At 71.0% G+C, this 57,671-nt stretch carries 49 protein-coding genes, 1 tRNA gene and 1 pseudogene (1 of these 51 only partly in view); 23 read left to right on the top strand and 28 right to left on the bottom strand.

Annotated elements, in window-relative coordinates:
- Positions 1-1,335: the 3' portion of a glycoside hydrolase family 15 protein gene (locus IH80_RS0105575; protein WP_030958168.1), read on the top strand. Its footprint begins 513 nt before the window's first position; the window shows 1,335 of its 1,848 coding nt (coding positions 514-1,848); its start codon lies beyond the left edge, outside the window; the stop codon is at positions 1,333-1,335.
- Here IH80_RS0105575 and IH80_RS0105570 read toward each other — a convergent pair.
- From IH80_RS0105570 to IH80_RS0105520, 11 genes are all read right to left on the bottom strand, one after another.
- Positions 1,307-3,094 (bottom strand): cation:proton antiporter, encoded by a 1,788-nt coding sequence (locus tag IH80_RS0105570; RefSeq protein WP_030958167.1) that lies wholly within the window; start codon positions 3,092-3,094, stop codon positions 1,307-1,309. The genes IH80_RS0105575 and IH80_RS0105570 overlap by 29 nt on opposite strands.
- A gap of 60 nt (positions 3,095-3,154) precedes the next feature.
- A complete protein-coding gene (locus IH80_RS0105565) occupies positions 3,155-4,210 on the bottom strand; it encodes a cytochrome d ubiquinol oxidase subunit II (protein WP_030958166.1) in 1,056 nt (351 codons plus the stop codon).
- Positions 4,207-5,703: a cytochrome ubiquinol oxidase subunit I gene (locus IH80_RS0105560; protein ID WP_030958164.1), complete on the bottom strand. Its 1,497-nt coding sequence runs from the start codon at positions 5,701-5,703 to the stop codon at positions 4,207-4,209. The genes IH80_RS0105565 and IH80_RS0105560 overlap by 4 nt, the downstream gene beginning before the upstream one ends.
- Before the next feature lie 30 nt (positions 5,704-5,733).
- Complete coding sequence (locus IH80_RS0105555) at positions 5,734-6,573, bottom strand: SDR family oxidoreductase (RefSeq protein ID WP_037878933.1); 840 nt, start codon at positions 6,571-6,573, stop codon at positions 5,734-5,736.
- Between the two features lie 164 nt (positions 6,574-6,737).
- Entirely contained in the window at positions 6,738-8,318 is a 1,581-nt protein-coding gene (locus IH80_RS0105550; protein WP_030958160.1) for a GMC oxidoreductase, read from the bottom strand.
- Between the two features lie 149 nt (positions 8,319-8,467).
- A complete protein-coding gene (locus tag IH80_RS0105545; protein WP_030958159.1) occupies positions 8,468-9,385 on the bottom strand; it encodes a cyclase family protein in 918 nt (305 codons plus the stop codon).
- Between the two features lie 32 nt (positions 9,386-9,417).
- Entirely contained in the window at positions 9,418-10,932 is a 1,515-nt protein-coding gene (locus tag IH80_RS41850) for a gluconokinase, GntK/IdnK-type (protein ID WP_078906342.1), read from the bottom strand.
- A 6-nt stretch (positions 10,933-10,938) separates the two neighbouring features.
- Positions 10,939-11,379: a DUF7144 family membrane protein gene (locus IH80_RS0105535; RefSeq protein ID WP_030958156.1), complete on the bottom strand. Its 441-nt coding sequence runs from the start codon at positions 11,377-11,379 to the stop codon at positions 10,939-10,941.
- A 14-nt stretch (positions 11,380-11,393) separates the two neighbouring features.
- Positions 11,394-12,761 carry a chloride channel protein gene (locus IH80_RS0105530; protein WP_030958154.1) on the bottom strand — a complete coding sequence of 456 codons (1,368 nt, stop codon included), beginning with the start codon at positions 12,759-12,761 and terminating at the stop codon, positions 11,394-11,396.
- 38 nt (positions 12,762-12,799) lie between these two features.
- Positions 12,800-13,105, bottom strand: a complete 306-nt coding sequence (locus IH80_RS0105525) for an SHOCT domain-containing protein (RefSeq protein ID WP_030958152.1) — start codon at positions 13,103-13,105, stop codon at positions 12,800-12,802.
- Between the two features lie 125 nt (positions 13,106-13,230).
- On the bottom strand, positions 13,231-13,677 hold the full coding sequence (locus IH80_RS0105520; RefSeq protein WP_030958150.1) for a DUF6325 family protein: 447 nt from the start codon (positions 13,675-13,677) through the stop codon (positions 13,231-13,233).
- A 239-nt stretch (positions 13,678-13,916) separates the two neighbouring features.
- Between IH80_RS0105520 and IH80_RS0105515 the strand changes: the two genes are divergently transcribed.
- Positions 13,917-13,988, top strand: a tRNA-Cys gene (locus IH80_RS0105515).
- Here the strand turns inward: IH80_RS0105515 and IH80_RS0105510 are convergent.
- Genes IH80_RS0105510 through IH80_RS0105485 form a run of 6 tightly spaced genes read right to left on the bottom strand, consistent with a single transcriptional unit; the run spans position 13,989 to position 19,882 of the window.
- Positions 13,989-14,987, bottom strand: a complete 999-nt coding sequence (locus IH80_RS0105510) for a pyridoxal-phosphate dependent enzyme (protein WP_030958149.1) — start codon at positions 14,985-14,987, stop codon at positions 13,989-13,991.
- Complete coding sequence (locus tag IH80_RS0105505) at positions 14,908-15,945, bottom strand: GHMP kinase (RefSeq protein ID WP_078906341.1); 1,038 nt, start codon at positions 15,943-15,945, stop codon at positions 14,908-14,910. Before IH80_RS0105505 ends, IH80_RS0105510 begins: the two co-directional genes overlap by 80 nt.
- Entirely contained in the window at positions 15,942-16,784 is an 843-nt protein-coding gene (locus IH80_RS0105500) for a Rossmann-like domain-containing protein (protein ID WP_051808827.1), read from the bottom strand. The genes IH80_RS0105505 and IH80_RS0105500 overlap by 4 nt, the downstream gene beginning before the upstream one ends.
- Positions 16,785-16,819: 35 nt before the next feature.
- The gene (locus IH80_RS0105495; protein WP_030958145.1) at positions 16,820-17,635 is read right to left on the bottom strand and encodes an ABC transporter ATP-binding protein; all 816 of its coding nucleotides are present in this window, start codon (positions 17,633-17,635) and stop codon (positions 16,820-16,822) included.
- Positions 17,632-18,855: a FecCD family ABC transporter permease gene (locus IH80_RS0105490; RefSeq protein WP_078906340.1), complete on the bottom strand. Its 1,224-nt coding sequence runs from the start codon at positions 18,853-18,855 to the stop codon at positions 17,632-17,634. The genes IH80_RS0105495 and IH80_RS0105490 overlap by 4 nt, the downstream gene beginning before the upstream one ends.
- On the bottom strand, positions 18,845-19,882 hold the full coding sequence (locus tag IH80_RS0105485; RefSeq protein WP_030958141.1) for an ABC transporter substrate-binding protein: 1,038 nt from the start codon (positions 19,880-19,882) through the stop codon (positions 18,845-18,847). Before IH80_RS0105485 ends, IH80_RS0105490 begins: the two co-directional genes overlap by 11 nt.
- A gap of 129 nt (positions 19,883-20,011) precedes the next feature.
- On the opposite strand from IH80_RS0105485, the gene IH80_RS0105480 reads away from it, so the two are divergent.
- Entirely contained in the window at positions 20,012-21,280 is a 1,269-nt protein-coding gene (locus IH80_RS0105480; RefSeq protein ID WP_030958139.1) for an MFS transporter, read from the top strand.
- Here the strand turns inward: IH80_RS0105480 and IH80_RS0105475 are convergent.
- Entirely contained in the window at positions 21,277-22,059 is a 783-nt protein-coding gene (locus IH80_RS0105475; RefSeq protein WP_030958138.1) for a VOC family protein, read from the bottom strand. The genes IH80_RS0105480 and IH80_RS0105475 overlap by 4 nt on opposite strands.
- 175 nt (positions 22,060-22,234) lie before the next feature.
- On the opposite strand from IH80_RS0105475, the gene IH80_RS0105470 reads away from it, so the two are divergent.
- Complete coding sequence (locus IH80_RS0105470) at positions 22,235-23,080, top strand: sulfurtransferase (RefSeq protein WP_030958137.1); 846 nt, start codon at positions 22,235-22,237, stop codon at positions 23,078-23,080.
- A 32-nt stretch (positions 23,081-23,112) separates the two neighbouring features.
- Here IH80_RS0105470 and sepH read toward each other — a convergent pair whose 3' ends face one another.
- Positions 23,113-24,171 carry a septation protein SepH gene (gene sepH, locus IH80_RS0105465; RefSeq protein ID WP_030958135.1) on the bottom strand — a complete coding sequence of 353 codons (1,059 nt, stop codon included), beginning with the start codon at positions 24,169-24,171 and terminating at the stop codon, positions 23,113-23,115.
- A 493-nt stretch (positions 24,172-24,664) separates the two neighbouring features.
- Here sepH and IH80_RS0105460 point away from each other — a divergent pair, with 493 nt between their 5' ends.
- A complete protein-coding gene (locus tag IH80_RS0105460) occupies positions 24,665-25,447 on the top strand; it encodes a hypothetical protein (RefSeq protein WP_030958133.1) in 783 nt (260 codons plus the stop codon).
- Between the two features lie 2 nt (positions 25,448-25,449).
- Here IH80_RS0105460 and IH80_RS0105455 read toward each other — a convergent pair whose 3' ends face one another.
- Together IH80_RS0105455 and IH80_RS0105450 are read right to left on the bottom strand one after the other, a co-directional pair.
- Positions 25,450-26,778, bottom strand: coding sequence for a D-arabinono-1,4-lactone oxidase (locus tag IH80_RS0105455; RefSeq protein ID WP_030958131.1), 1,329 nt, complete (start codon positions 26,776-26,778; stop codon positions 25,450-25,452).
- Positions 26,729-27,985: an MFS transporter gene (locus IH80_RS0105450; protein ID WP_030958128.1), complete on the bottom strand. Its 1,257-nt coding sequence runs from the start codon at positions 27,983-27,985 to the stop codon at positions 26,729-26,731. The genes IH80_RS0105455 and IH80_RS0105450 overlap by 50 nt, the downstream gene beginning before the upstream one ends.
- A gap of 171 nt (positions 27,986-28,156) precedes the next feature.
- Between IH80_RS0105450 and IH80_RS0105445 the strand changes: the two genes are divergently transcribed.
- Positions 28,157-29,332, top strand: coding sequence for a ferrochelatase (locus tag IH80_RS0105445; protein WP_030958127.1), 1,176 nt, complete (start codon positions 28,157-28,159; stop codon positions 29,330-29,332).
- Positions 29,333-29,370: 38 nt separating this feature from the next.
- The gene (locus tag IH80_RS0105440; RefSeq protein ID WP_420708759.1) at positions 29,371-30,132 is read left to right on the top strand and encodes an inositol monophosphatase family protein; all 762 of its coding nucleotides are present in this window, start codon (positions 29,371-29,373) and stop codon (positions 30,130-30,132) included.
- Positions 30,133-30,229: 97 nt separating this feature from the next.
- Here the strand turns inward: IH80_RS0105440 and IH80_RS0105435 are convergent, their stop codons facing one another.
- Entirely contained in the window at positions 30,230-30,409 is a 180-nt protein-coding gene (locus IH80_RS0105435) for a hypothetical protein (protein WP_030958125.1), read from the bottom strand.
- A 246-nt stretch (positions 30,410-30,655) separates the two neighbouring features.
- On the opposite strand from IH80_RS0105435, the gene IH80_RS0105430 reads away from it, so the two are divergent.
- The 4 genes from IH80_RS0105430 to IH80_RS0105415 all read left to right on the top strand — a co-directional run bounded on the left by IH80_RS0105430 (position 30,656) and on the right by IH80_RS0105415 (position 34,180).
- Entirely contained in the window at positions 30,656-31,309 is a 654-nt protein-coding gene (locus IH80_RS0105430; protein WP_030036265.1) for a response regulator transcription factor, read from the top strand.
- A 4-nt stretch (positions 31,310-31,313) separates the two neighbouring features.
- Complete coding sequence (locus IH80_RS0105425) at positions 31,314-32,558, top strand: sensor histidine kinase (protein ID WP_030958117.1); 1,245 nt, start codon at positions 31,314-31,316, stop codon at positions 32,556-32,558.
- 383 nt (positions 32,559-32,941) lie between these two features.
- Complete coding sequence (locus IH80_RS0105420) at positions 32,942-33,238, top strand: DUF4193 domain-containing protein (protein ID WP_030036261.1); 297 nt, start codon at positions 32,942-32,944, stop codon at positions 33,236-33,238.
- A 12-nt stretch (positions 33,239-33,250) separates the two neighbouring features.
- Entirely contained in the window at positions 33,251-34,180 is a 930-nt protein-coding gene (locus tag IH80_RS0105415; protein ID WP_030958115.1) for a hypothetical protein, read from the top strand.
- Between the two features lie 66 nt (positions 34,181-34,246).
- Here the strand turns inward: IH80_RS0105415 and IH80_RS0105410 are convergent, their stop codons facing one another.
- Positions 34,247-34,705: a DUF3093 domain-containing protein gene (locus tag IH80_RS0105410; protein WP_030958114.1), complete on the bottom strand. Its 459-nt coding sequence runs from the start codon at positions 34,703-34,705 to the stop codon at positions 34,247-34,249.
- A 58-nt stretch (positions 34,706-34,763) separates the two neighbouring features.
- On the opposite strand from IH80_RS0105410, the gene IH80_RS0105405 reads away from it, so the two are divergent.
- The 7 genes from IH80_RS0105405 (at position 34,764) to IH80_RS0105375 (ending at position 41,399) form a co-directional block, all read left to right on the top strand.
- Positions 34,764-35,348 carry a PaaI family thioesterase gene (locus IH80_RS0105405; protein ID WP_030958113.1) on the top strand — a complete coding sequence of 195 codons (585 nt, stop codon included), beginning with the start codon at positions 34,764-34,766 and terminating at the stop codon, positions 35,346-35,348.
- Positions 35,348-35,893: a dUTP diphosphatase gene (dut, locus tag IH80_RS0105400; protein WP_030958111.1), complete on the top strand. Its 546-nt coding sequence runs from the start codon at positions 35,348-35,350 to the stop codon at positions 35,891-35,893. The genes IH80_RS0105405 and dut overlap by 1 nt, the downstream gene beginning before the upstream one ends.
- 1 nt (position 35,894) lies before the next feature.
- Positions 35,895-36,680 (top strand): DUF3710 domain-containing protein, encoded by a 786-nt coding sequence (locus IH80_RS0105395; RefSeq protein WP_030958109.1) that lies wholly within the window; start codon positions 35,895-35,897, stop codon positions 36,678-36,680.
- A 213-nt stretch (positions 36,681-36,893) separates the two neighbouring features.
- Positions 36,894-39,533 carry a sensor histidine kinase gene (locus IH80_RS0105390; protein WP_078906339.1) on the top strand — a complete coding sequence of 880 codons (2,640 nt, stop codon included), beginning with the start codon at positions 36,894-36,896 and terminating at the stop codon, positions 39,531-39,533.
- On the top strand, positions 39,530-40,216 hold the full coding sequence (locus IH80_RS0105385; RefSeq protein WP_030958106.1) for a response regulator: 687 nt from the start codon (positions 39,530-39,532) through the stop codon (positions 40,214-40,216). The genes IH80_RS0105390 and IH80_RS0105385 overlap by 4 nt, the downstream gene beginning before the upstream one ends.
- Before the next feature lie 25 nt (positions 40,217-40,241).
- Positions 40,242-40,661 carry an OB-fold nucleic acid binding domain-containing protein gene (locus IH80_RS0105380; RefSeq protein WP_078906338.1) on the top strand — a complete coding sequence of 140 codons (420 nt, stop codon included), beginning with the start codon at positions 40,242-40,244 and terminating at the stop codon, positions 40,659-40,661.
- Positions 40,662-40,667: 6 nt separating this feature from the next.
- Positions 40,668-41,399 carry a DUF3159 domain-containing protein gene (locus tag IH80_RS0105375; RefSeq protein ID WP_030958104.1) on the top strand — a complete coding sequence of 244 codons (732 nt, stop codon included), beginning with the start codon at positions 40,668-40,670 and terminating at the stop codon, positions 41,397-41,399.
- Positions 41,400-41,648: 249 nt separating this feature from the next.
- On the opposite strand, the gene IH80_RS0105370 is transcribed toward IH80_RS0105375, so the two are convergent.
- Together IH80_RS0105370 and IH80_RS0105365 are read right to left on the bottom strand one after the other, a co-directional pair.
- Complete coding sequence (locus IH80_RS0105370) at positions 41,649-42,311, bottom strand: potassium channel family protein (RefSeq protein WP_030958102.1); 663 nt, start codon at positions 42,309-42,311, stop codon at positions 41,649-41,651.
- Entirely contained in the window at positions 42,308-42,976 is a 669-nt protein-coding gene (locus tag IH80_RS0105365) for a potassium channel family protein (protein WP_030838372.1), read from the bottom strand. Before IH80_RS0105365 ends, IH80_RS0105370 begins: the two co-directional genes overlap by 4 nt.
- A gap of 305 nt (positions 42,977-43,281) precedes the next feature.
- Here IH80_RS0105365 and IH80_RS0105360 point away from each other — a divergent pair, with 305 nt between their 5' ends.
- The 5 genes from IH80_RS0105360 to IH80_RS0105340 all read left to right on the top strand — a co-directional run bounded on the left by IH80_RS0105360 (position 43,282) and on the right by IH80_RS0105340 (position 53,357).
- Entirely contained in the window at positions 43,282-45,336 is a 2,055-nt protein-coding gene (locus IH80_RS0105360) for an APC family permease (RefSeq protein ID WP_030958100.1), read from the top strand.
- A 109-nt stretch (positions 45,337-45,445) separates the two neighbouring features.
- Positions 45,446-46,777, top strand: coding sequence for a class I SAM-dependent RNA methyltransferase (locus IH80_RS0105355; protein ID WP_030958098.1), 1,332 nt, complete (start codon positions 45,446-45,448; stop codon positions 46,775-46,777).
- A gap of 468 nt (positions 46,778-47,245) precedes the next feature.
- Positions 47,246-48,991 (top strand): HsdM family class I SAM-dependent methyltransferase, encoded by a 1,746-nt coding sequence (locus IH80_RS0105350; RefSeq protein WP_030958096.1) that lies wholly within the window; start codon positions 47,246-47,248, stop codon positions 48,989-48,991.
- Complete coding sequence (locus IH80_RS40615; protein ID WP_158943290.1) at positions 48,988-50,214, top strand: restriction endonuclease subunit S; 1,227 nt, start codon at positions 48,988-48,990, stop codon at positions 50,212-50,214. Before IH80_RS0105350 ends, IH80_RS40615 begins: the two co-directional genes overlap by 4 nt.
- Positions 50,214-53,357 carry a type I restriction endonuclease subunit R gene (locus tag IH80_RS0105340; RefSeq protein WP_030958094.1) on the top strand — a complete coding sequence of 1,048 codons (3,144 nt, stop codon included), beginning with the start codon at positions 50,214-50,216 and terminating at the stop codon, positions 53,355-53,357. Before IH80_RS40615 ends, IH80_RS0105340 begins: the two co-directional genes overlap by 1 nt.
- 108 nt (positions 53,358-53,465) lie before the next feature.
- Here IH80_RS0105340 and IH80_RS38915 read toward each other — a convergent pair.
- From IH80_RS38915 to IH80_RS0105325, 3 genes and pseudogenes are all read right to left on the bottom strand, one after another.
- A pseudogene (locus IH80_RS38915) lies at positions 53,466-53,680 on the bottom strand (DUF6243 family protein).
- A gap of 133 nt (positions 53,681-53,813) precedes the next feature.
- A complete protein-coding gene (locus IH80_RS0105330; protein ID WP_051808821.1) occupies positions 53,814-55,595 on the bottom strand; it encodes a UvrD-helicase domain-containing protein in 1,782 nt (593 codons plus the stop codon).
- Positions 55,592-57,214: an ATP-dependent nuclease gene (locus IH80_RS0105325; RefSeq protein WP_030958091.1), complete on the bottom strand. Its 1,623-nt coding sequence runs from the start codon at positions 57,212-57,214 to the stop codon at positions 55,592-55,594. The genes IH80_RS0105330 and IH80_RS0105325 overlap by 4 nt, the downstream gene beginning before the upstream one ends.
- Positions 57,215-57,671 lie beyond the last annotated feature (457 nt).

Raw genomic sequence — 57,671 nt, 5'->3', positions numbered from 1 at the left:
GACCACGACCTGCACTTCTCGCTGACCCTGCAGGCCGGCCGGCAAAGGGGGCTGGTGCTGGAGTCGTCGGCCGGCGGGCCGCCGCGCGAGATCCTGCCCGCCGACTTCGACGCGATGTTCGCCGAAGCGGTCCGGTACTGGCGGTCGTGGCTGCGCCAGTCGACGTACTCCGGCCGGTGGCGGGAGGCCGTCGAGCGCTCGGCGGTGACGCTGAAGCTGATGACCTACGCGCCGAGCGGCGCCCTGGTGGCCGCTCCCACGGCGGGACTGCCCGAGCAGCTGGGCGGCGAGCGCAACTGGGACTACCGGTTCACCTGGATCCGCGACGCGTCGTTCTCCGTGTACGCCCTGCTGGGGCTGGGCTTCACGGAGGAGGCGACGGCGTTCATCGGCTGGCTGCGCGACCGGGTGAAGGAGAAGGCCGGCAGCGACGGGGACACCGGCCCGCTGAACATCATGTACCGGGTCGACGGCTCCTCCGACCTCGTCGAGGAGACCCTGGAGCACTGGGAGGGGTACCAGGGCTCCCGGCCCGTACGCATCGGCAACGGCGCGGCCACCCAGCTGCAACTGGACATCTACGGCGAGGCGCTCGACAGCATCTACTTCGCCCATCAGCACGGCATCCAGCTGGACAACCCGGGCTGGGCCTCCCTGCACACCATCCTCGACTGGCTGACCGACCACTGGGACCTGCCCGGTGAAGGCCTGTGGGAGACCCGGGGCGGCCGCCAGGACTTCACCTACGGCCGGGTGATGTCCTGGGTGGCCTTCGACCGTGCCCTGCGGCTGGCGGCCGCGAGTGGCCGGCCCGCGGCCACCAGCCGCTGGAGCCAGGCCCGCGACGCGATCTACGGGCAGGTCCTGCAGCGGGGCTGGGACCCGCAGCGCGTGGCGTTCGTGCAGCACTACGGCAGCGACGTCCTCGACTCCGCCCTGCTGCGGATGCCGACGGTCGGCTTCATCACTCCCGACGACCCGATGTGGAAGTCGACCCTGGACGCGATGGACCGGGAGCTGGTCACCGACAGCCTGGTCTACCGGTACAACCCCGAGGCGTCGCCGGACGGCCTGAGCGGCTCCGAAGGCACGTTCTCGCTGTGCACGTTCATGTACGTCGACGCGCTCGCCCGGGCCGGACGCACCGATCAGGCGCGGCTGGTGCTGGAGAAGATGCTCTCCTACGCCAACCACCTCGGCCTCTACTCCGAGGAGATCGACCTGACCGGCCGCCAGCTGGGCAACTTCCCGCAGGCGTTCACCCATCTGGCGCTCATCGACGCGGCCATCACCCTGGACGCGACCCTCAACCGGGCTCGGGCCCGCGCTGCGTGAGCGGTACGGGACCGAGCAGGACGAGGACGTCCTCCTCCGCCGGGGCGGCGGCCTCGGTCTCCGTGACGGGGTCGAGCCTGCCGTCGGCGCGCACCACGAACAGCGTCTCGAAGTCCGCCGGGGCCGGCTCGGAGGCCGGCTGCACCAGGTAACGGGCACCCTCCCGGTAGCGCTCTGCCAGCACGTGCCGGACCAGCCGGGTGCCGAAGAGGATGTCGCCGCCCGTGTAGGGGGCGACGACGCCGTGGCTGGTGTGCGGGGGTCCGACCCGGTAGACGGGGCCCTCGACGTTGCCCTCCACCATGACCGAGGCCAGCGCGTTGAAGTCGTCGTCGTCCGTGAGGAGGAAGACGGCGGTGACGCCCTCCAGCCGTGCGCGCGGGTTGGTGGCGGTGGCCAGCAGTTCCCCCTGAGCCAGTTCGATTCCGGCGTCCTTGATCCGCTCCCGTTCCTCCTCGTCCCCTGCCCACATGAGGACGTCGAGTCCGGCCGAGCGCAGCGCCTTCCCCATGTCGATGACCCAGCGGTCACCGCCCACCAGCAGGGGGCGCGTGCGGGAGGGGCGGACGACCCCCAGCCTGCGGGCCATGGGGGCGGCGGTCAGCGCGTAGAGCAGGACCGTTCCCACGATCACCAGGAAGGTCACCGGGAGGATCTTCGAGGCCCCCTTCAGCCCCTTGTCGGTCAAGGTGGCGGCGAACGCGGATGCCGTGGAGGCCGCGACGATGCCGCGCGGCGCCATCCAGGCGAGGAAGCCCCGTTCCCCGCGCGTGAGCCCGGACTTCCGGGTGGACATGAAGGCGATCAGCGGCCGCAGGACCAGGACGAGGAACGCGATGAGGACGAGGGAGGGGAGGAGCACGGGCGTCAGGGACGCCGGGGTGACGGTCGACGAGATGGAGATGAACAGCAGCCCGATGATCAGCTGGACCAGGGTCTCGAAGAAGGGGCGGCGGGCGGGCATGTCGAAGCCGGGGATGTTGGTGACCGCCAGCCCCGTGACGATCGCGGCGATCAGCCCGGTGTCGTCGCGGACGATGTCGCAGCCCGCCGACACCGTGATCACGACGGCCAGCTGGGCGAGCGTGCCGAGCGTCTCGCCGAGCCGCAGGACCCGCAGCGTCAGCCACAGCAGGGCGACGCCGACGGCTCCGCCGATCAGGCCGACACCCATGCTGATCATGAACTGGCCGAGCTGGTAGCCCCGGCCGATGTCGATCCGGTGCGAGGAGGAGACGGCGTGGAAGACGAGCGCGCCGAGGATGCCGCCGATCGGGTCGATCAGCGTCCCCTCCCAGATCAGGATGCGACGTACCTTGTCGGTGGGCCGCACGTATTCGAGCAGCGGTCCCACCACCGTCGGTCCCGAGACCACGAGGATCGTGCCCAGCATCGCACCGGTGGCGAGCGACATGCCGAACAGCGCGGGGGAGACGAAGCCGACCGCGAGGAAGGTGGCGAGCACACCCACCGTCAGCAGTCTGCCCACCATGCCCCGGGTGCGGCCGGTGAGCTGGCGCAGGTTGAGTCCGAGACCGGCGTCGTAGAGGATCACCGCCACCGACAGGGAGACCAGCGCGTCGAACGGCGGCCCGATCAGCTTGTCCGGGTGGATGACGTCGGTCAGCGCCCCCGCGACGAAACCGGCGGGCAGCAGCAGGATCAGCGCGGGCACGCGCAGCCTGCTGGCGAGGATCTGCGAGAAGGCGGCCAGCGCCACCGTCAGGGCGAGGCCGAGGAGGATCTGGTCCTCGCTCACAGTGGCATTCCCCCTCGGACGCTTGCGGTGCGACGGGGCCGGACGCGGCTCGCTCGCCCCTCAGCTCCCATCGGCGCTCTCGCCCCGTTCTGTGCCGCCGCGCCGCAGGTCGGCGTCGGTGAGCGACTCCAGTTCGCCGTGCGTGTCCAGCCAGTACAGGAGGGCGACGGCCGGGGCGACGATCACCAGGGCGACCAGCGTGACGAACGCCAGCCACGTCAGCGTGGAGGGGGCGCCCGCGGCCTCGGCGACGGTCAGCGAGGTGGGGATGAGGTAGGGCCGCTGGGCCATGCCCCAGGCCAGGACGGCCGCCGCGACGACCCCCACCGCCGTGACGCGTACCCAGGTTCCCGGCGGCCGCAGCAGGAGCCATGCCGTGGCGAACGTGGCCGCCGCGGCCAGGAGGACGAAGACCAGCCCCATGCCGTGGGTGAGGCCGTGCCACACGTGGGGGGCGTCCGTGCGCGTGACGAACAGCGCGACCACGGCCAGTACGGCGACCACGGCGAGCGCGCCCAGCGCCCGCCCCCGGAAGTGGTCGACGAGATCGGGCGCGCCGAAGCGGCGGGCGTCACCGAAGAGGAACACGGCGCCGAGGAAGGCAGTGGTCGCGATGGCCAGCAGCCCGAAGACCAGGGAGGTGGGGTTGGACCAGGCCCTGGCCGAGGCCTCCGTGCCGAGCGCGACCCGGCCGGAGGCGATCCCGCCGGCGGCCGCGCCGAGGAAGAAGGGCGTCACCAGCGAGGACACGGCGAACAGGGTCCCGAACAGGCGCTGCCCGGCGATCCGCCGGGAGGCCTTGCGGAAGGCGAAGCCCGCGCCGCGCAGGACCATGCCGACGGCGGCCAGGGCGAGCGGCACCCACATCGCGGAGAACACCGTCTGGAAGAAGACCGGGAACCCCGTCCACATGATGACGAAGATGAAGATCAGCCAGACGTTGTTGACCTCCCACACCGGGGCCATGGCGTGGTCGATGAGCCACCGGGGGCGCTTGCCCCGCTCCGCCCCGCCCGAGGTGAGGTCCCAGAAACCGGCCCCGTAGTCGGTGCCGCCGGCGCAGGTGTACGCGGTCACGGCGAGCAGCAGCACGAAGGCGATGAGGTCGGCGGTCACGGGCGGCCGTCCCCGGACGAGGGCCCGGACGAGGGCGTGGACGACGAGGCCGAGGAGGACGAGGAGGACGGGACGGACGAGCGCGGTCCGTACGGCGTGTCCGCCTCCGGGGCCTCGACCGGACTCCCCGCCTCCGGCTGGGCGTCGGCGAGCCGCCATCTGGTGCGCATCTTGAGGAGGACGGCGAGGAACGCGCCGAAGACGAACACGTACACCACGATCACCAGCCCGAACATGATCCACAAGGTCGTCGAGCGCGTCGAGGTGACCGCCTCGGCGACCCGCATGTTCTGGTAGACGATCCACGGCTGGCGCCCCACCTCGGTGGTGACCCAGCCGCATTCCACGGCCACGACGGACGCGACGCCCGCGCAGGCCGCACTGCGCCAGAACCACTTGGACGCCGGCAGCCTGCGGTGCCGCAGCCAGACCACGGCGTACCAGAGGGCGAGCAGCACCAGCACGGACCCGATCACGACCATGAGGTCGAAGGCCCAGTGGGCGATGGTCGCCTGGGTGGCGTTCGGCCGGTCGCTCTCCGGGACGGCGGTCAGCCCCATCACCTTGGTGTCCGGACTGAAGCCGGCCAGGATGGAGTCGAGCTGGGGGATCTTGATGCCGCCCGAGATCGTCCCGTCCGGATGCAGACGGCCGAACAGGTACTCGGGCATGTGGGTGTCGGTCTCCCAGACGATCTCCATCGCGGCGAACTTCACCGGCTGCTTCTGGAACACCTGCCGGGCGATGGAGTCGCCCAGGAAGAACTGGATCGGGGTGGCGATGGCCGCGACGGTGAAGGGCACGGTGAAGCCGAGCCGGTGGTAGTGGTCGCGGCGGCCGCGCAGCCAGCCCACGGCGTAGACCCCGGCCACCACGTACCCGGCGGTGAGCAGCATCGCCACGACGAAGTGCCAGTACTGCGGCCCGAACATCGGGGTGAAGATGGCCTTCCAGATGTTCACGTCGACCGGGTTGCCGGCGGAGTCGAGGGTGAAGCCGCGCGGGGTGTTCATCCACGAGTTGGCGGCCAGGATGCCGAACGCCCCCATCAGCGCGGCGGCCGGCAGCGGAAGCCCGAGCAGGAAGTGCGTACGGGGCTTCAGCCGGCGCCAGCCGTACAGGTAGACGGCGATGAGCACCGCTTCGAGGAAGAACGCCCACGCCTCGACACCGAAGCCGATGCCGAACACGTCGCCCCACTTGCCCATGAGCCCCGGCCAGAGCAGGCCGAACTCGAAGGACAGGACGGTGCCGGTGACGACTCCGACGGCGAACTGCACCGCCATCACGGCCGACCAGCGCCGCGCCAGCAGCAGGGCGGTGGGGTCGTTGCGGCGGATCCCCCGGTAGTGCATCAGCAGGGTGATGAACGGCAGGGCCACCCCCATCGGCACCAGGATGATGTGCGAGGCCAGGGTGAAGGCCATGAGCTGTCGGGCCGGGAGCAGCTGGGCCGGGGCATCCGCCGCCAGCAGGAGAACCGTGGTGTGCATGCGTGCCTTCGCTGCTAGGCGGGGGAGGGATCAGCCGCCGGTGGCGAAGCCGGGGAAGAGGGTCATCCCGCCGTCGACGTAGAGGGTGGTCCCCACCACGTAGTCCATGAGGTCGGAGGCGAGCACGACGACCGCGTGGGCGATGTCCTCCGGATCCCCGATCCGGTCGTACGGGATCAGCTTCAGCAGGTCCTCGCGGGCCTGCTCGGTCTCCCACGCACCGCGGTTGATCGGCGTCTTGATGGCCCCGGGGGCGACCGCGTTCACCCGGATCTTCTGCGGCGCGAGCTCTTGGGCCAGGGTCTCCATCATCATCTGCACGCCGCCCTTGGAGGAGGCGTAGTTGACGTGGCCCGCCCACGGGATGAGCTGGTGCACCGAGCTCATGCAGATGATCTTCCCGGCCGCGCGGGACACCTCGGGCACGACGCCGCGCCGCACGAACTCCTTCGTCGCCTCCCGGGCGCACAGGAACTGCCCCGTCAGGTTGACGTCCAGGACCTTCTGCCACTGGGCGAGGGTCATCTCGGTGAACGGGGCGTCCCGTTGCAGGCCGGCGTTGGCGACCATGATGTCGATGGTCCCGAACTCCCGGACCATCCGGTCCACCATGGCGACGACCTGGTCCTCCTGGGACACGTCCGCCTCGTACGCCGCCGCGCGCACCCCGAAGGAGGTGATCTCCCGGACGACGGCCTCGGCAGACTCCTGGTCCGCCACGTAGTTGACGACGACGTCGGCGCCGGCCCTGCCGAGCCCGATGGCGGTCGCCTTCCCGATGCCGGAGTTGGCGCCGGTGACCAGCGCCTTCTGACCCTTGAGCAGGTGAGCCGGAATCACACCCTGCGGTGCGCCCACGGTGGACTCCACGTTTGTGCTGCCTCCTCGATGAGCGGGCCGCCACGTCCCGGCCGCAGCCGGACGGACCGACCGCCCACGTAATCACCGGCCGCAGCGGGGAGCCTGCCGGGCGGGTCCCGGTTGGGCCGTTCGGCCGAGGATCTTCCTCCGGTCGGCGCAGACGCGGGGGAGGGTCAGTTCAGCCGCGCCAGGAGGCGGTCGCCGACCCGCAGGGCGTTGGCGATGGCCGTGAGGGACGGGTTGACCGCGCCGATGCTCGGGAAGAAGCTCGTGTCGACCACGTACAGGTTGTCGAGGTCGTGCGCCTTGCAGTTGACGTCCAGGGCGGAGGAGGCCGGGTCCGTGCCGAAGCGGACGGTGCCCGCCTGGTGCGCGGTCGCCCCGATCGGCATGCCCTTGTGCAGGTAGATGCTGTGCGACAGCAGGTGGTGCTCGTGCATGCCCAGGTGCCCGAGCATGCTCTGGAGCTTGTGCCGCAGCCGTTTCAGGCCCTCGATGTTGTTCTTCTCGTCGAGCGCGAGGTGGATGGCGCCGTCAGCGTCCAGGGTGACCCGGTTGTCGGGCTGCGGAAGGTCCTCCCCGCACAGCCAGAAGTCGACCGCGTGGTGCGCCAGCACCTCGAAGGGCATGTCCGGGGTGACGGCTCCGGCCCAGCGCGGGGCCTCGCCGTGGATCTGCTCGGCGTCCGACTTGCCCAGCATCTGGATGCCGCCCAGCGGGAAGTCCCAGTCGTCCGCGCCCAGGTACCAGTCGTGCAGCGCGAGGGTCTTCTGGAACTGCGTGGGGTTGGGCTCCTTCGACACCGCCATCAGGGCCAGGTTGTTGTGCCGCATGTAGTGCCGGCCGACCACGCCGGAGCTGTTGGCCAGCCCGCGGGGGTGACGCTCGTTGGCCGAGGCCAGCAGCAGCGCGGCGGAGTTGACCGCCCCGCAGGAGACGACCACGACGTCCGCGGAGAACCGGGTCTCGCAGCCGTCGGGCAGCCTGACGACGACGGCGGTGACGCTGCGCCCGGCCGCGTCGGTCTCCAGCCGGACCACGCGGGCGTCCGTGACCAGCTCCACGCCGGGGTGTTCGAGGGCGGGCTCCACGCAGATCACCTGGGCGTCGGACTTGCCGCGCACCAGGCAGGGGAAGCCGTCCACCCGGTCGCAGCGGATGCACACGCTGGACGGGACGGCCCGCCCGCCGGCGTCCTGGACGAGGTCGACCCCGATGGGCAGGTGGAAGGGGTGCAGCCCCTTCTTCTCGAGGTCGTCGCTCAACTGCTGGATGCGCGGCTCGTGTTCGACCGGCGGGTGGGCGTACTGCGCGCTCGCCGGGCCCTCGCCCGGGTCCTCACCGTGGCGCCCGTGCACGCGGTAGAGGTGTTCGGCCTGCGTGTAGTACGGCTCCAGGTCCTCGTACCGCAGCGGCCAGGCGGGGGAGATGCCGCCGTGGTGCCGGATCTCGCCGAAGTCCTCGGGCCGCAGCCGGAAGAGGGCGGCTCCGTAGAACTTGGTGTTGCCGCCGACGTAGTAGTTGACCTCGGGCGGGAACTCGTTGCCGTGCCGGTCGAACCAGAACTCCGGGGCCCGGTACTTGCCCCGGACGAACACGGCCGTGGACTCCCAGTTGTCCCGTTCCCGCGGCAGCCAGCCGCCGCGTTCGAGGAGGAGCACGCGCTTGCCGGAGGGCGCCAGCCGGTGGGCGAGGGTGCCGCCTCCGGCGCCGGTGCCGATGATGATGACGTCGTAGTGGGGAGAGTCGCCCACGTCGACCACCGTCCTTGGGCTCGTGGCCCCCGTCGGGCCGGGGACCTGCCACTCCGCGGCGCGGAGGCCTGGCATTCCCACCCATTCGAAACTAGCCGCCCTTCCACCGGACGGCGACCCGGTCGGACGGGCCCGGGCGCGGAGCGCCGTCACAGCACGGCGATCGGGTTCACCGGAGAGCCGGTGGCGCCCGGCAGGCGCAGCGGGGCGACCACGCACAGGAAGCTCCAGCGGCCGGCCCGCGCGCAGGCCCCCGCCAGTTCCTCGAACTGCAGGTAGTCCATGAGGTGTACACCCATCGCGTGCACCGCCAGGACGTGCACGGGGAACGCGACGTCCGCCACCGCGCTGGGGGCGGTGTCGTTGTTGCCGTCGCCGCCCAGGACGGAGACCTCCCGATCGGCCAGGAACGCCAGGGCCCGCGGGTGCAGGCCCGCCCTGGCCCGGGCCGCCTCCCAGGCCCCCAGCTCCCCGCGGCGGCGCCGGTGCCCCACCCGGACCAGCAGCAGGTCCCCGGGGCCGACGCGGACCCCCTCGGCGGCCTCGGCGGCCGTCAGGTCCTCCACCGTCACGTGGTCCCCCGGCTCCAGCCAGGGCACGCCGCGCAGCCGCGGTACGTCCAGCAGCACACCCCGTCCGACGATGCCCTCCCGGACCAGGTCCACGGAGAGCGAACGGACCTCCGGGGCCGTCGCGTCGCCGGCCGGGACCCCGTCGTAGAGTTCGCCGTCGTACAGCACGTGGTTCAGCCCGTCGAGGTGGCTGTCGGCGTCGCCGTGGACGTTCATGGCGAACCGGTCGAGGGCGAAGTGCAGCCCGTCGGCCCCGGCCTCCCCGGGGGCGGGACCGGTCATCCGGTGTTTCGCCGGCTCGGGGTTGTCCGGGCCCGGCCGGGTCTCTATCGGCGCGGCTAGGGACACCGTGCGCCCGACCCTGACCTCGGCCGCGGCCGCCGCGACGCGTGCCGGCGTCAGATGGCGCAGCGCCCCGCGCCGGCCGCGGTCCGTGCCGGACCGCGCTGCCCGGCGCAGCCGCTCGTACAGGACCCGGAAGTCCTCCGTGCTCATGGATCGCGGGGCGGGAGGTCCGGGAGGCCGCGTCATCGGGTCCCGCCCGGGTCCGCGCTCCCCCAGGGGCGCAGTCCCCAGCGCAGCACGTGACCGGCCCCCGGCTCCAGGACGATGAGGCCGCTGCCGGAGCGGAAGGCGTCCGCCGGACAGGACATGGGCTCCACGGCGACACCGCGCCGGCGCCGCCCTCGCTCTCCCAGGGTGTCGCCCGTGTAGATCTGCACGTACCGGGTGCCCTCGCCGAGCCACAGGTCGGTCCCGCGCCGCCCCGACGGGTGCGCCAGCCGCACCACGGCCCGTCCGGCCGCGTCGCGTTCGAGTCCGGTGAAGGCGGTGTCCAACGCCTGCGCGCCGATGGGCCGGGCGGAGCGGAAGTCGTACGCCGTGCCCTCGACGGGTTCCTCGCCCGTCGGCAGGCCCTCCTCGTCGGTGGTCAGCCGGTGGCGGGCGGGCACGGTGAGGCGCGCCGTGTCGACGAGACCGGTGCCGACCGTCAGGTACGGGTGCTGCCCCACCCCGTACGGGGCTTTCGTGGGGCCCGCGTTGACGGCGCGGACCAGGACCGCCAGGCCGTCGTCGTCGAGCCGGTACTCGGCGAAGACGTCCAGCAGGAAGGGGTATCCGGGCTGTGGGTGGAGGGTGGTGCCCACCCGGACCGCGTCGCCGGAGTGGGCGAGCAACCGCCACGGCGTCCAGCGCAGCAGTCCGTGGATCGCGTTGTGCCGTTCCGGCTCGCTCAGCGGGAGTTGCAGGTCCGCACCGTCGAAGCGGTAGCGGCCGCCGCCCACCCGGTTGGGCCAGGGCACGAGCAGCTGGCCGCGCCCCGAGGTGACCGGCTCGTCGGCGGCGAACCCGTCCAGCAGGGGCAGGCCGGCGGCCTCGTAGTGGCGCAGGGCGCCCCCGAGTTCGACGACGACGGCGCGCTGCCCGCCGTGGCGCAACTCCCACTGCTCGCCCGTGGGGCCCGCGGACCGGGGCGTCTGCTCGGACATGGGGGCCTCCTCGGGCGACGGGGAAGGATCGGCGAGATCCAGCAAGGAGAGCGCGGCCGCCGCCACGGCCTCCGGCGGCTGGTCGACCCCGACGACCACGGGGTGCTCGTCGGGCCCCGGTTCCTGCAGGTCGGCGAACTGGCTGTCCAGCAGGGCCGGCGGGAAGAAGTGGCCGTGCCGGGCCCCCAGGCGGGCCCGGACGAGGTCCGGCGTGCCGTGCAGGTACAGCAGGCGCGCCCCGGGCCTGCCCCGCAGCAGCCGGTCCCGGTAGGAGCGCTTGAGCGCCGAGCAGCTGACCACCGCCGGACGGTGCGCCGCGGCCTCCTCGTCCATCCAGGCACCGATGGCGGCGAGCCAGGGGGCCCGGTCGGCGTCGTCGAGGGGGTGGCCGGCGGCCATCTTGGCCCGGTTGGCCGGGGAGTGGAACTCGTCGGCGTCCCGGTGGGGCCAGCCGAGCCGTTCCGCGAGCAGCCGGGCCACCGTGGTCTTGCCCGAGCCGGACACCCCGATGACGAGCACCAGCGGAGTCGGCGCCGCGGCTTCCACCGGCATCCGGGATCAGTCCTCCAGGAGACCGGGTGCCGTGCAGAGGGCCCAGACGATCAGACCGTCGACCGCCAGGAGCACCAGCGCCCAGAACGGCGTGTACGGGAGCCACATGAAGCTCGCGACCATGCTGAGGCCCGCCAGCGCCAGGCCGACGACGCGGGCCCACAGGGCGCCCTTGATCACGGCGAATCCGGCGAAGAAGATCACGACGCCCAGGACGAGGTGGATCCAGCCCCAGCCCGTGAGGTCCAACTCGTAGGCGTAGTGGGGCGTGGGGATGAAGACGTCGTCCCTGGCGAGCGCGGAGATGCCCGAGAACACCATCATCAGTCCGCCGAAGATCATCAGGAACCCGGCGAAGAGCAGCCAGCCGTTGCGGGCGCTGAAGCCGCCCTTGCGCGCGGTCGACGCCGCGCCGTTCGGGCGTGCTCCGCCCGCATGACTCGTCATGACGTGCTCCTTCCTCACTTCGCCCCGGCCGCGGGGACTGCGGCCGCCCTGCCCACAGGGGGCACCTCGGGCCCGGGCGGCAACAGTTCGGTCACCACGAAGGCGACCACGGACGCGAGGATGATCACGGGGATCATCGCCCCGCTGCCGAGCAGCAGGACGACGAGCACCACGCTGCTGACCGGGAGCCGCAGCGCACAGGTGGCCGCGGCCGCCATGCCGGCCGCCATGCCCGGTACGACGCCCAGCCCGGGCAGCGGCGCGAACAGCACGCCCGCGGCCGCGCCCAGGAACAGAGCGGGGAAGATCGGGCCGCCGCGCATGCTGCCCAGACAGAGCGCGTACGCCGCGCCCTTGCACAGCAGGACCGCGATCAGCGCCCCGATGCCCCAGGCCTGTGGATCGGCGGCCATGCTGCCCATCACGGCCTGGCCCGAGGACGCCACGTCGACGGGGGAGTTGCCGGTGACGAGCGCGTAGAGCGCGCCGAAGGCGCCGGCCGCCACCGCGCAGACGGCCGTGTGGGCCACCGGCCGGCGGGCCACGTACACGGAGGCGAACCGGCCGCCGGCCAGCACCATGTGCATGAAGACGCCCATGACGGCCGCCAGGAGCAGCGACCACAGCACGTCGCCGGCGTCGAGACGGGGGAAGGGCGCGGCCAGGTCCAGCTTCAGGCTGCCCGTCGCCAGGCCCGTCCAGCGGCCGAAGCCGGTGAACACGAGCTCGCCGACCCCGCTGGACAGCAGGGCCGGCAGCATGATCGCGAACAGTTGGGGTCCGCCCACGCCGGCCACCTCCATCAGCAGCACGGCACCGATCAGCGGATTGCCGAAGATCGCGGAAATGGCCGCCGCGGCGCCGGCCGCACCGAGGATGGCCGTGCTCTGCGGGGTCGCGGGCGCCTGCGCCAGGTCCCGGAACAGCAGCGCGAGGCCCCCGCCGAGGGCGATCAGCGGGGCCTCCGGGCCGAGGGTGGCACCCAGCGGCAGGCTGAGCGCGGCCGCCAGGATCACGCCCGGCAGCGCGGCGGAGGAGGCACCTCCTGCGTGCAGTCCCGAGGCGGGGATGTGTCCGCCCGCGCCGGGCAGACGGGTCACCACCAGCCCGACCAGGACACCGGCCACCAGCAGCAGCGGCAGCGGCCACCACCAGGGCGGGGCACTCCAGCCGAAAGCCTCCGGGAGGTCGGTCCACATCAGGTGCTCCAGCTCGTGGAGGCCGACCAGGAACCAGAACGCGGCGAGGGAGACGGGGATGCCGATGAGGGCGCAGAGGACGAGGAGCTTCAGGTAACCCGGCGTACGCAGCATGTCCCGCAACCGGTCGCCCTCCGCGGGCGGTTCGGCGGATGCCGGTGCCGGGGTACGCGGTGCCGTCATGGGGTCATCCCTTCCGTCCCCCGTGACCGACCGGCTCCTCAGCCGAGGAGTCTGCTCTTCTGCTGGGCGAACTCCTCCTCGGTGAGCAGCCCCTGGGCCTTCAGCTCGCCCAGCTTCTGCAACTGGTCGAGCTTGCTGGTCATGTCGTCGCCGGCGGGCGGGGCCGCGGGAGCGGGCGGCGGGGGCGGCGCAGCAGCGGCCTGCTGCTGTTCGTACGCCTGCTGCTGGTCGTATTCCTGCTGGGACCATCGGCCCGCCTGCCGCCGTGACACGCGGTTGGACACCGCGGTGGCGGTTCCGGCCACGACGGCCGTGCGGGCGATACCGCGAAGAAGTCCGGGCATGGGGCGTCATCTCCCTGGGTGCCGAGGGGCGGACGGCCGCACCGCGCGTCCGGTCCGCGGGTCGTCATGTGCCGCAGGTCGCCGGGCCCGGCGGCTGCCCGCCGCCGGCCGGCCGCGGCCGGGGCTCACGCCTCCATCGCGTCGAGCGAGGCCAGCAGTGCCTGGACGGGAATCCGGCCGCCCGCCACGAGCTGCGCACCGCTGCGCCGCAGGGCGCGGGCGAACGGCGCCGCCCAGACGTTCTCGTACACCAGGATCCCGGCGGAGTTGCCGGCCTCCAGGGCGGCACCGGCCTCGTCGATGTCGTCCTGGCCGAGCAGGCCCGAGGCCGCGCCCTCGAAGACGGTCAGGTCCATCTCGCCGCCGCCGGCGTCCTTCAGCTCCAGGGCGGCGACCGAACCATCGGCATCCTTGCGCACGAAGACCAGGTCGAGGATGCGGATGATGCCGCGGTCCACGAGGTCGACGAGCAGGGGCAGGCCCTCGCCGTTCATCCTGTTGCCCGGGAACTCGACGATCAGGTAGTCGACAGGCCCCATCGTTTCGATGTCTTCGCTGATCTCGTCGCTCATCACCACTCCTCACGTGCGATGCGGTGGGGGTGACCGCGCCGTGAGCCGCCGCACTGGGGTGGGGCAGCCCACCAGCTCATTGCAGCACCCCCACGACGCCTTCGCACCTCCGGCCGACGGCCGCGACGGCCGCGCGTGCGCCGCTCCGTGAACGGCGTATGGCAGTCGTGTGTCGGGCCGCGGCGTCCCCTTCACCCCGCCGTCCGGTGCGCCTACGGTCGTACCCGAAGCACCACCACGACCGTGTGCCCGAGTGGCCCAGGGGCCGGACTGCAAATCCGGTGACGCGGGTTCGAATCCCGCCACGGTCTCTACGACGGAGGGCCCGCCCGGTTCCAGTCCATCCGGGACCAGGGCAGGGCCAGTCCGTCGCGGCCCGCCACCTGCCGCGGGGCCAGCGAGCCGATGGGGACGGCCTCGCGGTGCCGCGCGTACACGGTGTCCACGTACCGGTGGCCGGTGTCGGCGGCGACGAAGAGGACCGTGCGCCGCGGCGACCGGACCCGCTCCCAGCGCGCCGCGAGATAGCCGGCCCCGGTGGACAGCCCGGCGAACACCGCGTGCCGGCGCAGCAGGTCGACGCTGCCGGACAGGGCGGCGTCGAAAGAGATCCAGTGCAGCGTGTCGTACGACGCGTGCCGGACGTTCCCGAAGGGGATGGAACTGCCGATCCCGGCGATGATGATCTCCGGGTCGGCGACGTGCTCCGCGCCGAAGGTGACGCTGCCGAAGGGCTGCACGCCGACCAGCTCGGTGCCGGGCGCCTCCTCGCGCAGGTAGTGGGCGAGGGCTCCGGTGGACGCGCCCGAGCCGACCCCGCCGACGAGGGTGAGCTCCGCACCGTCCGTGGCCCCGCGGACCAGGTCGGCCACGGCCCGGTAACCCAGGTAGTGGACGTCGTCGTGGTACTGGCGCATCCAGTGGTGCCCGGGGTGTTCGGCGAGGATCTCGTGGACGCGCTCGACGCGCCGCTTCTGGTCCAGCTTCAGGTCGCTGCAGGGCTCCATCTGCTCCAGCGTCGCGCCGAGGACGGCGAGTTGGGTGCGCAGGGTGTGGTCGACCGTCGTCGAGCCGACGATGTGGCAGCGCATGCCGTACCGGTGGCAGGCCAGGGCGAGGGCGTACGCGTAGATCCCGCTGGAGCTGTCCAGCAGGGTGTCGCCGCGCCGCACCACGCCCGTGTCGAGCAGGTGGCGGACCGCGGCGAGGGCGGAGACCACCTTCATCGTCTCAAAGCGCAGACAGACGAGCCGGTCGTCGAGGCGTATCAGGTCCGGTCGGCCGATGGCCTCTGCGATGTGCTGGTCCACTCGGGGACTCCTTGGTCGTCGGGAAGGTCGTGAACGTGCGGGTGGCGGGGATGCCCTCGCCCTCCAGGGCCCGTACGCAGCCGCGGACCCGGTGGCGCAGCCCCGGTGCGGACGGGTCCAGCAGCAGCCCGGCCACCGCCCCGCTGTGCGCGATCTGCACTCCCAGGGCCCCGAGCCGCCGGGCGATGCCGAGGAGCGCGTCGAACTCCGGATGGCACAGCAGCCGCTGCCCGCGCCGGGCACTGGCCGTCGCCACCCGGCCGAGCAGCGCGGCGTCGCCGGTGGTCACGGCCCGCCGCAGCAGCACGCGAAGGCGCTCGAAGGCGCGGACGTCGTGGTCGTCGTACTCGCGGACGGGGAGGGAGAGCGTGTCCACGGGCGCGCCCCCGCCCAGGGCGCAGCCCACGACCACGAGGGACGGCAGGCGGCGGCCGAGCACCTCCAGCACCCGCCCTTCGCGCTGGGCGAAGAGCACCGGGCGGGCGTCGAGCATCAGCGGGTCACAGGCCCGCTCGGCACGGACCGCGAGCCGGGCGACGGCGGCCGCCGGGAGGCGTATCCCGTAGGAGTCCGCGACCGCGCGGACCACCGCGATGACGTCACTGGTGGAGCTGCCCATGCCCAGGCCCACCGGGATGTCGCCGGAGATCCGCAGCTCCCCGCCGCACGGCGGCTCCCCGCACCGCAGGGCGCACTCCTCGACGGCCAGGACCGCCGCGCGCGCCGCTTTCGTGCGGTCCGCGGGCCGTACGGTGAGCCGCTCCGGCGGGCTGCCGGGCCGCCGGGTGAACTCGGCCCGGCTGCCCGGGCCGCTCATCGGCAGCGTGACCAGGCCGGCGCACCGGCGCCCGGCGGCGTCGAGGAAGACGCCCTGGAGGATCTCGCCGTGGTGGCAGGAGGCGTGCCCGGCACCGCGGCGATCGGCGCCGGGGGCGCTGCGGCGGGCCGCCGCGATCACGCCGGGCCCGCCGTCCGGTAGCGGTACAGGGTGGTCGGGTCGGCGCTGAACTGGGAGAAGGGGAAGGGCTCGGCGGACAGTGCGGTCACCCCGGCGCCGAGGAACGCCCGGGCCACGGCGCTGCCGCTCTGGGCGTACACGACGAGCGGGATCCCCCGCGTGCGGCAGCGGTCGAGGATGGTGTCGAAGGAGCCGTTGCTCAGGGTCATGCCGGTGGCGACGACGGCGTCGGCGCGCTCCAGCACCTCGTGCATGTCGGTGGTGACGGGGTCGCCCCACTGGGTGGTCCTGAGGTTGAAGTCGCAGGGCAGGGGTGCGCCGCCGCGCTCGCGGATCGCCGCGACCAGCGGGTTCACCACGCCGATGAGGCCGACGGTGGCCCCGCGGTCGATGTCCAGCAGCCCGGCGATCGCCGCGTCGCGGGCCCTCGCCCGCACCTCGGGGGTACCGGCGGGGAGGGTGACCGGCTCCGCCCCGGAGTCGCGGTGCGGGCTCCGCAAGGCCAGGTAGGCGTCGAGGGCGGCGATCCGCAGCGGGCGCGGTGCCTCGCGCAGCAGGACGTCCAGCGGGGCGCCGGAGGAGTCGCGGCAGATCGCCGGGTCGATCTCACCGGCCTCGAAGGCGCAGCCGCCGAAGGCGCCGCCGAGACGGACCAGGACGTACTGGTTGAGGTAGGTGGTGTCGCCGCCGGCCAGCCGGGTGCCGTGGTGGATCCAGAACACGCTGGTCGCCGAGAGCTCGGAGGGCAGTGGCCCGTGCTCGCCGGCCAGTACGGCCTCGATCAGGGCGTCGACGCCGGCCGGGGGAGCGGTGGTCGTCGTGGGGGCGGGGTTCGTCATGGGTTTCCTTGTCGGAGCGCGGATCGGGAAGGGGATCAGGGGGCGGACCGGGAAGCGGACCGGGAGGGGGCCCGGGGCACGGTGCCGCGGAGGGGTCCGCGGTAGGTGACCGCCGGACGGCCCAGGGCGTCGACGGACAGTTCGGCGTCCACCTCGAAGAACCGGGCGAGGTTCTCCGGGGTCAGGACGTCGGGGGGAGCGCCGGAGGCCACCAGCCGGCCGTCGTGCAGGAGCAGCAGCCGGTCGCAGTGGCGGGCGGCCAGGCCGAGGTCGTGCAGGGCGACCAGAACCGTCTGATCGGCTCCGGACAGCAGCTCCATCAGCTCCAACTGGTGCTTCACGTCGAGGTGGTTGGTGGGCTCGTCCAGCAGCAGTCCGTACGGCTGCTGGGCGAACGCCCGCGCGATGTGGGCCCGTTGGCGCTCCCCGCCGGACAGGGACTTCCAGGGGCGCCCGGCGAGCGCGGCGAGTCCGGCGCGTTCGAGCGCGGCGGCGACCACGGCCCGGTCGTGGGCGTCCGGTCCGCGCCAGCGGTCGCGGAACGGGGTCCGGCCCAGCCCGACCACGTCGGCGACGCGCAGGTCGGTGTCGAGACCGGAGTCCTGCGCGACGAAGGCGACCCGGCGGGCGATTCCGCGGGCCCCCAAGTCCCTTACGGGCACGCCGTCGTAGCGCACCGTGCCCTCGTCGGGCACGCGCAGCCCGGCCAGGCAGCGCAGCAGCGAGGACTTGCCCGAGCCGTTGGGGCCGAGCAGTCCGACGGTCTCGCCCGGTGCGATGTCCAGGCCGACCCGGCGGACGACGGGAGTGCCCGAGGCCGACCAGCTCAGCCCTTCGGCGGTGATCCTCACAGCTCCCCCCTCCTGCGCAGGACGAGGAGGAACAGCGGGACCCCGATCAGCGCGGTGATCACGCCGACGGGCACCTCACGGGGTGCGAAGGCCACCCGCGCCAGGGCGTCCGTCCACACCAGGAACACCGCGCCCGCGAGCGCCGCGTGGGGCAGCAGCACCCGGTGCAGCGGGCCGGCCAGGAAGCGCACCCCGTGCGGGACGATCAGTCCGACGAACCCGATGGCGCCGACGGTGGCCACCGCGACCGAGGTCAGCACGGCCGTCACCACCAGCAGCAGCATCCGGGTGCGCCGTACGCCGATCCCCAGGGAGGCGGCGGTGTCCGCGCCGAAGGCGAGCCCGTCGAGGGCGTTCGCGCACAGCCAGGCGGCGGCCAGCCCCAGGGGGGTGACGACCGCGCAGACCACCACGGCGTCCCAGCGGGCCGGGGCCATCGAGCCCAGCAGCCAGTGGGTGACGGCACGCGTCGTGTCGGCGTCCGCCGAGGCCATCAGGGCGAGCGAGGTCAGGGCGGTGAAGAGCTGGCCGACGACCACGCCGGTCAGCACGATACGGACCGAGTCCAGTCCCGTGCGGCGCAGCAGGAGCAGCAGGCCCGCGAACGCGAGCAGCGCCCCTGCGAGCGCCCCGCCGGTGATGCCGAGGGTGCCGGCGCCGACGCCGAGGACGACCACCGTGACCGCTCCCGCCCCGGCGCCCGAGGAGACCCCGAGCAGGTACGGATCGGCGAGGGCGTTGCGCGTGACAGCCTGGAGCACCGTGCCGCAGACCGCGAGCGCGGCGCCGACCAGGGCCGCCATCAGGACCCGCGGCAGCCGCAGGTCCCAGACGAGCGAGTCCAGCAGCGGCGGCAGCGGTTGGGTGTCCAGTCCGAGCCGCGCCCCGAGCACGCGGGCCAGGTCGGTCCATCCCACGTCGGCGGTGCCGACCCGGGTGGCGGCCGCCACCGAAGCGGCCAGTACGAGCACCATGGCGGTCAGCAGCCCCGCCCGCGCGGGACCGTACCGGGGCGGCGGGGCCGGTACGGCCGTGTCCGCCCCGCGAGGTGCGCGAGCCGCGGGATGCAGCAGGTCGACGCCCGCCTCCGCCGTCGGGTCTGTCGCGAGGTCGGACGTGAGGTCGGACGCGAGGTCCGGCGCGAGGTCGGACGTGAGGTCCGGCGCGAGGTCCGGCGCCGCGTCGGCCGGTCCGGCGCGGCCGACGGCGTCAGCGGACATAGCCGAGGTCCTTCATCCCGGCCGCCAGCAGGCCCAGCGCGTGCACGGACCGTACGGACGGGTCCAGTTCGATCCCGGGCACCTCGACGATCCTGTTGTCGCGCACCGCCGCCAGCTTGGAGACCACCGGGTCCTCGGCCATCGCCCTGCGCTTCTCGGCGGCGCTGTCGCCCGGCCGGCCGCGCTCGGACAGGTCGCCGATCACGATGAAGTCCGGGTTCCGCCGCGCGACTTCTTCCCAGGACACCTCCGGCCAGTCCTCCTCCACGTCGTCGAAGGCGTTCCGCGCGCCGACGATCCGGCTCATCTCGCTGGGCAGCCCGGTCCGGCCCGCGACGTACGGCATGCCGTTGAAGACGGAGTAGAGGTAGACGACGGTGGGCTGCTTCCCGTCCCGGGCCGTGCCGGCGGCGTTCTCGCCGGCCTTGGCGACGGCGGCGCGCTGCTCCCGGGCGAGCGCGGCGGCCCGTTCCTCGGCGCCGAAGACCTTCCCCAGCGCTTCGTAGTCGGAGAAGAGCAGTTCGAAGGGGGACTTCCCGGCCTCGTTCTGCTGGGGGCAGTCCACCGCGCTGACGAAGGCGGGGACCTCGAGGGCGGCCAGTTCCTCCCGGGTGCCCGCCCGGTCCTTCGTGTAGAGGTCGGTGGATCCGGCCACCACGAAGTCGGGTGTGGCGGACCGCAGTTGCTCGCCGGTCGCGATCTTGGGGGCGATCACCGGGACCTTGGCGTACGCCTCCTGGTACTGCGCGGGGATCTTCGTCTTGAGGTTGGCGGTCCCGGCCATCCGGTCCTGGAGTCCCAGTTCGAGCAGGGTCTCGGTGGAGGTCTGGTCCAGGGCGACGGCGCGTTTCGGGGGTCCGTCGAAGGAGAGCCGGCTGCCGCAGCTGGTGACGGCGGTCCGGGTGGCGGGCGCACCCTCCGCGGCGCGGTCCGTACCGCGGCCGGGGGTGGTCGCGCAGCCCGCGGCGGCGGCCGCGGAAGCGAGAACGAGGGTCAGGGCGATGCCGGTTCGGGCGCGGTGGCGCATGGGTTCTCCGTCGGGGAGGGCGTGGGTGTGGCGGGATGCGGACGTGGTCGTGCACCGGGCAGGAGCGCCGCGTTCACAGAGTACTGTAATGGTTATCGTTTTCATTAATGGAATGAGGAGCACCACATCGTGGCGACCACACCTGCCCCCACGGAGTCCAAGAGCCGTCCACCGCAGGCACGTTCCGTCCTGCGCGACATCGCCTTCCTGCGCCTGTGGGCGGGCACCACCGCCTCCGGACTGGCGACCTGGGCCCTGCCCTTCGTCCTGGGCCTCGCCGTTCTGCAACGGGAACTGGGCGCGGCCGGCCTGGGCCTCGTCCTCGCGGCGCGCACGGCCGGCTTCCTCGCCGCGGTGGCCGTCGGCGGGGTGCTGGCCGACCGGCACTCCCGCCGGGCCGTCGTGCTCTGGTCCGCGCTCGCGGCCGCGGCCGCCGCACCCCTGCTCGCGGTCGGACTCGGCCGCTCGCTCCTGCTGATGACCGTCGCCGCCGCCGTGGCCGGCGCCGGCCAGGGGGCCTGCCGCCCCGCCTTCCAGGCGCTCACGGCCGAGGTCGTCGACGCCGACCGCAGGCAGCAGGCCAACGCCGCGACCACCCTGGCCGTACGCGCCTCCACCCTGGCCGGGCCCGCCCTGACCGCGCTGCTCGCGGCCTTCACCGAGGTCGCGACCCTGCTGCTCGGGATCGGCCTGCTCTGGCTGGTCGCCGCACTCCTGCCGGGCCGGGGGGCCACGGCCGGAGCGCCGGATGGTGCGCCCCGGCCGCGGCGGGCGTCGCTGCGCGCCGAGTTCGTCGACGGGATACGCGAGGCCCGCCGCCACCCCTGGTTCCTCGCGGGACTGGGCGCCCTGACCGCCGTGATCGCGCTCGGTTACTCCGCCACCAGCGTCGCCCTGCCCCTGATCAGCCGAGACCGCTACGCCACCGAGTGGGTCCTGGCCGCCGCCATGACGGCCTACACCGTGGGCGCGCTCGGCGGCGCCCTGGTCACCGCCCGCCTCCGGCCGCGCTCCCAGGGGTGGGCGGCCTTCGCGGGCCTGGCCGCCTACGGCTTCGCGCCGCTGAGCCTGATGTTCCCCGTGCACCCGGCCGTGGTGATCGGTGCCTACGCGGTCGCCGGTACCGGGATCGAACTGTTCAACGTGCCCTGGTTCACCGCCACGCAGCGCGAGGTCGCCCCGGACAAGCTCGCCCGGGTCTCCTCACTGGACTTCCTCGTGTCCTACGGCCTCGCTCCGGTGGGCCTGGCCCTGATCGCCCCGGCCATCGACACCTTCGGGGTCACCCCGGTCCTCGGCGCGTGCGCCGCGGCCTGTTTCCTCGTCCCCGCGGCGGCCGCGCTGGCGCCCACCGCCCGCCACTTCGGCCGGCCGCCGGCACCGCGGGACGCTCCTTAGGGACGCCGTGACCGTACGAGGGCGAACACCGCGCCCTCCGGGTCCGCGACCGTGGCCTGCCGCCCGCGCATGCCCTCCCGGGGCGGGTCGACGACGCGTCCGCCGAGCTCCTCGACCCGGGTCGCGGCGGCGTCGGTGTCCGCCACCTCGAAGTAGGACAGCCAGTGCGGACCCCGGTCGTGCGGCAGCGAACGGCCCACGCCGTGCACGGCGGCGACGGGCCGGCCCGCCAGGTTCAGGGTGAGGTGGTCGAAGTCGTCCGAGGCGGTGACGTGGCGTGCCTCGTGGCCGAATACGTGCTCGTAGAACTTGCCGATCGTCGTGTCCTGGGTGATCAACTCGTGCCAGACGGGGGTGCCCGGCCCACCGTGCGGCCGGGCGCCCAGGTGGGCCTGCGCCTGCCACAGCCCGAAGACCGCCCCCAGCGGGTCCGAGCAGATCGCCACCCGCCCCGCGACACCGGCGTCCAGGGGCCCCACCGCGACCGTGCCGCCGCACGCCCGGACCGACTCGGCGGTCGCGTCGGCGTCGTCCGTGGCCAGGTACGTGGTCCACGCCGTCGGGAGATGTCCGTCGGGCGGCATCTCGCCGATCCCCGCCACTTCGTGGCCGTTCAGCACGGCGCGGACGTACGGCCCGAGCTGCTCCGGCCCGGGCACGTACTCCCATCCGAACAGGTCGGCGTAGAAGTCCTCGGTGCTCCCGAGGCCGTGCACCATGAGACTCACCCAGCACGGGGTGCCGGGGGTGCGCCGGGTCGCTTCCGCTGCCTCGGTCATGTCAGCCGTCTCCTCCGTCGTGCCGTCACCGGTGCTGATGGTTCCACCCCGGCGGACGCGGCGCGCCCCGACCGCGCCGCATTCCGGTGGTCCGGAACGGAGTTGACCGGAACAGGGTGCCCCGCTGACGACGGTCCTGTGACGCGGGTGCCGGACGGGGAGGAAGATGGCCGCCATGACTGCGAAAACTGCGATCCTTTCCGCTGCCGAACTGAGGGACGAGCTGGCGGGCGCCCGGCCGCCGGTCCTGCTCGACGTCCGCTGGCAGCTCGGCGGCCCCGACCAGCGGCCCGCGTACGAGGCCGGACACCTGCCGGGCGCCGCGTACGTCGACCTCGACCGCGAACTGGCAGGTCCGGCGGGGTCGGGCGGGCGCCACCCACTGCCGGACGCGGAGGCCTTCGGCGCGGCGATGCGCAGGGCCGGGGTCCCGGCGGACGCGCCCGTGGTCGTCTACGACGGCGGCCAGGGCTGGGCGGCGGCCCGCGCGTGGTGGTTGTTGCGCTGGACGGGTCACCCGAACGTGCGAGTCCTGGACGGCGGTCTGGCCGCGTGGACGGCGGCAGGAGGCGAGCTCACGGCCGAACGGGTGGTTCCGGTTGAGGGCGATTTCAAGCCAACCCCGGGTGCTCTCGGGCTGCTGGACGCCGACGCGGCGGCGCTGCGGGCGCGCGAAGGCGTCCTCCTGGACGCCCGGGCGGGGGAGAGGTACCGCGGTGAGGTGGAGCCGATCGACCCGGTGGGCGGGCACATCCCGGGCGCGCTGTCGGCCCCGACCACCGAGAACGTGGGCCCCGACGGCCGATTCCTGCCGGCGGACGCACTGCGGGCCCGGTTCGAGGCGCTCGGCGCCTCGGAGGGGACGCCCGTGGGCGTGTACTGCGGCTCGGGGGTCTCCGGAGCCCATGAGGTGCTCGCCCTGGAGGTGGCCGGTATCGAGTCCGACCTCTACGCGGGCAGCTGGTCGCACTGGTGCGCGGACCCGGCCCGTCCGGTGGCCACGGGTCCGGACCCCCAGTAGCCGGGCGGGGCCGGGCACTGCCCGGCCCCGGGCTACTCCTGCTTCTTGCGTCGGGTGCCGAAGACGATCTCGTCCCAGCTCGGCACCGCCGCGCGGCGCCCGGGGCGGACCCCGTCGGCCTCGGCCTGCCGGTCGGTGGTGCCCGTCAGCCGGTCGCGGTGGCCCGCCACCGTCCGCGGCATCAGGCCGCCCGCGTCCGCCGCGCCCCCCCCCGCCGATGCGGCGGGGGCCGGCGGCTCCTCCGCCTCCGGTTCGGTGTCCGTCGGCTCGGTGCGCTCGGGGACCACCATGTCGCCGCGGAAGCTCGGTACCGCCTCCAGCAGGCTGGTCAGCGTGTCCCGCTCCTCCTCCGGCTCCGGTACGGGCGCGGGCCGGGGCTCGACCCGCTCCAGCTGCCGGTCCAGGGCACGGTCCAGCGGCCGGTCGCGCGGCAGGCGCGCGATCCTCGGTACGAAGGGGAAGCTCGGCTCCGGCGCCGCCGGCAGGTCCTCGGACTCACCGATCAGCGAACGCGCCTCGTCGTCCACGGCCACGACCAGCCGGCGCGGCGGGTCGTAGGTCCAGCTCGCCGAGTGGGGCTCACCGGCGACCCGGTACACCAGGAGCACCTCCCAGGTGCCGTCGTCGCGGCGCCACGAGTCCCACTGGACGGAGTCCTTCTCGGCCCCGCGCAGGGTCAGACGCTCCTGCACGGCCTCGCCGAGCTGCGGCCCGGTGTTCTCGCCGGGACGGCGCACCGGGGTCTTGCGGGCGCGTTCGGCCATGAAGGCGCGCTCGGCGAGCACGGGGCCCTCGAAGCGGCGGACGCGGTCGACGGGGATGCCGGCGAGTTGAGCGACCTCCTCAGCGGAGGCACCGGCTCGTATGCGGGCCTGGATGTCGCGGGGGCGGAGGTGGCTCTCGACCTCGATCTCGATCTGGTTCAGGCGTGCGCGGTCGTTGCGTACCGCCGCCCGAAGCCGCTCATCGATCGGAAGCGTGTACTCCGTACTGTCCGCAGCCTTGAGCACCAGTCGTGTGCCGTCATTGGAGACGGCCACGACACGCAGTTCGGGCATGGGGACCTCCCGGGTGGTGCCTGCCGACGTCACGTGCGTCGCTGCTTCCGCTAGTCGAGTGTGGCCTGCCCGGGTGCAGCCTGCCACAACCTTGCCGAGTTAAACCGGCGTGTCGGGCATGCGCCCTTGATCGCCGTTATGGCACGGTTACCTGTTGGGCACGCACAGTGACCAAGTGGTTACTGTGCGCAGCAGGAACCGTGCAATGCCGCGGCATCGCCGGTCTTCGAGTGCCGCTTTCCGTCAGCCGGCCCCCTCTCCCGGGTCCGGACATCCGAAAGGAAGGACAGACCCAGGGCTCGCCACAGTACTCCATTCGGGCCACCTGGGTGGACCGCCGCGCCGCCGAAGTTTCCTCGGACGGCGGGAGTTGGGCTGCCCGCTGTCGGGTCCCGCCTGTGTGTACCGACGTGTCGCGGGTGTCCTGCTTCACAGAATCGCCCGAAACGGAACTATCCCCTTCGCTCAGCTGTCAGTAACTGCTGAAAAGCGGAAGCACGAGAGCTCGGGCACACAGGGGATGGCGATGGGTCAGAGGACGACGGGTGACGTCGGGGCCGAACCGGAGGCGAAGAAGCTCGACCTGAGCGTGGCCCAGGTCGCCGGATCCTCCCTCGCCACCGTCGCCGCCGCCCTCCTCGCCTCGAAGATGGGCGTCTACGGGACCATCCTCGGCGCCGGGGTGGTCAGCGTCGTCGCCACCGCCGGCGGCCCCGTCATCCAGCACCTGTTCCGGCGCACCGGCGACCAGCTGCGCGAGAGCACCCGGCCGAGGGCCCGTCAGGTGCCTGCGCACCACGAGGAGCAGCAGGCCGCGGCGGCCGCGGGTCCGGCGGAGGGTTTCGGCGCGGCCACCGTGCACGGCACCCGTATGCGCGGATGGAAGCGCACCGCGGTGGCCTCCGGCGCCGCCTTCGCCCTCGCCATCGGCGGCCTCGGCACCTACGAGGCGCTGGCGGGCACGTCCGTCAGCAGCGGCGGCGGCACCCTCTTCTCGGGCGGAACCCGCACGGCGGGCGGTGAGCGGCCCGCCGCCCCCGAACACGGTCCGGCCGACGGGGAGAAGGAGCGGCGGGGCGGCACCGGCGCCCCCGGGCCGGGTGGCTCCCCGAGCCCCTCCCGGCCGGACGGGAGCCGGAGTCCGGGCCCGGACTCCGGACCGTCACGCTCCGGCGCGCCGGCGCCGAGCCCCTCGGCGCCGACGCACGGGCCGGCACCGACTCCCACGCCGTCGGCGCCGGACCCGGTCCCGCCGCCGACGCCGAGCGCCGGCGGCGCGACGCCGGCGCCGCGGACGAGTGCCCCCTGACCTCAGGCGCCCAGGACGCGCCGCAGGTAGTCGTTGCCGAAGACGCGGTTCGGGTCGAGGCGGTCGCGCAGCGCGGTGAACTCGCCGAAGCGCGGGTAGGCCCGGGAGAAGTACTCGGCGTCCCGGGTGTGCACCTTGCCCCAGTGCGGGCGCCCGCCGTGCGCGGTGAAGATGTGCTCGGCCGCGGTGAAGTAGGCCTGGTACGGGGTGCCCCTGTACATGTGCACCGCGATGTAGGCCGTGTCGCGCCCCGAGGCCGTCGACAGCGCGATGTCGTCCGCAGGGGCCGTCCGCACCTCCACCGGGAAGCTGATCCGCAGCCGGGAGCGGTCGACCATCGCCCGCAGCTCCCGCAGCGCCACGACCACCGCCGCGCGCGGAAGGGCGTACTCCATCTCCACGAACCGCACCCGGCGCGGACTGGTGAACACCTTGTACGGGATGTCGGTGTAGGTGCGCGCCGACAGGGCGCGGCTGGCCACGCGGGCGATGGAGGGAATGGTGGCCGGGACCGCGCGGCCCAGCGTGTTGACGGCCTGGAAGAGGCCGTTGGAGAGCAGCTCGTCCTCGATCCAGCCGCTGACCGGGCCGGGCGGGGCGGCGGGGCCCTGGCTGCGGTTGTTGCGCTTGGTGTTGCAGTTGCCGGTGTGCGGGAACCAGTAGAACTCGAAGTGCTCGTTCTCCGCGAAGTGCTCCTCGAACTCCGCGGTCACCCGGTCGAAGCCCATGGGCTCCTCACGGGCGGTCAGGAAGAAGAGCGGCTCCACGGCGAAGGTGATCGCGGTGACGATGCCGAGCGCGCCGATGCCCACCCGGGCCGCCGCGAAGACCTCGGGGTTCTCCTTCTCGGAGCAGACCAGCAGCTCGCCGTCGGCGGTGACCAGTTCCAGGGAGCGGATCTGTGCGGCGATGGAGGCCGAGTCGCGGCCGGTGCCGTGGGTTCCGGTGCTCGTGGCGCCGGAGACCGTCTGCTCCATGATGTCGCCCATGTTGGTGAGCGAGAGGCCCTCGGCGGCGAGGGCCCGGTTGAGGTCCTTGAGGGCCGTGCCCGCCGCCACCGTGACGGTGCCCGCGGCGCGGTCGATCGAGCGGATCCCCGCCAGCGCCTGGGGCCGTACGAGGACCCCGTCGGTGGCGGCGGCCGCGGTGAAGGAGTGGCCGGTGCCGACCGCCTTCACCCGCAGCCCGTCCTCGGCGGCCCGGCGGACCGCCTCCTGGAGCTCCCCGACCGACGCCGGGGCCACCACGCGGGTGGGCGTGGCGGTGACGTTGCCCGCCCAGTTACGCCACGCGGTCGCCGTGCTGCCGTTCCGTGCTGTCGCCGTCCCCATCGGTTGCAGGCTCCTCCCCTTGCGCCGGCCTCGTCAGCCGGCGGTATCCCGCGAACGCAACCGCCGCCGCGGCCGCCCCCGCCGAGATGGAGACGACGTACCCGGTCCGCGCACCGGCGGCGTCGACGACCCAGCCGGTCACGGAGGACCCGAGCGCGATACCGACCGCGAGGCCGGTGCTGATCCAGGTCATGCCCTCGGTCAGCTTCGCGTGTGGTACGTGCGCCTCGATCAGGGCCATCGTGGTGATCATCGTGGGAGCGATGGCGAGGCCCGAGACGAAGAGCGCCACGGCCAGAAACGGAAGGTTCCCGGCCAGTAGGAGGGGGATCATACTCACGGCCATCGCACACACGCCCAGTATCCACCGCAGTTCCGTCCGGCCCTTCAGGTGGAGCAGACCGAAGACGATGCCCGCCAGGCAGGATCCGGCCGCCCAGATGGCCAGGATGAAGCTTGCGGCGGACTTGTGGCCCTGCTCCTCGGCGAAAGCGAGCGTGGACACGTCGATGGAGCCGAAGATCGCACCGGTCGCCACGAACGTGGCGGTCAGGACCTGCAGGCCGGGGGAGCGCAGGGCCGAGGTGCGGTTGCCGTCCTGCGTGCGCGGGTGCGGAGCGGGCTCGGTGGCGCGCTGCGCGGTGAGCAGCCACACGCCGACGAGCAGGCAGACGGCGGCGATCAGCGGACCGGCCTCGGGGAACCAGGTGGTGGACAGCCCGATCGCAAGGATCGGGCCGAAGATGAAGCACACCTCGTCGACGACCGACTCGAAGGAGTAGGCGGTGTGCAGTTCGCGCGGGGAGTCGCGGTAGATGACGGTCCACCGGGCGCGGACCATCGAGCCGACGCTGGGCACGCAGCCCGCCACGGCCGCGCAGACGAAGAGGGTCCAGTCGGGCCAGCCGTTCGCCGCGGCCACCAGCAGCAGGGTGACGGCGCCGACGCAGATCAGCGTTGCGGGGCGCAGCACCGCCCGCTGACCGTGCTGGTCCACCAGCCGCGACACCTGGGGGCCCACCACGGCCGCGGCGAGGGCGAGGGTGCCGGTCAGGGCGCTCGCCATGGCGTAGCGGCCGGTGATCTCGGAGATCATCGTCAGGATGCCGACGCCGACCATGGATATCGGCAGGCGGCCGATCAGGCCGGCGGCACTGAACCCCTTGGTGCCGGGGGCCGCGAATATCGCGCGGTAGGGACTGGGCAAGGGGCCCTCCGTAAGGGACGTGATCGGCCCGTACAGGTTACGACGGCCGACCGGGCACCGCACGGGAGAGTTTCCGCGAACCGGAACTTAGGCTCACCTTACCTGGGATGGCGTCCGCCTCGCGGACAGGGTGGTTCTCCCCGGAGCGGCCCGGGTGGCAGGATTCGAGGCATGTCAGACCAGTCCCGTGCCCCCGGCGCCGAGTCCGCCGCCCCGTACGACGCACTCCTGCTGCTCTCCTTCGGCGGCCCCGAAGGACCCGACGACGTCGTGCCGTTCCTGGAGAACGTCACCCGCGGGCGCGGCATCCCGCGCGAGCGGCTCAAGGAGGTCGGGCAGCACTACTTCGGTTTCGGCGGGGTCAGCCCGATCAACGGCCAGAACCGCGAGCTGCTCGACGCGCTGCGCAAGGACTTCGCCGGTCACGGGCTGGACCTGCCCGTCTACTGGGGCAACCGGAACTGGGCCCCGTACCTGAACGACGTGATGCGCGAGATGGCCGCCGACGGCCGCCGCCGGATCGCGGTCCTCGCCACCAGCGCGTACGCCTCGTACTCGGGCTGCCGGCAGTACCGCGAGAACCTCGCCGACGCCCTGGCCGCCCTGGAGCAGGAGGGCGTGGAGCCGCCGCGCGTCGACAAGCTGCGGCACTACTTCAACCACCCCGGTTTCGTGGAGCCCATGATCGACGGCGTCGTGGCCTCGCTCGACGCGCTCCCCGAGGAGGTGCGCGCCGGCGCGCACCTCGCCTTCACCACGCACTCCATCCCGACCGCGGCCGCCGACACCTCCGGCCCCGTCGAGGACCACACCGAGGGTGGTGAGGGCGGCGCGTACGTCAAGCAGCACCTCGACGTCGCCCGGGTCATCGCCGACGAGGTCGCTGTGCGCACCGGCGTGGCCCGCCCCTGGCGGCTCGTCTACCAGTCCCGAAGCGGCGCCCCGCACATCCCGTGGCTGGAGCCGGACATCTGCGACCACCTGGAGACGCTGCACGCCGAGGGCGCCCCCGCCGTGGTCATGGTCCCCATCGGCTTCGTCTCCGACCACATGGAAGTCCTGTACGACCTGGACACCGAGGCCACCGCCAAGGCCGCCGAGCTGGGCCTGCCCGTCGCGCGCTCGGCGACCGTCGGCGCCGACCCGCGCTTCGCGGGGGCCGTACGGGAGCTCGTTCTGGAGCGGGCCGCCAAGGAGCGCGGCGAGGCGGCGCAGGAGTGCTGGGTGGGCACGCTCGGACAGAGCCACGACCTGTGCGCGGTGGGCTGCTGCCCGGCGCGGGCCCCGCGGCCGGCCGCCGCGGGCGCGGACAGCCCGTACGCCTGGGAAAGGGGAGGGGAACCGTGATCTCCGAAGAACTGAAGGCCGAACTGCTGGACGTCGGCATGGAGGCCGCCCGGCAGGCCGCGGCCCTGCTGCGCGACGGCCGGCCGGCCGATCTGGCGGTGGCGGCGACGAAGACCAGCCCGATCGACGTGGTGACCGAGATGGACATCGCCGCGGAGAAGCTGATCACCGGCATCCTCGCCGAGCGGCGGCCCGAGGACGGGCTGCTGGGCGAGGAGGGCGCGGACACCCCGGGGACGAGCGGGGTGCGGTGGGTCGTCGACCCGCTGGACGGCACCGTGAACTACCTCTACGGACTTCCCAGCTGGGGCGTGTCCGTCGCCGCCGAGTACGAGGGCGAGACCGTGGTGGGCGTCGTGGCGGCACCGATGCGCGGGGAGGTCTACCACGCCGTCCTCGGCGGCGGCGCCTGGCTGGGTCCGGCACGCCTCGCCTGCCGTCCGGCGGCCCCGCTGGACCAGGCGCTGGTCGGGACCGGGTTCGCCTACGTCCAGGCCCGGCGGGCGCACCAGGCCGACGTGGCGCAGCGGATCATCCCGCTGGTGCGGGACATCAGGCGGGGCGGCTCGGCGGCGCTGGACCTGTGCGACGTGGCCGCGGGGCGTCTGGACGGCTACTACGAGCGCGGCCTGAACCCCTGGGACCTGGCCGCCGGGGAGCTGATCGCCCGGGAGGCGGGGGCCGTGACCGGCGGCCGGCCGGGGGAGCAGGCCTCGGGCGAGCTGGTCCTGGCCGCCACCCCGGCGGTCTTCGCCTCGCTCCAGCCGCTGCTGGAAGAGGCCGGGGCCTGGCACGACTGAGCGCGGCCGGACGTGCGTGGACCCCGGCCGCCCGAGGGGGCGGCCGGGGTCCACGCACGTTCTGGAGCCGGCGCTCAGCGGCCGTTCGGCAGACCGGTCAGCAAGCGGAAACGGCGGCCGAGACCGGGACGCCGTGCTCGGCGGCCAAGCGCTGGAGGTCTTCCAGCTCCGCCTGTTCCACTTCCGCGAGGAAGTCGTCGCCCGTCTCACGGGCGTGCCTGAGATCCGACTGCGTGGCCCTGATGCGCTGCAGGAGACCCGCGCTGAATGCGTCCATGATGGGTTCGCCCCCTCTTCGTGGGTCGGCGGCGGCACGTGGCGATACCGCCGTCAGGGAGTGGATGGGGTGTTCTCACGTCCTCCCCGGCACCCTGGGCACAGAAACCTCTCCAGGCCAGGGAATCCTCACTTCCGCCCCGTGAGCCCCCGCAGGATCCGTCTTACAGCCGGTTTACGGCTGAAACGGGCAGGATGTACGACGCAATACACGTGTGCCCTTCTGGGCTCGGAGGAAGGAAACGACGTGCGCGTACTCGTCGTCGAGGACGAGCAGCTGCTCGCCGATGCGGTGGCCACCGGCCTGCGCCGGGAGGCCATGGCCGTGGACGTCGTGTACGACGGCGCCGCCGCCCTGGAGCGGGTCGGCGTGAACGACTACGACGTGGTCGTGCTCGACCGGGACCTCCCGCTCGTCCACGGTGACGACGTCTGCCGGAAGATCGTCGAGCTCGGCATGCCCACCCGGGTGCTGATGCTGACGGCCTCCGGTGACGTGAGCGACCGCGTGGAGGGCCTGGAGCTCGGGGCGGACGACTACCTGCCCAAGCCCTTCGCCTTCACCGAGCTCACCGCCCGCGTGCGGGCGCTCGGCCGGCGCACCACCGTCGCGCTGCCGCCCGTACTGGAGCGGGCCGGCATCAAACTGGACCCGAACCGGCGCGAGGTGTTCCGGGAGGGCCGGGAGGTGCAGCTGGCCCCGAAGGAGTTCGCGGTCCTGGAGGTCCTCATGCGCAGCGAGGGGACCGTGGTCTCCGCCGAGCAGCTGCTGGAGAAGGCCTGGGACGAGAACACCGACCCGTTCACCAACGTGGTGCGCGTGACGGTGATGACCCTGCGCCGCAAGCTGGGCGAGCCGCCCGTCATCGTGACGGTGCCCGGTTCCGGATACCGGATCTGACCGCGTGGCGACCACTCCGGCGCCACCGACGGCGCCACCGAAACCGACGTGGGACCCCGGCCAGCCGGAGGGTCCCTTCCCGTGGCTGAGGCCGACCATCCGGATACGCCTCACCCTGCTCTACGGCGGGATGTTCCTGATCGCCGGCATCCTGCTGCTGTCGATCATCTACCTGCTGGCGGCGCAGGCCCTGCGGCAGGGCAACGCCCTGCCGTTCCAGATCGTCGGCGGCCAGGTGAAGGTCACCAGCAGTTCCTGCCCGGGAGTGGTGGGGCTCGAACTGACCCCCGACCAGTTCAACGCGGCGATCGGCCAGTGCATCCTCGAACAGCGCAGGCACGCCCTGGACGACCTCCTGAGCCGCTCGCTGATGGCCCTGCTGGGGCTGAGCATCATCGCCTTCGCCTTCGGCTACGCGATGGCCGGCCGGGTGCTCTCGCCGCTGGGCAAGATCACCCGTACCGCCCGCCGGGTGGTCGGCTCCGACCTGACCCGGCGGATCGAGCTGGACGGACCGGACGACGAGCTCAAGGAGCTCGCCGACACCTTCGACGAGATGCTCGACCGGCTGGAGCGGGCCTTCACCGCCCAGCAGCGGTTCGTCGCCAACGCCTCGCACGAGCTGCGGACGCCGCTGGCGATCAACCGGACCCTGCTGGAGGTGCACCTGTCGGACCCGGGCGCGCCGGTGGAGCTCCAGCAGCTCGGCAAGACCCTGCTCGCCACCAACGAGCGCAGCGAGCAGCTGGTCGAGGGCCTGTTGCTGCTGGCCCGCAGCGAGAACCAGATCGTCGAGCGCAAGCCCGTGGACCTGGCGGAGGTCGCCTCGCGCGCCGTCGACCAGGTCCGCGGTGAGGCCGAGGCCAAAGGTGTGGAGATCCGCGGCGAGCGCGCGCCGGCCGTCGTGCAGGGCAACGGCGTCCTGCTGGAGCGGATCGCCCTCAACCTGGTGCAGAACGCCGTCCGGTACAACGTGCCGGAGGACGGCTGGGTGGAGGTCACCACCGAGGCCCAGCACGGCCAGGCGGTGCTGCTGGTGTCGAACACGGGTCCCGTGGTTCCCGCGTACGAGGTGGACAACCTCTTCGAGCCGTTCAGGCGGCTGCGTACGGAGCGCACGGGCAGTGACAAGGGTGTCGGGCTGGGACTGTCGATCGCGCGCTCCGTGGCGCGCGCACACGGCGGCAGGATCCAGGCGATGCCCCGGGAGGGCGGTGGCCTCGTGATGCGTGTCACTCTGCCGTTGTGAGACCCCCCACCCCGTGTTCGCTTTTGGCTGAATCCATGGCCTCTGAATGCATCGGCCCCTGTGTGATCGATCACAATGACCGGTGTCCGGCCCTGTGCGTTCGGTGACTCGGGGAAGGCCGGAACGCCCGGGAAGTCCGGGTTTCCGGCCCCCCGAATGGCGGGAAATACACGGGGTGGCGTTTGTGCAAGACGGCGCCCGGACCGTGTACGGTCCCGCTCGTCATCCCAGCCGATCGCCCCCTCAGGCGGGCGGCTGGGTGTCGATTGAGTAACAGACCTTGATGTGAGGCAAAATCTCCGCCTCAGGTCGGGCACAAGTCCGGCCTCTCGTGCGTTACGTGCGCTGAGACACCGCTAACACCCAGAGGGGGAGAGCGAACAATGGCAACGGACTACGACACCCCGCGCAAGACCGACGACGACGTCGACAACGACAGCATCGAAGAGCTGAAGGCTCGACGCAATGAGAAGTCGTCCTCGTCCGTCGACATGGACGAATTCGACTCGGCCGAGAGCCTGGAGCTTCCCGGTGCGGACCTCTCCAACGAGGAGCTGGCCGTTCGTGTCCTGCCCAAGCAGGCCGACGAGTTCACCTGCATGAGCTGCTTCCTGGTGCACCACCGCAGCCAGCTGGCGCGCGAGAAGAACGGCCAGCCGATCTGTCGCGACTGCGACTGAGAGGCGTCGCCCGTGGCTGGCTCGGCACCGTTTCGGAAGGGCCTCTTCCGGAAGCAAGGTGATCCGGCGGAGACGCAGGTGGTGACCACGGACCCGGAGACGGGTCCCGAAGCCCCCGGCGGCTCCGCCAGTGCGGTCCTCGCCGTTCCCTCCGCCGCCGCCCCGGCGGCGTCGGGCGCGGAGCCCGGCGAAGGGGCCCGGCGCGGCCCCGGCGGCCGTCGGCTGCAAGCCGTCAGGAACGGCGTGCGCAAGGGTGGCGAAGGCGTGCGCGGCGCCGCCCTCTACGTCACCGACAGGATCATCGAGAACGCACCGCGCGTTCCCGTCCGGGACCTCGCGACGCTGCGCGCGCAGTTCCCCGGGCTCGGCCCCGATCAGCTGGCCGACAAGCTGATCTCGGGCGCCTGCGCCGCCTCGGCGACCGTCGGGGCCGGCATCGGCGCGGCGGCCATGCTGCCCGTGCCGCCCGCGATGCCCGCCGAACTCGCGGCGGAGATCACCGGCGTCGCGGCGATCGAGCTGAAGCTCGTCGCGGAACTCCACGAGGTCTACGGCCAGCGCCCGCACGGCAACCTCAAGGAGCGCACGTTCGCCTACCTGACGGCGTGGACCGAGGAGCGCGGGGTCGACCTGACCAAGCCCACCACGCTGAACGCCGCGCTCGGCGGGCAGATGAAGCGCGAACTGCGCCAGCAGATCCTCAAGCGGATGATCCGCAGCCTGCCGAACCTCATGCCGTTCATGGTCGGCGCGGCGGTCGGAGCGGTCATGAACCGCCGCGACACCCGCAAACTCGCGGAGAAGGTCCGTGGGGACCTGCGCAGGCAGGCGGTGGCCTGGGAGGCCCTGCGCGCCCTGCCGCCCCTGGAACGGCCCCTGGAGCCCCTTCCCGAGGTCACCAGGGCCGCCCTGGAGGGTCCGGAGTACTTCACGCGCGACTGACGTGCTCCGCGGCACCGCGTGAGCGGCCGGCGGAGCGGCCGTGCGGGGGCTCGGGGCAGAGGTGCGTCAGGCCGTCCGCGCCGCGCGCAGGGCCGAGACCAGGGCCTGCGGCTCGCGGGTGGAGACGTAGACGTAGGGGGTCGGGTCGGCGGGGTCGGTGACCTCGATGCGGACCGCCGTCGGCACGTAGCTGCGCATGAGCATGAAGGCCCGGGTGTCCGCCTTGTACGTGCGCCAGGCGCGCGCCTCCTCGGCGTCCAGGATCTCCGGCTCGCCCAGCGCCGCCACCGGGATCCGCGCGTCGCCGACGGCCAGCGCCCCGTTGACCACCCGCACGCGCGCGGACCCGTACGAGCTCACCAGCAGCCCGGCCAGCGCGGTGCCCCCGACGAGGCCGGCCAGCAGCGGCAGCGTGCCCAGGGGCAGCAGCATCAGCGCGCCCGCGAGGCCGGTCATTGCGGCGATGCCCCACCAGGAGCGGGGGGCGGTCAGACGTTCGTCGTGGTGCGCGGTGGAGAGCTGCATGCCGTCAAGCCTGCCACGAGGCGACCGGCGGGTAGCCGCGCGGGTAAGGTCTGCGGCTGTGAGTGGACGAAACACAGCGTTGACGCCCCCGGCCGATGCCGCCGCACCGGTCCGGCACCCCGACGCGCCGGCACCCGGTGAGCTCCTCGGTGCCCACTACGAGCACTGCTTCGGCTGCGGCGGGGGCCAGCCGCACGGACTCCACCTGGAGGCCCGGGCCGGCGACGGCGTGCGCGTCACCGCCGAGTTCACCGTCAAGCCCGCCCACCAGGGCGCGCCCGGGCTCGCCCACGGCGGGGTGCTCGCCACCGCACTCGACGAGACGCTGGGCTCGCTGAACTGGCTGCTGCGCGTGATCGCCGTGACCGGACGGCTGGAGACGGACTTCGTGCGGCCGGTGCCGGTGGGCACCCTGCTGCACCTGGACGCCGAGGTCACCGCCGTCGCCGGCCGCAAGATCTACTGCACGGCGGTGGGCCGGATAGGCGGGCCGCAGGGCGAGGTCGCGGTCCGCGCCGACGCTCTCTTCATAGAAGTGAAGGTCGACCACTTCATCGACAACGGACGGCCCGAGGAGATCCAGGCGGCCATGGCCGACCCGGACCAGGTCAGGCGCGCACGCGCCTTTGAGGTGAACCCCTGATGTCCCTGAACGACAACGGATCCCGCCACGACGTCGACGTGCTGATGCGACGCGTCGACCCGGAGGTTCCCATTCCGGCGTACGGTCACCCCGGTGACGCCGGCTGCGACCTCGTCACCACCGAGGCCGCCGTGCTGGAGCCCGGTGAGCGCGCGGTACTGCCCACCGGGGTGGCGATCGCCCTGCCCGACGGGTACGCGGCCTTCGTGCACCCGCGGTCGGGCCTGGCCGCGCGCTGCGGGCTCGCGCTCGTGAATGCCCCGGGGACGGTGGATGCCGGGTACCGTGGAGAGATCAAGGTGATCGTGGTCAATCTCGACCCTCGCGAGAGCGTCCGGTTCGAGCGTTTCGACCGCATTGCCCAGCTGGTTGTCCAGCGGGTCGAGAAGGTGCGCTTCCACGAGGTGGCGGAACTTCCCGGCTCGGCCCGGGCCGAGGGGGGTTTCGGCTCCACCGGCGGTCATGCGGCCGTGGCCGGATCCGGGGCTGGTCAGCAGGGTGGGAATGGCTACGCTTCGGTCGTAACCGACCGGGAAGGACAGTGACGTGTTCGGACGTCGCAAGAAGAACGACTCCGCCCAGGACGGCGGCGCGGCCGAGCAGGTCGTAGACGGCGTCGCCGCCTCTGAGCAGGACGACGCGGGCGAGCCGGAAGGCGCCGCGCCGCGCCGGATCAACCTGCCCCCGGCCCCGCGGCCGGACGGCCCGTGGGACGTCTCCGAGGTGCTCGGGAACCCGGCCGACGGCCGGGTCGACCTGGGCGGCATCTTCGTGCCCGGTGTCGACGGCATGGAACTGCGCGTCGAGGTCGCCGGAGACGCGATCGTGGCCGCCACCGTGGTCCTGGGCGACAGCGCCGTGCAGCTGCAGGCCTTCGCCGCGCCCAAGAAGGAGGGCATCTGGGGCGAGGTCCGCGACGAGATCGCCGCGGGCATCACCCAGCAGGGCGGCATCATCGACGAGGTCCAGGGCCCCCTGGGCTGGGAGCTGCGCGCGCAGGTCCCCGTCCCGCTGCCGGACGGACAGACCGGCGCCCAGCTGGTCCGCTTCGTCGGCGTCGACGGCCCGCGCTGGTTCCTGCGGGGCGTCATCTCCGGCCAGGGCGCGGTGCGCCCCGAGTCGGCGGGCGTGCTGGAGCAGATCTTCCGGGACACCGTCGTCGTTCGCGGCGACGGCCCGATGGCCCCGCGCGACCCGATCGTCCTGAAGCTGCCGAACGACGCCCAGATGGTGCCGGACGGCGTGCAGACGACGGAGGAGCAGGAAGGCTCCCGCTTCGGCGGAGGCATGGGCCAGCTCGAGCGCGGCCCGGAGATCACCGAGGTCCGCTGACGTCGGCCGACCCGGACCGCCCCCGCGCACAGGGGGGTGCGTCGTGCTCCGAGCCGGTGGGCCCCACTCCGTCGGGTGGGGCCCACCGGCTTTCGCGTACCGCTGCCCGGCCGCGGCGGTACGGCGCCCGCCCCGCGTCAGGGATCCGTCAGAGATCGGCCCGGGGCCCGCGATCGGTGCGTGCGCGGTCCGGACGTCCCCGAGAATGAGCCCATGGGACGCGGCAAGCTCAGGATCTACCTCGGCGCGGCACCCGGTGTGGGCAAGACCTACGCGATGCTCTCCGAGGGGCACCGCAGGGCGGAGCGCGGCGCGGACTGCGTCGTCGGCTTCGTCGAGCACCACGGGCGGCCGCGGACCGAGGTCATGCTCCACGGCCTCGAACAGGTGGAGCGCAGGACCCTGGGCTACCGCGGAGCCTCCTTCACGGAGATGGACGTGGACGCGGTCCTCGCCCGCAGGCCGGCCATAGCGCTCGTGGACGAGCTCGCGCACACCAACGTCCCCGGCTCGCGCAACGCCAAGCGCTGGCAGGACGTGGAGGAGCTGCTCCGGGCCGGCATCGACGTGGTGTCCACCGTCAACATCCAGCACCTGGAGTCCCTCGGGGACGTGGTCGAGTCGATCACCGGGGTGCGGCAGCGGGAAACCGTGCCCGACGAGGTCGTCCGCCGGGCCGACCAGGTCGAGCTGGTCGACATGTCCCCCCAGGCGCTGCGCCGGCGCATGGCGCACGGGAACATATACAAGCCCGAGAAGGTGGACGCGGCCCTCTCGAACTACTTCCGGCCCGGCAACCTCACCGCCCTGCGCGAACTCGCGCTGCTGTGGGTGGCCGACCGGGCGGACGAGTACCTCCAGCAGTACCGGGGCGAGCACGGCATCCGCTCGACCTGGCAGGCGCGGGAGCGGATCGTCGTCGGGCTCACCGGCGGGCCCGAGGGACGCACCCTCATCCGGCGCGCCTCGCGGATGGCGGCCAAGGGCTCGGGCAGCGAGATCCTCGCCGTCTACATCGCCCGCAGCGACGGCCTGACCGCCGCCTCGCCGAAGGAGCTCGCGGTCCAGCGGACGCTCGTCGAAGACGTCGGAGGAACGTTTCACCACGTCATCGGCGACAACATCCCCGACGCCCTGCTCGCCTTCGCGCGCGGGGTCAACGCCACCCAGATCGTGCTCGGCTCCAGCCGCCGCCGCTCCTGGCAGTACGTCTTCGGTCCCGGTGTCGGTGCCAGCGTGGCCCGCGACTCGGGACCCGACCTCGACGTCCACATCGTCACGCACGAGGAGGTCGCCAAGGGGCGGGGCCTGCCCGTCGCCCGCTCGGCGGCCCAGCTCGGCCGCAACCGGGTCCTGGCCGGCTGGGTGGTGGGAACCGTCTTCCCGGTGCTGCTGTGCCTGCTGCTCACGCACATCGAGGCCGACCTCGGGCTCGCCAACGACATGCTGCTGTTCCTGGCGCTGACGGTGGCCGCCGCGCTGCTGGGCGGGCTCCGGCCGGCCCTCGCCTCCGCCGCCCTCGGCTCGCTCCTGATGAACTACTTCTTCGCGCCGCCGGTGCACCGGTTCACCGTGTCCGACCCCAGGAACATCGTCGCCATCGCCGTCTTCTTCGGCGTGGCCGTCTCGGTGGCCTCCGTGGTGGACCTCGCCGCCCGGCGCACCCACCAGGCCGCCCGGCTGCGCGCCGAGTCCGAGATCCTCTCCTTCCTCGCCGGGAGCGTGCTGCGGGGGGAGACCACCCTGGACGCGCTGCTGGAACGGGTGCGCGAGACGTTCGCCATGGAATCGGTGGCCCTGCTGGAGCGGCCGAACGACCTGGAGTCCTGGAAACCGGCCGGCAGCGTCGGCCCCGGACCCGTCGCCCGGCCCGAGGACGCCGATGTGGACATGCCCATCGGCGACCACATGGCACTGGCCCTGTCGGGACGGGTCCTGCCCGCCGAGGACCGCCGGGTGCTCGGCGCCTTCGCCGCCCAGGCGGCCGTGGTCCTGGACCGCCAGCGGCTGGTCGGCGAGGCCGAGGAGGCCCGTCGGCTGGCCGAGGGCAACCGGATCCGGACCGCCCTGCTGGCCGCCGTCAGCCATGACCTGCGTACGCCGCTGGCCTCCATCAAGGCCTCCGTGACCTCGCTGCGCTCCGACGACGTGGAATGGTCCGAGGAGGACCGGGCCGAACTCCTCGAGGGCATCGAGGACGGGGCCGACCGCCTCGACCACCTGGTGGGCAACCTCCTGGACATGTCACGGCTGCAGACCGGGACCGTCACCCCGCTGATCCGGGAGATCGACCTCGACGAGGTGGTCCCGATGGCGCTGGGCGGCGTACCGGAGGACAGCGTGCTGCTGGACGTGCCCGAGTCGCTGCCGATGGTGGCGGTGGACCCCGGTCTGCTGGAGCGGGCCGTGGCCAACGTCGTGGAGAACGCCGTCAAGTACAGCCCGGCCGGAAAGCCGGTGCTGGTGGCGGCCAGCTGCCTCGGCGACCGCGTCGAGGTGCGGGTCGTCGACCGCGGGCCGGGCGTCCCCGACGAGGCCAAGGACCGGATCTTCGCCCCCTTCCAGCGGTACGGGGACGCACCGCGCGGCGCCGGAGTGGGCCTCGGGCTGGCCGTCGCCCGGGGATTCACGGAGTCCATGGACGGCACCCTCGCCGCCGAGGACACCCCCGGCGGCGGGCTGACCATGGTGCTGACCCTGCGCGCGGTGCCCAGCCGCCCCGCGCCGGCCCGTGGCACGGTGGACGCCGACGCGAGCGGCGGCGAGGACGGCCCAGGAGCCCCCGGTGCGGACGCACCGCAGACCGGTCACGACCGTGACCGGAGGACGCGACAGAAGGCAGGACCTCAATGACCCGGGTGCTCGTGGTGGACGACGAGCCGCAGATCGTCCGAGCCCTCGTGATCAATCTCAAGGCACGCAAGTACGAGGTCGACGCGGCGACCGACGGCGCGAGCGCACTGGAACTCGCGGCCGCCCGCCACCCCGACGTGGTCGTCCTCGACCTCGGCCTGCCGGACATGGACGGGGTGGAGGTGATCAAGGGGCTGCGCGGCTGGACCCGCGTGCCCATCCTGGTCCTCTCCGCCCGGCACAGCTCCGACGAGAAGGTCGAGGCCCTCGACGCCGGCGCCGACGACTACGTGACCAAGCCCTTCGGGATGGACGAGCTGCTGGCCCGACTGCGCGCCGCCGTCCGCCGGGCCGAACCGGCCGCCGGGTCCGGCGAGGGCGAGGTGGTCGTGGCGACCGAGGGCTTCACGGTGGACCTGGCGGCCAAGAAGGCGGTGCGCGAGGGACGCGACGTACGGCTGACGCCCACCGAGTGGCACCTGCTGGAGGTCCTGGTCCGCAACGGCGGCAAGCTGGTCAGCCAGAAGCAGCTGCTCCAGGAGGTCTGGGGTCCGTCCTACGGCACCGAGACCAACTATCTGCGGGTCTACATGGCCCAGTTGCGGCGCAAGCTGGAAGCGGACCCCTCACGTCCGCGGCACTTCATCACCGAACCGGGCATGGGATACCGCTTCGAGAGGTAGTGGGCACGCCGGTAGGCTTTCCTGTATGAGTGCTGAACCGCGTCCCGAGAAGCCCCCGAAGCCGGCCAGGCCGGCGGGCCGGTTCCGCCGGATGATCGAGCGGCTGTCGACCTCGCAGGAGGAGCTGCATTCCGCGGAGCTGCAGGAGGACGCAGAAGCCGCGGGCTGTACGCGGATCTGCGACTGCGACGACCGCCAGATAGTCAAGGTGACCGGCACCCTGCGTACGGTCACCCTGCGGCCCAGAGCGGGCGTCCCCGCCCTGGAGGCCGAGCTGTTCGACGGCTCCGGCGCACTGGACGTGGTCTGGCTCGGGCGTCGCTCGATCGTGGGAATCGAGCCCGGGAGACGCATGATCGCCTCGGGACGCATCTCGCTGAGTCACGGCCGTCGGGTGCTGTTCAACCCGAAGTACGAACTCCGACCGCTCGGACAGGAGCAGTAACCGGCGATGTCACTCGACAAACCGACCAACCCGGAGCCCGGCGCCGAGGCGTCCGAGGACCAGAAGGCCGTGACGCAGGCGGCGCTGTTCGACGCGTTCGGAGGCGTCCGGGGCACCGTGGAGACGATGCTCCCCGGGCTGCTCTTCGTGATGATCTACACGATCAACAAGGACGTGAAGATGTCCGCCATCGCGGCGGGCGCGGTCGCGGTGCTGCTGGTGATCGTGCGGCTGCTGCGCAAGGACACGGTGAAGCACGCGTTCAGCGGGGTCTTCGGCGTGGGCGTGGGCGTGGCCTTCGCCCTCTTCACGGGCAGCGCGAAGGGCTTCTACCTGCCCGGCATGATCTACGGCGTCGGCCTGGGCGTGGCCTTCACGGTCTCGGCGCTGGTGGGCTTCCCGCTGCTGGGCGTGATCCTCGGCCCGGTCTTCAAGGAGAACCTGTCCTGGCGCACCCGCAACCCGGGGCGCAAGAAGGCGTACACCAAGGCCAGCCTGGCCTGGGGCCTGATCTTCCTCGCCAAGTACGCGATCCTCTTCCCGCTGTACTGGTGGGGCGACGCGACGCAGCTGGGCTGGGTGCTGATCGCGCTGAAGCTCCCGCCGATGGTGCTCGCGGTGTACTTCACCTGGGTCTTCCTGGCGAAGGCGCCGCCGCCGATCGACGTGATCGCGGAGTGGGAGGCCAGGGAGGCGGCCGAGGAGGCGCGCAAGGCGACGTCCCACCGCAAGCCCTGACCGGGCCGGTACGCGACGAACGACCGCAGGGGCGGGACCTGGCCGGACGGCCGGTCCCGCCCCTGCGGCCGTCCGGGCGCGGGCGGCGCGCCCCTGCCCCGGCGGGCGTCCACCGGGGCCGTGCATGCCGTGGCGGGTCGCGGAGCGCGGGCGGTCCTACGGTGCTCGCCGCGACCGGCGGGTGGGAAGCCGAAGGGGGCGCAACCCCATCGGGTGCGCCCCCTTCGGCCGTCGAGCGTGCCCGCAGGGCTACCGGCGGGCCTGGAGGAGGTCCTCCAGCTGCTCCTCGCGGGCCTGCGCGGCCACGAACAGCAGCTCGTCGCCCGGCTCCAGCGTCTCCTCGCCGTGCGGCGTGAGCACCCGGTTGCCCCGGATGATCGTGACCAGCGAGGTGTCCTCGGGCCAGTTGATCTCGCTGATCTGCGTACCCGCGACCGAGGAGTCGGGCGGCAGGGTCAGCTCGACCAGGTTGGCGTCGCCGTGGCTGAAGCGCAGCAGCCGTACCAGGTCGCCGACGCTCACGGCCTCCTCGACCAGGGCCGACATCAGACGCGGTGTGGAGACCGCGACGTCCACGCCCCACGACTCGTTGAAGAGCCACTCGTTCTTCGGGTTGTTGACGCGGGCCACCACGCGCGGCACCCCGTACTCGGTCTTCGCGAGCAGCGAGACGACCAGGTTGACCTTGTCGTCACCGGTCGCGGCGATGACCACGTTGCAGCGCTGCAGCGCCGCCTCGTCCAGCGAGGTGATCTCGCAGGCGTCGGCCAGCAGCCATTCGGCCTGTGGCACCCGCTCCACCGAGATGGCCGTCGGCGCCTTGTCGACCAGGAGCACCTCGTGGCCGTTCTCCAGCAGTTCGCCCGCGATGGAGCGGCCCACCGCGCCTGCCCCGGCGATAGCGACCCTCATGCGTGTGCCTCCTCGGGCCCCTCGGCGAAGGCCGCCTCGACCTTGTCGATCTCGTCCGTGCGCATCATCACGTGGACGAGGTCGCCCTCCTGCAGCACCGTCTGCGACGTCGGCAGCATCGCCTCGCCGAGCCGGGTGAGGAACGCGACACGGACGCCGGTCTCGTCCTGGATCTTGCTGACCTTGTGCCCGATCCAGGCGGGGGAGGTGTGCACCTCGGCGAGCTGGACGCCGCCGCTCGGGTCCCGCCACAGCGGCTCGGCACCCGAGGGCAGCAGCCTGCGCAGCATCTGGTCGGCGGTCCACCGCACGGTGGCGACGGTGGGGATGCCCAGGCGCTGGTAGACCTCGGCGCGCTTGGGGTCGTAGATGCGCGCCGCGACGTTCTCCACGCCGAACATCTCCCGGGCCACCCGGGCGGCGATGATGTTGGAATTGTCACCACTGCTGACGGCCGCGAACGCGCCCGCGTCCTCGATTCCCGCCTCCCGCAGGGTGTCCTGGTCGAAGCCGACCCCGGTGACGCGGCGGCCGCCGAAACCGGCGCCGAGCCGGCGGAATGCGGTGGGGTCCTGGTCGACGACTGCGACCGTATGACCCTGCTGTTCCAGGGTTTGCGCGAGGGCGGAGCCCACTCTTCCGCAACCCATGATGACGATGTGCACGGCCGTCCTTCCGGCTGTCAGCGACTCGCTGGTTCCCAGCCTCATTGCATGCTCTGGTTTAACAGGGTCTCAGACCATGGCCCAAGCTACACACGGGTGGTCACGGGTGTGGCCTCTTGGGGCTTCTCGGGACCCGCCCGGGGGGTCCGAGGGGCGCCCGGGAGGTGCGGGCGGTGTATCCCGGGTGTATCCGGGGCGCACTCGTGGTGCGGTCGTGGTGCGCTCGGGGAGGAAATGCGACGGGATTGCGGTATGAGGGGGTGGGGGGTTCGTCAGTCTGATTTCGAACGCTTACGATCCTCTGCGTGTCCAAACTGACCGACGTGCCCAAACGGATCCTGATCGGCCGGGCGCTACGCAGCGACCGCCTCGGGGAAACCCTCCTTCCCAAGCGGATCGCCCTTCCTGTCTTCGCGTCCGACCCTCTCTCCTCGGTGGCGTACGCCCCGGGCGAGGTCCTGCTGGTCCTGTCGATCGCGGGCGTCTCCGCGTACCAGTACAGCCCCTGGATCGCCCTCGCGGTCGTCGTGCTGATGTTCACGGTGGTCGCCTCCTACCGGCAGAACGTCCACGCCTACCCCAGCGGTGGCGGCGACTACGAGGTGGCCAACACCAACCTCGGCCCCCAGGCCGGTCTGACCGTCGCGAGCGCCCTGCTCGTCGACTACGTCCTGACCGTCGCCGTCTCGATTTCCTCCGGAGTCGAGAATCTCGGCTCCGCCGTGCATTTCGTCATCGAGCACAAGGTGCTCTCGGCGATCGTCATGATCCTTCTGCTCACGCTGATGAATCTGCGCGGTGTGAAGGAGTCTGGCAAGCTCTTCGCGATCCCGACCTATGTCTTCGTCGCCGCGGTCTTCGTCATGATCGCCTGGGGTGCCTGGAAGGGCATCGTCCTCGACGAGACCATGTCGGCGCCGACAGCCGATTTCGAGATCGAACCCGAGCAGAAGGGCCTGGCCGGCTTCGCCATGGTCTTCCTCCTGCTCCGCGCCTTCTCCTCCGGCTGTGCCGCACTGACCGGCGTCGAGGCGATCAGCAACGGCGTCCCCGCCTTCCGCAAGCCCAAGAGCAAGAACGCCGCGTCCACCCTCGCCCTCATGGGCGGCCTGGCGGTCACCATGTTCTGCGGGATCATCGGCCTGGCCATGGCCACCGACGTGCGGATGGCCGAGAACCCGGCCGTGGACCTGCTGCACAACGGCGTCCCGGTCGGCCCGGAGTACGTCCAGGACCCGGTCATCTCCCAGGTCGGCGAGGCGGTCTTCGGCGGCGACAGCATCCTGTTCCTCCTGCTGGCCACCGCCACCGCGCTCGTCCTCTTCCTGGCGGCGAACACCGCGTACAACGGCTTCCCGCTGCTCGGTTCGATCCTCGCGCAGGACCGCTACCTGCCGCGCCAGCTGCACACCCGCGGCGACCGCCTGGCCTTCTCCAACGGCATCGTGCTCCTCGCCGGCGCCGCCATCCTGCTGGTCTGGATCTACGACGCGGACTCGACCAAGCTGATCCAGCTCTACATCGTCGGCGTGTTCGTGTCCTTCACGCTGAGCCAGATCGGCATGGTCCGGCACTGGAACCGGCACCTGAAGACGGAGCACGACGTCGCCGCCCGCCGGCGCATGCACCGCTCCCGGGCGATCAACACCTTCGGCGCCTTCTTCACCGGCATGGTCCTGGTCATCGTCCTGGCCACCAAGTTCACCCACGGCGCCTGGGTCGCCCTGCTCGGCATGGTGATCTTCTACGGCACGATGACCGCGATCCGGAAGCACTACGACCGGGTCTCCGCCGAGATCGCCGCCGCCGAGGGCCCCAGCGACGACAGCGTGCGCCCCTCCCGGGTCCACTCGATCGTCCTGGTCTCCAAGGTCCACAAGCCCACGCTGCGCGCCCTGGCCTTCGCCAAGCTCACCCGCTCGGACACCCTGGAAGCGGTCAGCATCAGCGTCGACCCGGCCGAGACCAAGGCGCTGCGCGAGGAGTGGGACCGGCGCGGGATCAACGTCCCGCTCAAGATCCTCGACTCGCCGTACCGCGAGATCACCCGCCCGGTGATCGAGTACGTCAAGGGCCTGCGCAGCGAGAACCCGCGCGACGCGGTCAGCGTGTACATCCCCGAGTACGTCGTCGGCCGCTGGTGGGAGCACCTGCTGCACAACCAGAGCGCGCTGCGCCTCAAGGGCCGGCTGCTCTTCACCCCCGGTGTGATGGTCACCTCGGTGCCCTACCAGCTGGAGTCCTCGGAGCTCGCCAAGCGGCGGGCGAAGAAGCGCCAGGACTGGAACGCCCCGGGCTCGGTGCGCCGCGGTCCGGTGGACACCCCGCGACCGCCGAAGGCACCGACCGGCAAGGGCTGAACGGGTGGTGAACGGCCGGACGAGATCCACGTAAACTGGTGGGTCGGTCGTCCGGCCGTTCCGCTTTTCCGGTCTTTCTCATCCTTCTCATCCTTGGAGCCACCCCGCCATGACGCAGCAGAACGAGAAGCAGTCACTGGTCGGGGAGGAGTACGAGGTCGAGGTCGGCCCCGTCGCGCACGGCGGCCACTGCATCGCCCGTACCGCCGAGGGCCGGGTCCTGTTCGTCCGCCACACCCTGCCCGGCGAGAAGGTCGTCGCGAAGGTCACCGAGGGCGACGCCGACTCCCGCTTCCTGCGCGCCGACGCGATCACCGTGCTCGACGCCTCCAAGGACCGCGTCGAGGCCCCCTGCCCGTACGCCGGCCCCGGCAAGTGCGGCGGCTGTGACTGGCAGCACGCCAAGCCGGGCGCGCAGCGCCGGCTCAAGGGCGAGGTCGTCGCCGAGCAGCTGAAGCGGCTCGCGGGGCTCACCGCGGAGGAGGCCGGCTGGGACGGCACCGTGATGCCGGCCGAGGGCGACAAGCTCCCGGCGGGCCAGGTGCCGCAGTGGCGCACCCGCGTCCAGTACGCCGTGGACGAGGACGGCACCGTCGGCCTGCGCAAGCACCGCTCGCACGAGATCGAGCCGATCGACCACTGCATGATCGCGGCGCCGGGCGTCAGCGAGCTGGGCATCGAGAAGCAGGACTGGCCCCAGATGGCCACGGTCGAGGCGATCGCCGCGACCGGCTCCCAGGACCGCCAGGTGGTCCTCACCCCCCGCCCCGGCGGCCGCCTCCCGCTCGTCGAGCTCGACAAGCCCGTCTCCGTCCTGCGGGTGGAGGAGAAGGACGGCGGGGTCCACCGCGTCCACGGCCGCCCCTTCGTACGGGAGCGCGCGGACGGCCGTACGTACCGCGTGGGCATGGGCGGCTTCTGGCAGGTCCACCCGCAGGCCGCGGACACCCTGATCAAGGCCGTGATGCAGGGCCTGATGCCGCGCAAGGGCGAGATGGCCCTCGACCTGTACTGCGGCGTCGGCATCTTCGCGGGCGCCCTGGCCGAGCGCCTCGGCGAGACGGGCGCGGTGCTGGGCATCGAGTCCACGAAGCGCGCGGTGGAGGACGCCCGGCACAACCTGGCGGACTTCCCCCGGGTCCGCATCGAACAGGGCAAGGTCGAGACGGTCCTCCCGAAGACCGGCATCACGGAGTGCGACCTGGTCGTCCTGGACCCCCCGCGCGCGGGTGCGGGCAAGCAGACGGTCCGCCACGTGGCCGGCCTCTCGGCCCGCCGCATCGCGTACGTGGCCTGCGACCCGGCGGCCCTGGCCCGCGACCTGGCGTACTTTGCGGAAGCCGGCTACAAGCCCCGCACCCTCCGCGTCTTCGACCTCTTCCCGATGACCCACCACGTGGAGTGTGTCGCCATCCTCGAACCGGCCGCAAAGGGCTCCTGACCTGCGGTTTTACTCGTGCGCATTATGTGCGGTGTGGGCGTTACGGGCGATATCTTGACGCTGAAATGACGCTCGTGACGCTCATTTGACGCTCATTCTGATGGGGTGTCAGTTGGCACTTCCTGCGGTGGCGGTGGGCCGGAGTTCTCCTGCGGGAGGTGAGGGCACGAACGACCCGCAGCTCCTATCCGGACGCTGTCCAGTGCACGCTCAGGAGCAGTTGCTTGCCCAGGGGTGCTTCGGTGCCGTGCCAGCGCATCTTCATCTCGCCGTAGTGGAAGTCCGCCGAGCCTGGTTCGCTTTGCCATCTTCCAATGCTTGGGGAAGTTCCACTCCGGCAGCACGCGCAGACTCCGGGGTCGATCGGCAAGAGCACGTCGAGGAGGTCCCATAGCTGAACCATGGGACGCTGGCTGCTGCCTCTGGCAGAGTGATCGGCACTGCTAGACGATTCTCGTAAGGAACCTTGTGAGCACGCTCGGTAGCTTCATCTGGTCACTCGCTGACCGGCTTAGGGGCCCCTATCGCCCCAACCAGTACGGGACGGTGATTCTCCCGTTCACGATCTTGAGGCGGCTTGACTGCATCCTCGAGCCGGACCGCGCGGCGGTACGGGAGCTGGCTGCGAGGTACGAGAACCCGAACCGGCTCAAGGTCGAGGTCAAGAAGGTCACGGGACGGAGCTTCTACAACACCTCCAACTACGAGTTCGCGAACCTGCTGGCCGATCCGGACGGGCTGGCGGACAACCTCGCTGACTACATCGACCGGTTCTCCGCCGACGTGGACGTGTTTGAGTCCTTCGACTTCAAGAAGGAGATTCTGGCCCTGGAGAAGGCAGGGCTCCTGCGCGAGATCGTCCAGTCCTTCGGCGACGTCGACCTGCACCCCGACGAGGTGTCCAACGCGGATATGGGGGATGCGTTCGAGTACATCATCCGCAAGTTCAACGAGGCCGCGAACGAGACCTCCGGAGACCACTACACGCCGCGCGACGCGATCCGACTGCTGGTCGACCTCCTCTTTGCGGAGAAGGACGTCGACCTCACCGAGGACGGCATCATCCGGTCGCTGTACGACCCCACCGCCGGCACCGGCGGCATGCTCTCTCTGGCAGAGGAGCACCTGCTCGCCGAGAACCCCGAAGCGAAGCTGAGCTTGTACGGCCAGGAGTACAATCCGCAGTCGTACGCCATCTGCAAGTCCGACCTGCTCGCCAAGGGCCACGACGCGACCAACATCGCCTTCGGCAACACGCTCACCGACGACGCCTTCAAGGGCCGCCAGTTCGACTATTGCATGTCCAACCCGCCCTACGGAGTGGACTGGAAGCAGTACGCCAAGGCAGTCAAGGAGGAGCGCGACTCCGCCGGCCCTTACGGCCGCTTCGCGCCGGGACTCCCCGCGACCTCGGACGGCCAGATGCTCTTCCTGCTCCACTTGGCCCACAAGATGCGCGCACCCGAGGACGGCGGTGGCCGCGTCGGTATCGTGATGAACGGCTCGCCGCTCTTCAACGGCGCCGCCGAATCCGGCCCTTCCAACATCCGCAGGTGGCTGCTGGAGAACGACCTGGTCGAGGCGATCGTCGCCCTGCCGACCAACATGTTCTTCAACACCGGCATTGCCACCTACATCTGGATCCTCGACAACACCAAGCACCCCGACCGCGAGGGCAGGGTCCAGCTCATCGATGGCACGTCGTTCTGGACCAAGATGCGTAAGAACCTCGGGTCCAAGGGACGCGAGATCAGCGACCATGACCGCGCTGAGATCGTGCGGCTGTACGCCGATTTCGAGGACGCCGATCCTGACTTCTCCAAGGTGCTGCGCAACGACGAGTTCGGCTATTGGACCATCACCGTCGAGCGTCCCCTGCTCGATGAGGATGGGAGCCCTGTCGTCGACCGGAAGGGCAACCCGAAGCCCGACTCGAAGAAGCGTGACACCGAGAACGTGCCCTTCACGTACGGTGGCTCAACCGTCGGCGCTGCAGGGGAGCGTGAAGTCATCCAGACGTACTTCGACGCGGAGGTGAAGCCGCACGTTCCTGACGCCTGGGTCGATTGGGCCAAGACCAAGACCGGCTACGAGATCCCCTTCACCCGCCACTTCTACAGGTACGTTCCACCCCGCCCCCTTGCAGAGATCGACGCCGACCTGGAGAAGCAGGTCGCCAAGATCCTCGACTTGCTGAGGGAGGTGGAGCAGTGATCGCCACACCGCGGCCCGACTGGCGTGAGACATCGGTGCGGCGAGTGTTGCGCCAGCTGGACCGACCTGCTCGGTCGGGGCTCGGCGTTATCACCGCCTATCGGGATGGCGCAGTCACTCTGCGCTCGAACCGTCGTGAGGACGGCTACACCTTCTCCGATACCGAGAACGGCTATCAGGAGATCCGCCCCGGCGACCTGGTCTTCCACGCCCTCGACGGCTTTGCCGGTGCCGTCGGCGTCTCAGACAGTCATGGCAACGGTTCACCCGTCTACCACGTCTGTGAGCCTGTGGCAGGCGACCATCCCGCTTACCTTGCCCGCCTGCTGCGCCACCTTGGCACCTCTGGCTTCCTCACTACCCAGGCGCCGAACGTCCGCGAGCGCAGCGTTGACTTCCGTAACTGGAGCACCTTCGCTCGCATTCCTCTGGTACTGCCCCCTGCAGACGAGCAGCGTTCCATTGCTGACTACCTCGACCGCGAGACGGCCCGCATCGACACGCTCATCGAGGAGCAACAGCGGCTGATCGATATGCTGCACGAGCGTCGACAGGACCTGATCCGGGACACGGTCCTCGGTGTAACCAATCCATTCTCGCCCCCGTCGGACGTCGCTTTCACCGCCATCGGATATCACTTCTCGGTAACGCTGGGGAAGATGCTGGACGGAAGTAAAGAGGCCCGCGCCGGAGATCTAATGCTTCCGTATATCCGGGCCGGGAACATTCAAGATTCCGGGCTGAGGCTTAGCGATGTCAATCAAATGCCCTACTCCGCCAGAGAGGCAGCAAGTCTCAACCTACTCAAGGGCGACTTGCTCGTTGTCGAGGGTGGCGCAGTCGGGACGAATGCACTTGTTCGTCAGGACATGCCCGGATGGTCCTTCCAGAAGACCGTCAATCGACTCCGGCCACTCAATAACTGGTCATCTTCCTGGCTGGGTTACGTGCTGCGGACCTATCGAGACGTGGGGGTGATCGATATCGTGTGCAACAAGTCGACCATTCCGCACCTAACGGCTGAAAAGCTGCGATCTATGCGTATTCCCATGGTGCAGCCTCTCGAGCAATGGCGCGTAGCCACCATGCTGGACCAAGAGACCGCGAAGATCGACAGGCTCATCGCCGAGTCGGATCGGTTCATCGAACTCTCCAGGGAACGCCGATCGGCACTGATCACGGCTGCGGTGACGGGGCAGATCGACCTGCGTGAGGTGGCGTGATGGCCGACCACAACGAGGACGTCTTCGAGAGGGAGATCTGCGAGTACCTGCGGGATCACGACTGGCTGTACTCGAAAAATGACCGTGACGGTGGTGAATACGACCGGGAGCGGGCGCTGTTCCCCGCTGATCTGTTCGCGTGGCTGGAGGAGACGCAGAAGCCGGCGTACGAGAAGGCGTTGAAGGCTGCGGGGTCGCAGGCGAAGTTCCTCGATGTGCTGACCGCGGCGCTCGATCGGCCGCTGGAGCATGGTGGTGGGACGCTGAACATCCTGCGTAACGGGGTGCAGTACATCGGTGGCGGCCGGTTGAAGATGGCGCAGTTCCGTCCGGAGACGTCGCTCAACGAGACCACGACGGCGCACTACGAGGCGATGCGGGTGCGGGTGGTGCGGCAGGTGCACTTCACGACCGCTGACCAGCGCAGCATCGATCTGGTCTTCTTCGTCAACGGGCTCCCCGTGGCCACGGTGGAGCTGAAGACCGACTTCACCCAGTCGCTGGACGAGGCGGTCAACCAGTACAAGCGTGATCGCAATCCGTTGACGAACGGGCGGCCGGAGCCGTTGCTGTCGTTCGGGCATCGGGCGCTGGTGCACTTCGCTGTCTCGAACGACTTGGCGGCGATGACTACGAGACTGGAGGGGGAGAAGACCCACTTCTTGCCGTTCAACATCGGCTTCGACAGCGGTGCCGGCAACCCGCCTGGTGCGGGCGGACGGTCGGCGACGGCGTACCTGTGGGAACGCGTCTGGGAGAAGCACGCCTGGCTGAACATCATCGGGCGGCTGATGATCGTGCAGACCAAGGAGGAGTGGGACGTCACCACCGGCAACTCGGTACGGCGTACGAGCATGCTCTTCCCGCGGTTCCACCAGTGGGAGGCCGTCACAAGCATCGTCGAGGCGGTGAAGGAGGAGGGAGTCGGGCAGCGGTACCTGATTGAGCACTCGGCCGGGTCGGGGAAGACGAACACCATCGCCTGGACGGCCCATCGGCTGGCGCGGCTGCATGTCGGTGACAAGAAGGTCTTCGACTCGGTCATCGTGGTCGTGGACCGCACCGTGCTCGACTCCCAGCTGCAGGATGCGATCCGGCAGATCGACGGCACTGGCAAGATCGTCGCGACTATCAGCCCCGAAGACGTCCGCAAGGCCGGCGCGAAGTCGAAGTCGGGTCTGCTGGCGCAGGCGTTGAAGAACGGTGAGCTGATCATCGTCGTGACGATGCAGACCTTCCCGCATGCGCTGGACGAGATACGGAGCGACGCCGGCCTGAAGGGCAAGCGGTTCGCCGTCATCGCCGATGAGGCGCACTCCTCCCAGTCGGGTCAAATCTCCTCGAAGCTGAAGCAGGTGCTGACCGCTGAGGAGGTGAAGGAGATCGAGGATGGTGGCGAGATCGATGTGGAGTCGTTGCTGGCCTCGGAGATGACCGAGCGGGCCGAGTCGGAGAACATCTCCTACTTCGCCTTTACTGCGACGCCGAAGAACAAGACGCTGGAGCTGTTCGGCCGCAAGGGTGCCGACGGGAAGCCGTACGAGTTCCACCTGTATTCGATGAAGCAGGCGATCGAGGAGGGCTACATCCTCGACGTGCTCAAGGGCTACCAGCACTATGACACCGCGTTGAAGATCGCCGGCAGAGCCGAGAGCGGTGACGGAGGGGAGGTCGAGGAGGCCGCCGCCCGCAAGGGTCTGATGCGTTGGGTGCAGCTCCACCCGACGAACATCAGCCAGAAGGTGCGGATCATCGTCGAGCACTTCCACTCCAACGTCGCCTACCTCCTCGAAGGCAAGGCGAAGGCGATGGTGGTGACCGACTCGCGCAAGTCCGCGGTGAAGTACAAGCGGGCCATCGACGCCTACATCGCCAGGCGCAGCGCCGAGGACGCCTCGTACAACTACCGCACCCTGGTCGCCTTCTCCGCCGGGGTGACGATGAACGAGGACGAGACCTGGCACAGCGACTGGGGCCCGCAGCCGTCGAAGGATGACGAGTTCACCGAGGCCAACATGAACCCCGGTGCCGGGGCTGATCTGGCGGCCGCGTACAAGGGTGATACGTACAAGATCATGCTGGTCGCCAACAAGTTCCAGACCGGCTTCGACCAGCCCTTACTCTCGGCGATGTACGTCGACAAGAAGCTGTCAGGGGTCGCCGCGGTGCAGACGCTCTCGCGGCTCAACCGCACCCACCGCACCGCGAGTGGGGAGCAGAAGCGCAAGACGTTCGTCATCGATTTCGCCAACAAGCCCGAGGACATCAAGGCGGCCTTCGAGCCGTACTTCAAGAACGCCACCCTGGAGACCGAGACCGACCCGTACGTCGTCGTCCACCTGGCGAACAAGCTCGCCCAGGCCGGAATCTACACCGAGGACGACGTCCGCAAGGTCGCCGAACTGTGGGTGACCCGGAAGGGCAACAACGCCCTCTCGGCGGCGATCAGCCCGGCGCAGAACGACTTCCGGCGCCGCTACGCGCGGGCGATCGAGGAAGAGGACAAGGTCACGCTCCAGGCGCTCGACCTGTTCCGCAAGGACGTCTCCACCTACGTACGCCTCTATGACTTCATGTCCCAGATCGTCGACTACGGCGACCCCTACATGGAGATGCTCTCGATCTTCCTGCGCCTGCTGGAGAAGGTCATCGCCGAGTCCGCTTGGGCGGCCGACGTCGACCTCTCCGACGTGGTGCTGGTCGGGGTCAAGCACAACAAGGCGATCCCGGTCGACATCTCGCTCGTGGGCGACGGGAAGCTGGAGGGTATCAAGGACGCCGGCAAGGGGACCAAGAAGGACCCGAAGTACGTCGCGCTCCAGGTCGTCATAGACAAGATGAACGACCTCTTCGGCGCCGAATCGTTCGCCGAGTACCAGATCAGGGAGTTCGTGCAGGGCCTCGTTCAGCGGTTGCTCGCCGACCCGAACCTGGTAAAGCAGACCAAGGTGAACTCGAAGAAGCAGTTCGTGGAGTCGCAGGACTTCCAAGCAGCCGTTACGGAGGCGGTCGCAGACAACCAGGACGCCCACAACACGATGGCCGACTACTTCTTCACCGACGGGCCGGCCATCAACTCGATCATCGTTGCCCTCGCGGATGCCTTCTACGAAGCAGCGGTCGAGCAGCAGCTGGATTCTTAGGTACGGCAGCCAGTACGGCAGCAGAGCCCCGATGCGGCAGCAGGGTCCGGACCGCGCGCCGCGGTCGGGGCCCTGCCCCGTGCGGTGCCGCCCTGCGGCGGCGGTGCGTCAGCTCTGTGCGGTGTCGTCGCTCGCCTGTCCGGCGTCCTCAGCTCCACGTACTTCTCGCGCGTCTTGCGCACCAGCTGCGCCTTCCGGTCGGCGGCACCCTGGCGGTCGAGGTTGCGGCGCAGATTGTTGTTCTGCCGTTCGGAGCGGGACAGCCTCTTGCGCTGGCCGCCGCCCTGGCCCACGGGGTTGTCGATGTTCTTGCTGTCGGTCACGGGTTCTCCCGCCGGTGACGTGAAGTGATCTACGGAGTCATTGGTGGGGACGGACGGCGACGTTGAAGGACATCAGCGGTGTCCGTCACGCGCTCACTCGTAAATCGGCGCCTGAAAGAACATGACAATTACGCTACCCGGTTCCGTCGGCCCCGCGTGCCAAGCTCTTTGTCGCCCCGGCGTTGGCCGGAACTTCGGCGAGCGCCCGGGGTGACGCTTGTGGCGGTGCGGACACGGACTCATCCCGAGGGGCGGCTTGGGATATCAGTTCAGAGACGTGCTGGGTAAGGGTGTTGGCGTTCATTGGGCATGCCTCGACGATCATGGGCCACCACTGGCTCTCGCGCGTGGCGTAGGGTTTGCCTGCCTTGGAGATCAGGGACCGCGCGCGGGTGATGACGATGCCATGGCGTGCCCTGGAGACCATGACGAGGACGACCCGGAGCTCTTCTGTCAGTTGCTCGGCGGTGTCGGCCCGACCATCTGGGATGTGCCAGCCCTCGAAGCCGGGCACGAACACCCAGTCGAACTGCTGTCCTTTTCCTGTGTGGGCGTTGAGCAAGTGGACGCCCGGCTCGATTGCCGAGCCCTCCTCCACGATGCGGAGTTGGGCTGCCGCTGCGGCGAAAGATCCCGCCTGGTTGGCCAGGCTCTCGAACTCTGATAGGGCGTTCGTCGCCTGTTCCATCGTGTCGACATCGCTCGGGTCGATGCCTCCAAGCACTGCGCTTCGCAGCCTCTCCATATCGGCTTGGCGTGGCAGCTGGGCAACCATGGCCACCAGCCGCTGAACCATGGTGCTGTCCTCGATCGCGAGGTCCCAGCGCTGGCACCGGAGGTGGACCGCGTCCGAGAACGCCGCATCCACGTACTTGCGGCGCCACCCAGACCGGGTGATGACGCCGATGGTCGCCTTGGGAAAGGCAGACAGGATTTCGGTTGCCCGGTCCACAATCCACCCTGCTTCCTCGGCCCCGCTGTTGAAGCCCACGGTGGCTGCAGCCCCGCCCTGGGGCCAGGCATCAGGCCGGGCCGACCGGAGATCCGCGACATCGTCGAGCCGGGCTGCGACATGGTTCACGACGTCGAGCACGGCAGGGGAGGACCGATAGGAGACAGTGAGACGGCGTGGCTCGCCGCAGATATCCCTCAACTCCCGTTCCACTTCAGCGGGCCTCGCGCCAGCCCAGCTGAAGATCCCCTGAAGAGGGTCGCCGACGAAGGTCCGGCTAGCCGAGCTGCTCCCGAGGGCGATCTCCAGCTGCTGCGGTGACATGTCTTGGAACTCGTCGACCAGAACCGCACCGTAGTGCAGCTGGTACAGGCGGGCGATCTCCTCAACCCTGAGCAGCCGTTGGGCGTGCCGGAGCAGATCCTCGTAGTGGAAGATCCCTTCCGCGAGACGCTTGGCCTCGATCTGCTGGGCGAAAGTGTTACCGCTGGCGGCGAGGGCTTCGCGCACCTCATCGTCATCGTATGGGCCCTGCTTTGCGGCGGCCAGGGCCGCTTCGATGGCCTTCCTACGGTTGAAGGCAGGGCCGATGTCTAGGCCGTCGGTGAACAAGGAGATCGCGTCGGCGAGGGTTGAGCGGCCAGGCATCGGAGTGTTCGGATCGAGCCCTAGAGTCCGGCCGTGGGCGCGGATGATGTCAGCAGCATGCCCGTGGAAGTTGGTAACTCGGACATGGCGCGAAAAACGCTGCGGTCCCAAAGTGCGCAAAAGACGCTCACGCAGGTTCTGCTTCGCGCGATTGGAGAACGTCAGTGCAAGGATGCGCTGGTGGGGCTGCAGCCCACCGAGCAAGTGAACCGCACGGCGGGCGAGCAGCTCCGTCTTGCCGCAGCCCGGCGGTGCGATGGCCAGCAGATTCGCCGTTGGGCTGTAGGCCGGGTCTAGTCCCGTCTCCTGATTCATCCTCCGGCCAGTTCCTTCGCCCGGGTGAGGATTCCGGTGACGCTGGCTATCGCCTCCGCTTGTTCCCGGGTCATCGCGTCCGCCACGGCTGTGGCCGCATCGGTCTTGTTCCTGCGGCAGTAGGCCGCGACGGCTTCGGACGTGAGCTCACCCTCGCTGGAGGCACCACACGCCTGGAGCAGCCCCTCGAGTCGGCACACGCCGGCGTCGATGAGGATGCGGCCAACTCCAGGCCCAGTCAGCGCTTTGCAGTACTCGTCCTCCAGGTCGCTGTTGCTGGACCAGACCTTCGCTCCGATCAGATCCTTGGGCCGGCCCCCGATAGCACCGAGGAAGATGCCTTCCTCGGCTTTGTCCACGAGTCCCAAGACATGCACGCCGAAGCCGTTCTCCCCGAGCATCTTGTAGACGTGCCGGAACTTGTCGGCACCGTCCAGTTCGAAGACGACTACGCCGAGACGGTCGAGCCCGATACCGAGTGCCCGTGCTGCCGCTTCGACGATGATCCTGTCGGCGACGCCTTCGACCGCGATGACGTAGCGGGCGGTCAGGGCTTCTAGCAGGCGCGGCGACCACCATTGGGCGCGGAGCTTCTCCACCGCACCCAAGCCACCGTCCGGCACCTGGTGCACATCCCCACCGGGGGCAACCACCAGCACCTGGGCTGGCTCGAAGCGCTGCAGAACGTACGGCGAATGCGTGCAGACGATCTTCTGGTTCTCGGCCACGGCGAACAACTCGGCGATGGTCCGCTGGCTGGCAGGATGCAGGTGGAGTTCCGGTTCGTCGACCGCGATGATGTTTGCGGCGTTCTCGGCAAGGTCGAACAGGGTGAGCGCCATCAGCTGGCGCAGGCCATCCGACTGCTGGGCGATCGGCACGTACTGGTCATCGCGGTGGAGAAACATCGAGACGCCCTCCAGCACGGAGGCACCCGGGTCGGCCGCGGTGCGCACAGCCAGATCGTTGGCGGTGACCGGGCGCGGCATGGCCTTGGCCAGGTGCCCGGCGATCTTCCTGCGGAGCTCGGTCAGACTCTCGCTGACGTGGAGCTTGTCGTTGAAGTCGCCGAGGATCCCCGTGAGGGCGGCCCTCTCCGCGCCCATGTCGAGGCTGTCGAACATCAGCTGTAGGGCACTGTTCGGGCCCCCGAGCTGTGCCCCGCTCGTCCCGCGCGTGGCTGGCAGGTAGCGCCAGCCGAACGCGTCGAGCTGCTGGCGAGTCGGCGCGCGACGGTCTGCCGTACCGGTCAGGACCCGGTGGATGACAACAGCCTCCAGGTCATCCTCGTTGGGCTGCACATCGAGACGGACTGTCAGCGACGCGGCGCCGGAGCTGGCATCGATGTCGATCTCACGGTGGAACAGCGCTTTCTCAATGTCGGAGAAGTCGGCCAGTACCACCTCCACGGTCAGTGGCTGATCCTGGTCCCGAAGATCCGCTCGTGACAGACTCTGGTACAGCTGGCCGAGCGTGGCGCCTAGCGTGAGGTTGAGCATCCGCAGGAGCGACGTTTTGCCGACATCGTTTGCGCCCACGATGACAAGGTGCTTGCGGACCTCGATGTCGAGGTCTTGCAGTCGGGCGTAGTTGACGACTTTCAGCCTGGTGAGCCTCACCGCCGCTGACCTGTCCGTCGCAGTACGGGCTTCGGACGCCGAACGACGGTGCCGGAATGGCTCAGGGGCGGATTCAACAGGGTGCTGAGGTTCACCCGGTCAGACTACGACGATTGGGACGTCCGGGCTCCGGAATTTCGGGTTCCTGATCCGGGACGGTGGTTGGAGATCGGTGCCCAGGCTCCCTGCGGGTCGCGAAGCTGTCCGAGTCGAGAGCCCAGTGCCGCCGCCCGAGCGTCCGAACGCAATAGTCGGGTGCGCGAGGACGGGCAATGGGATTCAGCGTGTGACTACTGACCGGGAGGCGGGCCCCCCAGAGGGCGGACGATGGCGGGCTGCGTGGTCAAGCGCAGCTCGGTCCGGTCTGCTCTTCGGCGCCGCTGACCGTGGGCGAGCTCGAAGGAAATGTCCTGGAGCAGAGCTGCGAGCGTGTGCGTCCGGCTTCCCGCGGGGGAAC

The organism is Streptomyces sp. NRRL S-378, assembly GCF_000720645.1.
Lineage (GTDB): Bacteria > Actinomycetota > Actinomycetes > Streptomycetales > Streptomycetaceae > Streptomyces.
Note: the sequence above shows the minus strand (reverse complement) of the source record. Positions and strands in the feature narration are given on the sequence as shown.

Coding starts and splice junctions, on each gene's coding strand:
- IH80_RS0105560 (WP_030958164.1), bottom strand. CDS start 5,703: ATGCACACCACGGTTCTCCTGCTGGCGGCGGATGCCCCGGCCCAGCTG.
- IH80_RS0105545 (WP_030958159.1), bottom strand. CDS start 9,385: ATGAGCACGGAGGACTTCCGGGTCCTGTACGAGCGGCTGCGCCGGGCA.
- IH80_RS41850 (WP_078906342.1), bottom strand. CDS start 10,932: ATGCCGGTGGAAGCCGCGGCGCCGACTCCGCTGGTGCTCGTCATCGGG.
- IH80_RS0105535 (WP_030958156.1), bottom strand. CDS start 11,379: ATGACGAGTCATGCGGGCGGAGCACGCCCGAACGGCGCGGCGTCGACC.
- IH80_RS0105530 (WP_030958154.1), bottom strand. CDS start 12,761: ATGACGGCACCGCGTACCCCGGCACCGGCATCCGCCGAACCGCCCGCG.
- IH80_RS0105525 (WP_030958152.1), bottom strand. CDS start 13,105: ATGCCCGGACTTCTTCGCGGTATCGCCCGCACGGCCGTCGTGGCCGGA.
- IH80_RS0105520 (WP_030958150.1), bottom strand. CDS start 13,677: ATGAGCGACGAGATCAGCGAAGACATCGAAACGATGGGGCCTGTCGAC.
- IH80_RS0105500 (WP_051808827.1), bottom strand. CDS start 16,784: ATGACGAACCCCGCCCCCACGACGACCACCGCTCCCCCGGCCGGCGTC.
- IH80_RS0105490 (WP_078906340.1), bottom strand. CDS start 18,855: ATGTCCGCTGACGCCGTCGGCCGCGCCGGACCGGCCGACGCGGCGCCG.
- IH80_RS0105485 (WP_030958141.1), bottom strand. CDS start 19,882: ATGCGCCACCGCGCCCGAACCGGCATCGCCCTGACCCTCGTTCTCGCT.
- IH80_RS0105475 (WP_030958138.1), bottom strand. CDS start 22,059: ATGACCGAGGCAGCGGAAGCGACCCGGCGCACCCCCGGCACCCCGTGC.
- IH80_RS0105470 (WP_030958137.1), top strand. CDS start 22,235: ATGACTGCGAAAACTGCGATCCTTTCCGCTGCCGAACTGAGGGACGAG.
- IH80_RS0105460 (WP_030958133.1), top strand. CDS start 24,665: ATGGGTCAGAGGACGACGGGTGACGTCGGGGCCGAACCGGAGGCGAAG.
- IH80_RS0105455 (WP_030958131.1), bottom strand. CDS start 26,778: ATGGGGACGGCGACAGCACGGAACGGCAGCACGGCGACCGCGTGGCGT.
- IH80_RS0105445 (WP_030958127.1), top strand. CDS start 28,157: ATGTCAGACCAGTCCCGTGCCCCCGGCGCCGAGTCCGCCGCCCCGTAC.
- IH80_RS0105440 (WP_420708759.1), top strand. CDS start 29,371: ATGGAGGCCGCCCGGCAGGCCGCGGCCCTGCTGCGCGACGGCCGGCCG.
- IH80_RS0105435 (WP_030958125.1), bottom strand. CDS start 30,409: ATGGACGCATTCAGCGCGGGTCTCCTGCAGCGCATCAGGGCCACGCAG.
- IH80_RS0105420 (WP_030036261.1), top strand. CDS start 32,942: ATGGCAACGGACTACGACACCCCGCGCAAGACCGACGACGACGTCGAC.
- IH80_RS0105410 (WP_030958114.1), bottom strand. CDS start 34,705: ATGCAGCTCTCCACCGCGCACCACGACGAACGTCTGACCGCCCCCCGC.
- dut (WP_030958111.1), top strand. CDS start 35,348: ATGTCCCTGAACGACAACGGATCCCGCCACGACGTCGACGTGCTGATG.
- IH80_RS0105390 (WP_078906339.1), top strand. CDS start 36,894: ATGGGACGCGGCAAGCTCAGGATCTACCTCGGCGCGGCACCCGGTGTG.
- IH80_RS0105385 (WP_030958106.1), top strand. CDS start 39,530: ATGACCCGGGTGCTCGTGGTGGACGACGAGCCGCAGATCGTCCGAGCC.
- IH80_RS0105380 (WP_078906338.1), top strand. CDS start 40,242: ATGAGTGCTGAACCGCGTCCCGAGAAGCCCCCGAAGCCGGCCAGGCCG.
- IH80_RS0105375 (WP_030958104.1), top strand. CDS start 40,668: ATGTCACTCGACAAACCGACCAACCCGGAGCCCGGCGCCGAGGCGTCC.
- IH80_RS0105370 (WP_030958102.1), bottom strand. CDS start 42,311: ATGAGGGTCGCTATCGCCGGGGCAGGCGCGGTGGGCCGCTCCATCGCG.
- IH80_RS0105355 (WP_030958098.1), top strand. CDS start 45,446: ATGACGCAGCAGAACGAGAAGCAGTCACTGGTCGGGGAGGAGTACGAG.
- IH80_RS0105340 (WP_030958094.1), top strand. CDS start 50,214: ATGGCCGACCACAACGAGGACGTCTTCGAGAGGGAGATCTGCGAGTAC.
- IH80_RS0105330 (WP_051808821.1), bottom strand. CDS start 55,595: ATGAATCAGGAGACGGGACTAGACCCGGCCTACAGCCCAACGGCGAAT.